Genomic DNA, 57,671 nt, shown 5'->3' on the forward strand with positions numbered 1-57,671 from the left:
CAGCGGCGCTACGAGCGAAAATTGTGGTGATGTTTCCTTGGGCTCTTCCGGTCCCGCCTTGTAAATGCGCACCTTGACGTCGTACCAGCCCGCCTGCCCGGTGACCGGGTCAGAATTCGAATACACGTGCCCGCCCTCATCCGGTGGAAGCTCCTCTGACAGCAGATGGTTGAGCAAAAATCCTTTGCGTGATTCGTTCGCATTCGGACCAAGATTCCAGGCACCGGCGGCCTTGCCAATCGCGTTCCAGGTCCATACCGTGCCCGGTTCGACCGCTTCGCTGAACCGGCACATGCAGCGCACTTTTCCCCATACCGATTCGACCCACATCCAGTCGCCATCCGCGATGCCTTGGGCTTGCGCTACCAATGGATTGACATACAAGTAGTTGTGGGTGTGAATCTGCCGCAACCACGCATTCTGTGAATCCCACGAGTGATACATTGCCATCGGTCGTTGGGTTACCGCATTAAGGGGAAATTTGGTCGTATCGGAGGCCTGCCCTTCGAGTGGTTCGAAATAAAAAGGCAGAGGATCGAAATGTGTTTCGATACGCTTGCGTAAATGGTCCGGGGGTTGTTTTCCCGGACGCTTGCCTTGCGCCGCTAATCGAAATTTTTGCAACACTTCGGAGTAAATATGAATCAAGATCGGGTCCGCGTCACGCCGCATGCGCACGCTCTTCGACCAGTCCATGTAACCCTTATTCCAGTTACGCATGTATTGATAAGAAGCTGGTAATTCGTGATGGAAAAAACAGTTATTTTTGGCATACATTTCCCACTGCTTTGGGTTCGGTTCACCACAAATCGATTTATCACCATCTTTGCCGCGCCAACCGGCCAGGAAGCCGATGCCCGAGCCGGGCGCGGTCTCATAATTAACCACAAAATCAGGATAGTTTTTAAACTTGCGCGATCCGTCGGGGTGAACAAACGCGGGCAGTTTAAGACGGCCTCCCAACTCTATAATGACTTCCTGAAACGGTCTGCATTCGCCTAGCGGTGCCACCACCGGAATCCGTACCGCATCAACCGGGCCATCAAACTCTGAAATGGGCCGGTCAAGAATCGACATGACATCATGCCGTTCTAAATAGGTTGTATCGGGCAGAATCAGGTCAGCAAAGGCCGTCATTTCGGATTGAAACGCGTCACAGACCACGAGAAACGGAATCTTGAATTCGCCGTCTTCGGATCGGTCATTGAGCATCTTTCTTACTTCGCCCGTGTTCATACTTGAATTCCACGCCATGTTGGCCATAAAAATAAGCAATGTGTCGATCTTATACGGGTCTCCGCGCCAGGCATTGGTAATGACGTTATGCATCAACCCGTGCACCGAGAGCGGATGCTCCCAGGAAAATGCTTTGTCGATACGCACCGGCTTTCCGTCCGCATCAACAGCAAGGTCGTTCGGGTCTGCAGGAAAGCCCAGCGGCATTCCCTCCAGCACAGAATTTGGTTTAACGTCCTGCGGACCGCGCGGTGGCTTGGCGATCGGCGGGATGGCACGCGGAAAAGGCGCTTTGTGGCGGAATCCGCCGGGCCGGTCTATCGTTCCCAGCAGACTCATCAAAATGGCCAGCGCCCGCACGGTTTGAAAGCCATTAGAGTGCGCCGCAAGGCCCCGCATTGCATGGAAGGCAACCGGGTTGCCGGTGACGCTGGTGTGTTCTTTACCCCAGGAATCAGTCCAGGAAATCGGCAACTGAATCTTGTGATCTCGCGCAGTAACGCCCATTTCATGGGCTAGCCGATAAATCGTTTCCGCAGGAATGCCGGTAATCTCCGAGGCCCACTCCGGGGTGTACTGCTTAACCCGATCAATCAATAACTGAAACGCGGGTTTAACAACGGTGCCGTCTGCCAGTGCAAATTCACCGCGCAAACAGGGGTCTGCTCCCGGCGTATGGGTGGGGACGATTTTGTCGGACAGGCGATCCCACCAGAATTTATTATGCGGATAATCGGGATTAATGGGGTCCGACTCCGGGTCCATCGCAAACATTCCGAAATCGTCATCTCCGTCTTGTTGATTGACCAATTGTCCGGCGTTGCTGTAACGCGCCAGAAATTCACGGTCGTACAGACCTTTTTCAATGATTTCATTAATTAGGGCCAACAGCAGTGCGCCATCGGTCCCAGGCTTGATCGGTATCCACTCGTCGGCGACAGCAGAATAACCGGTACGCACCGGATTGATGGAGATAAACCTGGCGCCGTTACGTTTGAATTTGGAAATCGCGATCTTAAGCGGGTTGGAATGATGGTCCTCTGCGGTGCCGATCATCACAAAGAGTTTGGCATGGTCCAAATCAGGGCCGCCGAACTCCCAAAAAGATCCGCCGATCGTATAGATCATCCCGGCTGCCATGTTGACGGAACAGAATCCACCATGCGCGGCATAATTTGGCGTACCAAATTGCTTGGCAAACAAGCCCGTCAACGCCTGCATCTGATCGCGTCCGGTAAACAACGCGAACTTTTTCGGATCAGTCGCGCGTATCCCCGCCAAACGGGTCTCTAATAAACTATAGGCTTGCTCCCAGCTGATCTCGTCGAATTCACTTTTGCCACGATCCGATCCGGCACGACGCAATAGCGGCACTGTCAGCCTTGCGGGAGATTGCTGCTTCATGATGCCAGATGCGCCCTTGGCACAAATCACCCCTTTGTTCAGAGGATGCTCAGGGTTGCCATCAATGTACCGAATATTCCCGTCACGCAAATGGACCCGAATGCCGCAACGGCACGCACACATATAACATGTCGTCGTTTTAATTTCGAGACCGGCGATATTTTCTGACAAGATATTTGATTCAGGGGATGACTCCGACATTGATGTCTCCGGTATGAGTTTTAAAACTAATTAACCGCTGCCCTCGCACACAGAAGCGCTGCGCCGCTACCAAGTCCCTATGCAAATGTAGTGCCACGTCTACACAATCGTTCTTTGCTCTAATCGAAGACAGCGCACTTCTCCCGTTCACTTAGTTAGTTCACACCACGCTTCACACGGTAGCGACGTTGGTGCATCGGCATCGCTATCTGCGTGGCGATCGGATGATTCAAATTGCTATCAGGTTTCAAAACGACACATTCTAAAGTTTCAAAACGAAACAACAAGCGAGTTTCGAAATGACACGCGCCGAGGTTTCAGAATGAAACACCTTGATATTAATAGGAGGCGAATAGGTGAAGAATGAAGCCGACAGCATCCGGCAGAAGTATCAGAAATTTTGAAAAAGCCCGGGGAAGCAAGGTCAGACCGGAAAGCTAAATTGGGCAGGCACGAACTATGCTCAAGCTGAAGGAGCGATGTTATTCGCAAACCTACGATCATCGATATCCCAACTTTGAAAGATAGCTGCCATGGCACGTAACGCATTCGAATGGACCGAAACCCCGCAATTTCCACCCACGCATTATGTGGATACTGCCATCTACACTAACGACCAGTTGTTCCGCGAAGAGCAACAGAAGATTTTTAATAAATGCTGGATCATTGCCTGTCATGAATCTGAATTGCCAAATGCCTTTGACTATCGCACCTTCAATCATCCCGGTGGCGCGCCGCTGATCGTGGTGCGCGGGGAGGACATGCAAATACGCAGTTTTTATAATATTTGTCCGCACCGCGGTAACACCCTGTTGTATGACCCGGTTGGGAACGCCAAACGCATCACGTGTATTTTTCATGCATGGTCGTTCAATACCACTGGCGATTGCATTGATATCTCTCGTGGCAAACAAGGGTATCAGGAACGCTTTGGGTGCGAAAAAGCGGGACTGCGGGAGGTAAAAACCGGCGTCGCGTGCGGGGGCTTTGTATGGGTCAATACTGACGATGATTGCTGTTCGCTAAAAGAGTATATCGGTGATGCCATGGAACTACTCGACGGGCATCTCGATGCACCGCTTGAGGTATTCCACTATCACAAGGCGATTGTCAATACCAACTACAAGCTTTGGCATGACACCAACAGCGAGTTTTATCATGACTACATGCATTACTTCAATCGTATAACCGGGATGATTCAACCCGGCTATTTTGATCGCAAGTACACCGGCTACCCCAACGGCCATGCATCGGTCGGATCAATGGCAATCAAATATGACGCCTACGAAGGTAGCAAACAACGTGGTGTCGGATGGCCGGGCCTGGCCCCGGGCGGATGGGTGCTGATCGACATGTTTCCTGGCATGACATACAACCTGAGAACCTCAGTATTACGCATGGATACGGCGATTCCCCTTGGTCCAAACAAACTCCTTATCGAATTTCGCGGTCTGGGACTAAAGAGCGATACTCCCGAAGAACGCGCCGAGCGGGTGCGGGACCACAATCAGATTTGGGGACCGTTCGGCCGCAATTTACATGAAGATCTTCTTGGCGTACACGGACAGGGGCTGGCGATGCGAGAAGGCACCGATAGCAAATGGGTTATTCATGGTCGGGAAGAGAACATGACCATTCACGATGAAGGTGGCATGCGTCATTTCTACGCGGAGTGGAGCAAGCGCATGGGCCGGCTGGCTAGCGCACCCTTCGACGAAACGACTCTGACCTAGCCTTATTACACCTAGCAATCCAGACCAACCCTTTAGCGAGCGAGAAATCCTGTGGATTCCAGAACAGAAATTACGGAGCTAATTTATAAGACCTGCCTTCGCATGGATGCGAAGGATTTTGATGGTTATCTTGCGCTGTGCGATCCAGCGTTTCACTATGCCATCACCGCTTTCAGCCCTGAGATCCGCAAGAGCATGACCTGGCTGGAGCACGATCACGCGGGGATGGTAACGCTATTCGGAAATCTGCCCAAACATAACAGCGATCATTCGCTGCTAAGCCGCCATGCCACCGTCTATACCATCGAAGAACTGAACGGGGGAGAAACGGCGAAGGTAACCAGTGCTCTGCAAGTGTTCCGGACCACGCTCGATGGCGGGGCAACAGAATTGTTTGCGGTGGGAAAAATGACGGATACGGTTCGTTTGTCCGCCGTTGGCGCCAGGCTACTGGACCGTAACATTCACCTCGAAACTCGCATGATTGGCTTCGGGTTTCACATTCCATTTTAATCACATGCTTTCGGCGGTCATATGAAAATTCAGGTGAATGCAAGGAATCATGCACACTATTTTGCGACCGATCCGGGAGAGAACATTCTCTATGGCGGCTTGAGCAAATCGGTCGATTTACCCTACGAGTGCGGCAGCGGCACATGCGGGACGTGCAAGGCGCGGTTGATCTCTGGCGAATTGTTCGACAATTGGCCAAATTCACCCGGCCGCAAATATATTAAGTCTGCAGATGAATTTTTGATGTGCCAATGCAGCGCTGTTTCCGACATTGTTATTGAAGTTCCGGCCTTTGTTCACACTATTGAAGTCGGTACTTGTACACCCGATTTTTTGGGGGGCCGTATCAAGGCGGTGAGTCTGCTGACGCATGACGTTATGGCGATTTCAATTGAGCTATGGGAGCCAGTTGACTTCGACGCCGGTCAGTTTTATCTGGTGCACGTTCCAGGAGTCGAGGGCTTTCGCGCATGGTCAATGGTCAACTACCAGCGTCACGCTACAACGCTCGATTTTGTAATAAAGAAAAAACCTGAGGGTGCGCTCAGTGACTGGCTTTTTAGTAAGTCACGGGAAGGGGTTGAAGTGGAGGTATTTGGACCACTGGGAAAAGCAACCTTCCACCCTGACATCGCACAAAATCTACTTTGCATCGCTGGCGGCAGCGGGATTGCCGGCATGATGTCTATCCTGTCGCGGGCTGCGCAGTGCGACTATTTTACGCGCTATACCGGCGATGTTTTCTTTGGTGTGCGTAGCGCCACCGATGCATTTTATCTGGATGAATTTGCGTCCCTGTGCAGTCAATTTCCTGAGACTTTACACATCACGGTCGCCTTGTCTGAGGAGGAAGCCTCAGCGTCAATAGTGGCCGACTATCCGCAACTTCGATTTGAAAAAGGATTTGTGCATGAAGTCGCCGGTCGCAACATGCAAGGGCGCTACCAAGATGTGCGCGCCTATCTGGCTGGGCCGCCTCCTGCCGTCGATGCGTCGATCCGCATGTTGCTCCAGGCCCGTGTCGCAACCAATAACATTCGCTACGATAAATTTAGCTAGGAGCCATGATATGCGGAAAGTCCATGTTTGTAGCTCACGCGATATTCCGTCGAACGGGATGAAGACGTTTGACCTGAAAAACGGGATCAAGGTACTGGTAGCCAATGCTGGCACCCAATATTACGCCTATCAGGGAATTTGCCCACATCAGGAAGTGTGTCTGGATGAGGGATTTTATGATGGGTCGGTCCTCACCTGCCATCAGCACCTTTGGCAATGGGACATTACGACTGGGGCCGCAGTTGGTCTGGCGGAAGCTCCTCTGGAAGCGTATGAAGTTGCAGTCGAGGATGACCAAGTGTTTGTGATCCAGGCCAGCGCACTCCAGACAGCGACATTATTTGGCAGTATTTCGGCCAGCACTATGGAACGACTTAACCAGATTGCGCGCCAGGAACATCATCGTGCAGGTAGCACACTGTACGGTATTGGCGACACTACAGACGATGTCTATATTCTTGAATCAGGCAAAGTCGATTTTTTGATCGGTCGCGATGATCACACTAGCGCTGCTGGCTTTGTGTTGCACAAGGGCGAGGTATTTGGCTGGGCCGCGCTGCTTGATCGCCATCCGCGCCGTATCGCCAAAGCGGAATGTCTGGAGGATTCGGTGTTGATCCGCATTAACGGTGCCCAAGTGCTGGATATTTTGGCGCAAGATCCCACGTCCGGTTATCTGGTCATGCGACAGCTCGCCAATATGATTACGCGTCATCTCACCATCCCAAAGGCAAAGTAAGTGGCAACAATAATGTTTGTATTAATTAGTAATCTGGATGTAGAAAACGCTTAAACAGTTAGACGACAACGCTATAAAAATGCTGCGCTAACGTCACCTTTCGTCTGAGGGGTGAAAAACAGAACTAGGACTGACGCAAAATCGTCCCAGCTAAAGGCTAGTTGAGCCTGCCGACGAATACAGTATGCCAATCTGGCTAAAAGCAGCACGGCGCTGAGGCAATTTTGCGTAAGTCCTAAAAAACAGAAGGAGACAAACATGAAGAGCAAGAGAAATTGCTGGGCCCATGCCTTGCGCTGTTCGGTGATGGTGGCACTCTTTGGCCTTCAGGGGGCGGCCGTCACCGCCACTGCAGGCGAACTGGAATACGGCAAGATTGGCGAACCCGTCCATCTGGTTATCGGTTATCAGCCCTATTACACAGAAAGTTGGTCCGGCGTAGTCATGCGCGGAAAAAAAATGTACGAAAAATACCTTCCTAAAGGTTCCACAGTCGAATTTTCTGTCGGCCTTCAAGGGGCGGTGATCGTTAATGCAATGCTTGCTGGTAAGCAGCATATTGGTTACCTCGGTGATATGCCCGCCATCATTACCGTCACCAAACAAGAAGTTGCCGATATACGCATCGTCGCAACGCTGGGACAAGGTACTGATCAATGTAATATTTTCCTGGCACGTTCGGACGCGCCACAATTTGGCAGTCAAAAAGAAGCCATCAAATGGCTAAGTGGCAAGCAAGTCGCCGTGGCAAAAGGTAGTTGTGCAGACCGTTTTGGTCAGGCTGTCTTTAAGCAGGAAAATATCGAACCGGCGGCATATCTGAACCAGAACATTGAGGTCATCACCAGCGGATTTCGGGCTGGCAAGCTAAATGCCGCGGTGATCTGGGAACCAACTGCATCGCGCCTGGTGCAGGAAGGGCTGGCGAAACGCATCGCTTCCGGCAACGCTATCAATGAAAAGGACAGTGCGTATTTAACGATGCGTTATGACCTGATCAAGCAACGCCCCGATGTGGTCAACGGCTGGCTAAATGCAGAATTGGATGCGCAGATATTTTTGGCCGATCCGAAAAATGCGCAGGAGGTAGCCCAGATGGCAAAGGAGCAAACCACCGGTTTTTCAGAAAAAATGTTGTGGTCGTCGATGTATGGAAGGTATCCCGACGCCGTTGGTGGTGGCCCTATACGTTTGACTCTGCCATACGCTATCACGCCATCGATCATGACCATGATTAGTAGTGCGGCGACATTTCTATATTCGGTCAAGAGTATCAATGTCCCCACTCTTCGTCCCGAGGCGGTCATGCCGCAGTTCGCTGATGCGGTGATGAAAGAACGCGGACTTACCGTACCTATTGGCACCGTCAATGCTTTGCCAGAATCAGCATATAAAGGCAAACCCTGATTTGTTGAAGCGGATGTAAAAGGCCTTCCCATGGGCGTGTTCTGACCTTAGGCCAGATGCGCTCAGGGATGCTGCGTGCCTCGTCATGGGGTTCCACACCTACCTTCCTGGAAAACACATGGAACAAATCAGCACCTTATTGAGACGCACGATGCCGTTTCAAATGGTCACGCCCGGCTTGTTGTCCGCCATCGCGCGATTTTCAAAATGGCAGTTATTTGCGCGGGGGGACGTGATTTATCAAGTGGGCGACCAGCCCGACGATATCTTTGTGATTTCTGCAGGTAAGGTACAGCACACGTTACCCCCCAGTGATGGCACGTCGCGGCCTTTGGAAAAGACCATGCTTTCAGGCGATGTATTCGGATGGGCAGCTGTGCTGGATAATCAGTCCGGACGACTAGCCGAAACGGTGTGTACCGAGCGCACAGAGGTCTTGAGAATTGACGGAAAAAAGCTACTTGACCTGTTTGCCGGCACACCGGACACCGGCGATGTGGTGATGAGTCGCTTCGCTACCATGATCACCAAAGAGTTCAACGCCTCTTCGACCGTGGCAGCCAAAGTACATCATTACCCGCATCACCACCCTTCCAGTGGCCCTGGCGCTGGCGCCACCGCGCCAACAATGCCCACCGGTTTGACCTTAACCATGTTTCGCGCATCACAATGGCTAAAAAGTCCTAAGCCCTACCTGATGCTGCTGGGATTCACCATCTTTCTAGGCCTGTGGTATCTGACGGTAGAGGTCTGGAAATTACCGCGCTTCAGGGATATGCCCGGACTCACTGTGGTAGTGAAAGAAATGTTCAGCAAGGACCCAACCTACGGCCTCTCTCTGTATACGCCGGAATACTATGAACACATCTGGGTCAGCGTGCGCCGCGTTGCGATTGCATTTGTGCTGGCCACTGTACTTGGTGTTCCACTCGGTTTGTTTTTAGGATGGTCGCGTAATTTCAGAGAATATATATTTCCTTTGTTTGAGACGTTACGTCCTATTCCAATTCTAGCCTGGGTACCACTCGCTATCCTGATGTTCAGCGGTTCCGAAACACCCGTCATTTTCTTGACCTTTCTCGCATCTTTTTTTGCCACCGGGCTAAACACCATGCTGGGGGTTGAGTCAATAGATGAATCCTATAGTCGGGCGGCCTTGTGTCTCGGTGCCTCCAAGTGGCAGGTATTCAAGGAAGTCGTCATACCCGGCGCAATGCCGTTCATTTTTACCGGGCTGCAAATTTCAGTCGGGGTCGCCTGGTTCTCCCTCGTCGCCGGAGAGATGGTGTCTGGACAATTCGGGCTTGGCTACGTCATTAATACCTCCTACACAATGGTCCGCTATCCAACGATCGTGATTGGCATGATTACCCTAGGTGCGGTGGGTTACACCACCAGCGCTTTCGTTCGATTGATAGGCGATTACATGATGCAGTGGCGCGTGCGTGAACTAGCATTGGGAGGAAGATAAATGAGTACGATATTAATGCCGCCACAAGCATCAACGCGACCTCAGATACAAACCGCTTCCCGAGGCGCTATCCGAATCGAAGACGTGGTAAAGATCTACGATCCAGACGGTGCGTCCGTCATGGCGGTGGACCATTGCTCGCTTGATATACCTGCGGGTGAAATCTGTATGATCGTGGGTCCGTCGGGCTGCGGAAAAACGACTCTGCTCAATGCTATTGCCGGGTTTCATAGTATCTCGTCAGGCAAGATTTTTCTTGATGGCGAGATGCTGTGCGGCCCCAAAAAACCGCAGGCAGAACCCGGCTCCGACCGCATCGTCGTATTTCAGAATGGGGCGCTATTTCCCTGGAAATCGAACCTGGAGAACGTCGCCTTTGGCCCCCTGATGCAACGGAAAATGCCGAAGAAAGAAATTTACGAAAAGGCCCGCAGCATGATGGCCGACGCCGGGCTGAGCGGCACTGAGCACAACTTTCCGGGCGAAGTGTCATCTGGTTTGCGTCGCCGCGTGGAGATCGTCAGGGCGCTAATGAATGACCCCAAAGTGCTGCTATTTGACGAACCTTATCGTGCCCTCGATTCTCTTACCAAATCGGTCATGCATGAGGCACTGCTAGAGATTTATTACAAGAACAAGGTGACCATATTTTTTATCACCCACGATCTCGAAGAAGCAATCTTTCTTGGACATCGGCTGGTGATCATGACCTCGCGCCCTTGCCGCCCTAAAAAAATTCTCAATGTCGATATCCCGCATCCCCGTGATTACGGGGTGCTGACAAGTTTGCGCTTCCGCCAGTTGATGGAAGAAACCATTGAGGTGGTCCACGAAGAAGCTAAGAAGTCTTTTGCCGCTGGCGAGAAAGAAGGGTGACTAAATCATGACGATTGCATCGCGCTTAAAGAAAAAGATTTCCGGTCGCGCCGGACTTCGCGCCGCTATCTCGCTGGTCGTGTTTTTGATCTTGTGGGAGGCTGGCGCACGATCCAAACAATGGCTGGGCTTCTCGTTACCCTGGATAGGGATGATTCCGGCCCCGACAGCGGTACTCAGAGTATGGGGCGGCCTGCTCAATGATAGAGGTTACTGGCAGAGCTGGTACCTCAGTTTGTTTCGGGTGCTGGCGGGTTTCATTGCAGCGATGGTGGTGGGAATTCCGCTTGGGCTATTAATGGCCGTCAGCAAAAACTTTAATAGCATTAGCTTTCCTACCTTTGAAATCCTGCGTCCTATTCCACCGTTGGCATGGGTTCCGGTCGCGATCATCTTTTGGCCGACGCAGGAACTGTCAATTGCCTTTGTTACCTTTCTGGGTGCGTTTTTTACGGTCGTCATTAACGTCGTCGGTGGTGCCCGCGCCATCGACGTCCGTTACTTTCAGTCGGCGCAAGCGATGGGATCGTCGCAGTGGGATATTTTTCGTCGCATCGTCCTGCCAGCCACACTGCCATCGATTGTGGTTGGATCATCGGTCGGTATGGGCATTACCTGGAACGTCGTGGTAGCGGCTGAAATGATTTCAGGCGGTGGCAGCCAGACTGGTGGATCAGGTGGCGGACTGGGATTTTTTATCTGGAATTCTTATGTAGGCGGCTCGTACGAACAAATAGTGGTTGGCATGTTGAGTATCGGTATCGCTGGATACGCTTGTAGCGAGTTGTTACGCTCGCTTGGCGGCTATCTGACGCCATGGTTGAAAAAACGTTAAAGGAAAACAAATGATTAACGATGTCAATCCCGCTATTTCGGCTGTTAGCTTTCCGAAAGAACTTCGCAGCTCGGGTGAAATTTGCGTCAACAATGTCAGCAAGTCCTATGGTGCCGGGCAATTCACCAAAGAGGTAGTGCAGGACTGCTCCTTCACCATTGAGCGTAACAAATTAACGGTGATGATCGGCCCCTCTGGCTGTGGAAAAAGTACCCTTATCCGGCTGTTAGCAGGTTTTGAGGCGCCCACCACCGGTAGCATGACACTCAACGACAAACCGATCACTAAACCAGGGCGTGACCGGCTGGTCGTATTTCAGGAGTCAGCACTGTTCCCCTGGATGACGACCTATGACAACATCATGTTCGGACCGCGGGCACGTGGGGAGGACACCCAGCAAGCCCGCGATCTGGCCGAATTTTTACTGCACAAGGTTGGCCTGACCGCGTTCAGAAAAAAATATCCTCCGCAGCTTTCCGGTGGAATGCAACGCCGCGCCGAGCTGGCACGGGCGATGATTAATAATCCTGAAGTGATGATTCTGGATGAGCCATTTCGCGGTCTCGATGCCATGTCAAAGGAGCTGATGTGGGAGTATTACGCCGGTCTGTTCGACGAGTCCCGGCGCACCAGTTTCTTTGTCACCACCGATATCGATGAGGCGATCTTCCTGGCCGACCGGCTACTGATCATGACCAATATTCCCGCCCGGGTCCGCGCCACCCTTGAGATCGATGTCCCTCGCCCGCGTCGTTTAGTCGATATGGTGAATTGCGAGCGCGCCAATGAAGTCAAGATGGAAGCGCTGGCACTTTTACATGAAGAAGCGATGAAATCCTTTTCCGGCGGCAGTAAGGCGGCGGCCGATTTCGTTGAGGCTTATGCCAAACGTGCGCATAAGGCGGAAGTCGCGCAGTAGTTATTCCAAAGCTTACGCAGAAACGCTTTCTAAGAAATGTTAGACCACTTCAGGAGACTTACACAATGGCAACCGAAATTATTGACATGCGCAGCCGTCCGTCTTTCTTGCATGATTTTTACGGCGCAACGCCCGGCACCAAAGAATACGATGTCGTGAAATGGCTAAACCGACGCGTCGGTGCCAAGGACGACGAACACTTTACCCGCTCGAAAACGATCAAGGGCTTCGTCGATGACGTGCGCGGCAGTGGTATTCAGACGGCGGTTGTCGTGGGACGTGATATTCCCGGGATTCAACATAGCAACGATGAGATTTACAAGATCACTAATAAATACAAAGAATTGGTTGGCATCGGCTCGGTCGATCCTTACGCGCTGGGTAGCCAGGGCGCCGTCAAAGAAGTTGAGCGGGCAATCAAGGAGCTTGGCCTCAAGGGGATCAATCTGGAGCCAGGATTTGGTGCGGTGCCGACCCATGCGGACGACCCGATCTTCTTCCCGGTCTACGAAATATGCGCCCAGCTTAATGTGCCCGTATGCCTGATGTCGGGGCCCACCACACCTAATTTCGATCACAATGATCCAGCCGCAATAGGCCGCCTGGCGCGCACTTTTCCGAATTTATCCATCATCTGTTATCACGGATTTTATCCGCGCGTGAATGAAATAATCGGCGTCGCTTTCCGCTACGAGAACGTCTTTATTGTGCCTGACATGTACATTTTTTTGCCTGGCAGTCACTTGTATGTAGAAGCTGCCAATGGCTTCATGAAAGATCAGCTTATGTTTGGCAGTTCTTACCCGTTCCGACCGATGGGACAGTCAGTTGAGGATTACCAAAAGCTTGGCTTCCGGGGCGACGTGCTGGATGCGGTACTTTCAGGCAATGCCAGGCGCGTCTTGAAACTCACTTAATCTGCCGCCAGGCACCGGCATTTAAAGCACGGTGCCTGCGTTGACGCCGGTATCTTTAACGAAGAAACCTACAGTTATGCTGAGCGTCCTTCTAAAGTATAGATTTCTGTTCCGCCGTCGCTTTGGCGCATCGGACGAGCATGCAATGCTTTTGTGGGCCGCGTTGATCGGTCTGCTCGGCGCGTGCGCCACAATCGCGTTTCGCGACAGCATCCTTGGCCTGCAGGAATTGCTCACGGGAAGGACCGGTTCTTTGGTTGAGATCGCCAAGAGCCTGCCATGGTATGCGCGCATGTTGCTTCCCGCAGGGGGAGGCGTGGTAGCCGGTATTTTTCTAGTGCTGGCCAAGCGGGTTACGGTCGGCGCGTCTTCGGATTATATGGAGGCAATCTCCATTGGCGACGGCAACATTCCCGTGAAGCAAAGTTTGTTGCGCAGTATTTCTTCATTGAGTTCCATTGCCACCGGAGGATCGATTGGTCGCGAAGGGTCGATGGTCCATCTGGCTGCGATGGCAGCATCCATCGTAGGGCGCATCGTTCACTTTAATCCCCAGCGCCTTCGGCTTTTAGTCGCTTGCGGTGCTGCTGCAGGACTCACTTCTGCCTATAACGCGCCGATTGCAGGTGCGTTTTTCATCTCTGAAATCGTGCTGGGCTCAATCGCCATGCGCAGTTTCGGTCCGATTTTGGTCGCCTCGGTCGTGGCCAATATCACTATGCGTGAGTTACCCGATTACAAACCAACCTATGAAATGCCCACTTTTCCAGCCATTTTCGGTGCAGAAGTCATATTTTTTGTTGCACTGGGTGTGCTGTGCGGCGTCGCCGCCCCACAGTTCCTGCGCCTGCTGCAGTTTAGCAAGCGTACATTTCAGCGTACCAGTTGGCCTATGCCACTGCGGCTAGGAATCGGTGGCTTGATGGTCGGCATCATATCGATCTGGGTTCCTCAGGTATGGGGTAATGGTTACAGCGTGGTTAATTCGTTGTTGCATGCACCCTTGCAGGCACCATGGTCCTGGACGGCAGTGCTGGTCATACTCGTGTTCAAGATCATCGCCACCGCCCTGACCACTGGTTCTGGCGCTGTGGGCGGCGTGTTCACTCCCGCTCTTTTCGTGGGTGCTGCTCTCGGTTATCTGGCGGGGCTAGGCGTGGACCAGTTATTACCGGGTAGCACGTCGGAGCCCTTTGCCTACGCCATCGTGGGAATGGGCGCATTTCTCGCTGCCGCTACCGGGGCGCCGCTAATGGCAATTTTGATGATCTTCGAGATGACCTTGAGTTACCAGGTCGTACTACCGTTGATGCTGTCTTGCGTAGTGGCGTACTTCGTTGCACATGCCATCGACGATACCGCAATGTATGAGATCACCATGAAACGCAACCGCGATGCAAAAGTACGCCAGCTGCTACGTAACACTCACATGCGCGATTTGATCAAGCCCGCAAATACTGTGCTGCCTGTCACAGCAAGCTTCGAGGAAATTTCGCGCATGTTCCTGCAATATCCGGTGAAATATATTTATATCGTCGATGACCAAAACCACTATCAGGGCGTGGTCGCGTTGCAAGATGTAACCTCTGCACTGCTCGATAAAGATGACACATCGATGATGTCCGCAATGGACTTTCTACAACATGATTGCTTACACCTGATTACCCCAGAAATGACGCTTGGTCAGGCGCTGGAACATTTTATGGCACACCAGGGCGAGCGGCTCCCGACAGTTGAAAGTGGCATGCGTTCGCAGCTGCTTGGCGTGGTGTACAAATCATCCTTGCTAGATGCGTATTTTAAATTGAATCGATCCGACGATTGAGGGCGCAATTGCAGCACCGTCATACGTGGTGGATCTCCAGATACGTGCAGTCGGTGTAAATCAGACATTGTGACAGGCCCCGTTCTTACCCTCAGCATTAACTGAATCACAGGTTGAACGCTTGTTTACAACCACCAAGCCAACCCCGCCCAATATCACGACCGAGGCCAATAGCAGGCGCATGGTAATCGGCTCATGCAGGAACAACACACCCGCAAGTGCCGCGATGACTGGTACGCTCAATTGCACCGATGCAGCGCGCGTTGCCGTCAATCCACGTAAGGCAGCGTACCAGACTGTATAACCGATGCCCGACGCAATCGCCCCGGATAGCACCGCATATAGTATTCCCCATTCATCCAATTTTTGTTGCGCCAGCAGAACTGCGCTCAGCATTATAGACAATAGTGCAGCGCGCAAGAAATTACCTGCCGTCGCGTTAGACGCGTTGGCTACACCGCGCCCACGCAATGAATAGATACCCCATGCGAACCCGGCGGACAGCATCAGCAACGCACCTGGTAGCGGAGGTGCCGACAACCCGGGCAACATGAAAACAATCAGTCCGACCAAGGCTAGCAAAAACCCGGTTATCTGGCGCGCACTGAGTCGCTCACCAGACCACAATCCCCCCAATATCATGGTTGCCTGGACCGCACCAAAAAGCAACAAGGCGCCAGTTCCTGTAGGCAAACTCACATAGGCAAACGAAAAACCTGCGGCGTAGACAAACAACGCACATGCCGACGACCAGCTGCCGCCAATGGCGCGATGAGCAGTATGTCTTTCGGCAGTTCCGCTGGCGGAGCGACGACGATAAAGGACCAGCAAGGTCAGGATGAGTGCACCAGACACCAGACGTATTGCAGTGAAGCTGGTGGCGTCAATTGAGGTCTGCTTTAAAGCAAGGCGGCATAACACTGAATTACCGGCAAAAGATAGCATGGCAAACAGGGTGAGAAGAGTCAAGCGTGTGGAGGACATAGAAAATTCTGATAAAAAGCATGAGCAGCGTGTGACCATCGCTGAGGAATTTTGTATCAAAAGTCAGCGATGGAGATAAATTTGTGTGTAAATACGTATTATCGTTAAAACCAAGACATCGTGCGTGCTCTCAATACCCAATAGATAGCGTCACAAAACCATCTCATCGAAACACAAGCGCGTAGTGATCATGGACATTAAGGCAAATGGCTGCTCAACAGCACAATTGCATGAATCTGCTTCCTCGACGAGATGCAAAAACAAAGGTAAATTACAACCCTTGTATTCCACAATCACGAAGCAAGATCGCAAGGTTGGTCGCAAGGATGCACGCGCCCGCTCAAGCTCTCCAGATTTCATCGGAAGTATCGAGAAGCTGCGACTCACGAGATTAGAGTGCACGGGCATGGCGTTTGCTCCCTTCACCGCACCAATAGCGGAAGGCTGCAAAATGACGAACTATCAGATTTGGCTCTCTGCTGTGAGCTGCTAGGTATACTTAAAATACCGCATTCGATCTGTCTAGCGCGCATCATCGAACAACCAGGCGATTTGCTGATCGATATCGATGGGCACACTCGACAATACCTCCACTGACTCATCTTCGAGCAGCCCTGTATCAATGCGACCTGCCCCTAATCCAAGCAGCACCCTGTCACGTTCGATCAGCAGATGCTCGATCTGTGGCCAGAATAACGCCAAAAGGGCCGCCAACCAGTTACTCACCCGTCTGTAATGCGCAACCTGAACTGTGAAACCGGGAATCAATCGTAGCGTGGTCGCGGCACTAAGTAGATGATCGCCGGTAACCCAGCGATTAACGCTAAACAGGGCGTTGGGTAACCCTTTGGCACTCAGAGAAACGCAAAGAAGGCTGATCGTTCTGGCTTCAGCCAGTGGTTCTGCATTCAGATCGCTCAGAAAGGCCTCTTCCGTACCCAGCCCGATGGTGTGTCCATGGACATCAAGGCGTGCGAACACGTGAAAGTGACCATGCTCTATCGCTGGATCGCGGTCATCGGGCGAATGGGAGTGGTAGAAAAATTGATAGCCGCTGGTATGATCAACGACATCGTCTTCCGGGTAATGCGCCCACTGACGTGGTGTACTGTCATCGAGAATTTCTGCGAGCAGATGTGACCTATTTGAAGATAAATCCACATAAGAAGCCAGCAAGGCTTCCGCTGCGGCTCGCATCCGATCCCGTTGCGGTCGCGTCAGGAGATTCATCGCCAGCGAAAATTCGTCGTTATTCATGTTGGCAGCCTTATCATTGAGGTAACGCCGGTTGCGTGATCCCTCCGGCGCCGTTGTGCGCTGGCGTTATTTTTTAGCGCCGCACTTGGCACCACACTTAGCTCCGCACTTAGCACCACATTTGGCTCCGCACTTTTTCATTTTGGTGCTCTTCTTAACCATTTTTGCTGGCGCGCACTTGGTGCCACACTTTGCACCACCTGACATATCGTTAGCCGCTGCCGCCGGCAGGGCAAAGGTTGCGGCGGTGAGAGCTGCAACAGACAACTTTAATAGTGTTGGGTTCATTTGTGACTCCTTAAGGTAGTTTGAATAATAAAAGAATTTTTAATTGCGGCAAGTTAGTCATTGTCCATTTAACAGGTTTCTGATCTGTAAGGCCTTGTTGCTTTGTCGGACGAGGTCGTCGGTTTCTTACATATTGTCGAAATATTATTTTCAAATAGTTTACTTAATAAAACCTATTTCATGACGATTTTTGAGATTCGTTCATGTTACAGCGTTCTCTAAATAGCGTGCATGGGTATATATCGAAAACTTTCCCGGCACCTTCAAAACATTGAAAAGCCGGTCTTTCCTCGCGCCTGACTGCGATTTGGCGCTTAACGATTCTTGTCCATCCTGCCAGCATCTGCGCTGCAGACCGCAACCACACTCTTCCCAACGTTAAGCGCCCGTCATTTCCAGCCATGACTTGGGAAGCCACTTCAAATCAGAGGGTTCATCGATATCGTGCAGCATTGGGTGGTTTTGTAATGTCCAGCCGAGTTGACCAATACGATACCGCGTCTCAAAGGCAACGGTGTTGGTGCTCCACGCGATACCCTCAAACAGGGAGCAGTGGAAAAGGTTCAGACCAAGTAGCGCATAGCCGCCGTCAAACGTGGGAAACAGCGTGGTATCAGTGCGCTGTAAATCACGGGCGGCTTGTTGCAAGCAGGCAGTCCCCAATTCCGGACAGTCAGTCCCGATAAGCAACACTGATTCGCCATTTTCCAGCACACGCTGTGCCGCAACTGCCAGTCGTTTCCCCAGGTCGCCCTCCGCCTGATCCGACCATTGCACCGCCTCCGGGACGCCGAGTGTCTGCCATATGGGCGCTGCCGAAGATGGTGTCACGCACAGTTCAACCGGCCCCACTCCGGCAGCAACGGCTTCATGCAGTGTGCGCAACAGCATGCACCGCGCCAGATCGGCCGCCCCCTGTGCACCAAGCGCCGGAATCAGACGAGTCTTGGCGACACCTGGCTGCGGCGCCTTGGCGAAAATCACGATACGGACCGGTTTCATTGATACTCCTCTGCCAGCTGCTGAGCGGGCACCCCTCGCCAATAATCCCAGCGCAACCGCCACATCAACAGGATCGTGCGCCACACGCCGCGTGTCTCCCAGCGCCGGCCAGAGGTGGTCACGCAGCGGGCTATGCAGGCCGGACGTGAGACCCTGCGCAAGCGCCTGGACAGTTCGACGTCTTCCATCAATGGTTGATCCGGGAAACCATCCACCGCATCAAAAGCCGCACGGGTAGCAAACATGGCCTGATCACCGGTGGCAATACCGCTTAAACGCGAGCGCAGATTCATCAAGCACCCGACCACGCGCAACATGACAGGACGCCCTGCAATGCAGACATCGAAACGTCCCCAACGGTATGCGCCGCTTGAGAGCGCCTGTGCTACCAACACACCGGCTCCCTCCGGTAATTGCGTATCGGCATGCAGAAATAAGAGTACCGTGCCGGTGGCGCATGCCGCACCGGCATTCATTTGGCGCGCACGGCCACGGGGTGCGCGCACCACCGTAAAGCCAGCGCATTCTACGATCCCGTCAGAGCCATCATCACTGCCACCGTCTGCAATAATAACCTCGCAACCGTGTCGCACCAAGGGCAAGAGTCGCTCAAGGAGCAATGGCAGCACAGCGGCTTCATTAAGTACCGGTACGATAATGGAGAGTTTCATGGCTTGCGGCTTTGTCGGGGTTCTGTGATTGCATTCAGATGCCAGTTGTAGTCAAGGAAGTCAATGGCAATCTCGCCTGCCGAAAGACGATTGGCGACTTCCAGATCAAGGCCCAGGGGTTGACGGTAGATCGTCAGGAACTGTCCAACGCTGTTGGCACCGCGCCAGCCCTTTTCGAAATCTTCCCGATACCACTTGAAGATACTTGACACCTTGAGTGTATTTTTATCAAACCGGTTACGCGTGCGGTCCGAGAGAAATTGCTGCGTCGCATCCTCTAACTGGGCATTCAATCGCTCTGCCGTATACGCCTCTGGCCGCAGGGCGGGACAACCAATACTGGCGCAATTGAGAGCAAAATGGATGCGCGGATCATTGTAACGACCGGAACCGCGTATCAGTCCATGCTCGACATCATCGAGCGAGCGCGTGTCGCCCAGCAAGGGAATGAAGCTTTTTTTCCATGGCGATTGCAAGAAAGAACCCAGGTCCTTGATCGACGCGACGTCCGGGTAGCGCGTCAGCACCAATGCAACGGTCCAGGCATTGTAAGCATTGATCAGAAAGGCCAGTTGTGCAGATTTACTCCACTTGTCAAACTCAGGCCGGGCGATAGCGGAGGTGCTGGCCAGATAGTGCTCCAGCGCTCCGCGATCCGCCTTGAACCCTGCGTAGTCGACCTGCGTGGCCTGCCCTTCGCGAACGTAAATGACATGCTTTTTGAGCAGACTATCCCAGCTGGAATGATCGAAACCGACGACCTGCAGAGGAGCCGCGAAAGCTGCACTTAGCGGCACGAGAAGTACCAGAAGCGTCCTCAAGATGAACCGGATCATATTGCGCCACCGCGCTTCCATGTGTGATAACGCGATACCCACGCCAATACGCGCTGCGGGGCATGCGCCCGTTTCCATGCGCCTGCAGCGTATTTGTTGCCCTCCGCCATGGTCGGGTAGATGTGGATTGTGCCGAGAATTTTGTTGAGGCCCAGACCATGTCTCATCGCCAATACGAATTCGGCCAGAAGATCACCTGCGTGTTCCCCAACGATGGTTACGCCTAGAATGCGATCCTTACCCGGCACGGTCAGCACCTTGACAAAGCCATGCGCAACGCCATCGGCGATAGCACGATCCAGGTCGTCGAGTCCATATTTGGTAAGTTCATAGGCGATGCCTTTTTCTTTGGCTTCCTGTTCGTTGAGTCCCACGCGAGCAACCTCCGGGTCAATGAAGGTGGCCCAGGGAATCACCGAATAGTCGACCTTGAATTTTTTGAAATCGCCAAACAATGCGTTGACCGCCGCATACCAAGCCTGATGCGCAGCGATATGTGTCAATTGATAGGGACCGGCGACGTCTCCGGCAGCGAAGATGTTCGGGTACAGGGTTTCCAGATAATCATTGGTGACCACTGTGCGCCGGGTTTCAACACCCAACTCTTCCAGACCGTAGCCGGTCAGCCGAGCCACCCGTCCCACCGCACAGAGCAACGCATCAAACTCGATGCGCTGCTCTGTGCTACCGTGTTCTACGACGATGAACTTGCGCTCGTGTCCGTCTACCAGTTCACGCTCGCAGCGCAGTGCCTTATGACCGGTGAGCACGGCCACGCCATCGCGGGTGAGCGAATCGTGCGCCAGTTCGGAGACTTCTTCGTCTTCACGGATCATGATGCGGGGAGCCATTTCAATCTGCGTTACTGCGGACCCCAGACGTGCAAAACTTTGTGCCAGTTCGCAACCAATCGGACCGCCACCTAACACCACCAGGCGGCGCGGCGGCGCGTCTAGTTTGGAGAACGCGTCCCACAGCGTGTCACTGGTGACAAAGCCTACTTCATCCAAGCCGGGAATCGGCGGCACGAACGGCTGGGCGCCGGTGGCGATGACGATGCTGCGGGTGGTCAAACGCTGGATATCACCGCTATTGAGCGTCACCTCCACCGTCCACGGATCCACGATACGGGCGTATCCCTGCAGCACTTCCACGCCTAATTCGTTGTAGCGTTCCACGCTGTCATGGGGCGCCACCGCCCGGATCACGGTCTGTATCCGCGCCATTACCGTACGGAAGCTAAAATTTGGTTCGCACGAGGTCAAACCGTAGTGCTCGCCATGACGCATCTGATGGGCGATACGGGCCGACTTAATCAACGCCTTGCTTGGCACGCAGCCGTAGTTCAGGCAATCGCCTCCCATCTTGTGGGCTTCGATCAGCGTCACTTTTGCTTTTACTGCGGCACCGATGTAGGCCGTGACCAAACCTGCTGCACCGGCACCGATCACCACCAGATTACGGTCAAATTTCTTAGGACGCTGCCACTTCGCATATACCCGGCGACCTTGCAGCCACGTGGTGACTTTTTTGGCGATCATCGGAAATATTCCCAACAGTACAAAAGACAACAATAGCCCGGGAGACAGGATGCCGGACAAACTCTGCAATTGCGCCAGCTGTGTGCCGGCATTCACGAACACCAGCGTGCCGGCGAGCATTCCTAGCTGACTGACCCAATAAAACGTGCGGGTACGCATCGGCGTCAGGCCCATCAACAGGTTGATCAGAAAGAAAGGAAATACCGGTACCAGGCGCAACGTAAACAGGTAAAGTGCGCCGTCTTTGGCCACCCCATCGTTAATCGCTTTGAGCTTGCCGCCGAAACGTTGCTGCACGGTGTCCCGCAGCACAAAGCGCGAAGCGAGGAACGCTGATGTCGCGCCGATACTGGAGGCGAACGATACCAGCAACGTTCCAACAACCAGACCAAACAAGGCACCCATGGCCAGGGTCATGACCAACGCTCCCGGCAAAGACAGTGCGGTGACGAGCACATACAATACAAAGCCGACTGCAGCCACTAGCCAGGGAGACTGCGCTTTAAGCGCAACGAATCCGTCGTGACTTTGTTTGAGCGATTCCAGTGTCAGGAAACGGTTGAGGTTAAACGCAAAGAAGCTGATGACCAATGCAATAATCAGTAAAACGACCAATGATCGCTTCATGTTTTACAACTTTCATCTTTCAGTGCACCGCCGCAACTGCTGCCCTGACCTGCGGTACAACCGTAGCAGTGGTCGGCTACCCGAATCGCCCGGCCTGCAGGATCATCTGTCAGTAGATTGCGCAAATGCGGTCGCCCGTCTCGCAATTGGGCCAATGCGGTGGCCGAAGGCAATGCCAGCCCGAGTTGTTGATTGAAGTCACAATCATAAAGAAAGCCTTGCCAATCGACACTGACCAGGTTGCGGCACATCACACTGGCAAGATTGGCAGCGGCGAAGTTATCCTTCAGCAACTGCATGTAATCATGAAACTGTCCCTTGGAGATGAGTGTTGAACCAAAGCGCTGTATCGGCATATTGGCCAGCGCAAACAGTTCGTTGAACACAATGCCAAAGTGACTGAATAATTCGCGCTTGTAGTCGGCCTGCAACGTGACCTGATCAGGCGGCAAAGATGTTCCCTGCGGATTGAAGACCAGATTGAGCGTCAACCCGGACCCTTCTTGTCCATAACCAAGCGCATTGAGCTTTTGTAGTGCCGCGATACTCTTGTCGAACACGCCCTCGCCGCGCTGTTTGTCCACGTTCGCGAGGGAATAACAGGGCAACGATGCGACGACCTCAACACGGTGCCCGGCTAAAAACTCAGCCAGATCCTCCTGCTGTGGCTCGAACAAGATGGTGAGGTTGCAGCGGTCGATCACCTTTACGCCCAAGGCGCTTGCTTCGCGCACCAGTTGCCTGAATCCTTCGTGCAGTTCGGGTGCGCCACCGGTGAGATCAAGGGTGGTGATACGCCGTGCTGCGAGCACCGACGGGATCATGTCGAGCGTTTCAGCATCCATCATTTCTGTGCGGTTGGGCCCTGCGTTGACGTGGCAATGCACACAGGACTGATTACAGCGATAGCCGAGATTGACCTGCAGCGTGGTCAGTTGGTGGCGAATCAGGTGCGGAAAATCGGTGGTCTGAAGCAATGGCAGTGTGGCGTGCATGATGGTCCTCAATAGTTACCAGTTCGGCTACACAATACAAAGATTGGGCGCGGGGTCTTGTCACTATAGTCGGAATGGACGATTGAATTCTTACACACCCTATTAATCCTTTCGGTCAGATTGGAATTCAACGACGACCCTTCAGGGCTGACCGTAAGAATCGGGCAGGGTTAAACGACCAAAACGGCCCGCCTCGAAATGCTGCACGCAATTCGCAAATTCCTGGTTCATTTGGCTGCATTCGTTTGGGAGACCAGTTGGCCGCCTGCAATCGTCGAAAAACGCGCCTGCTTACGTTCGCCGGGGCGATACAGATTGACCAGCCGCGCATCCGTCACCTCGGCAACCGGACAATCAAATACGATAACGCCGTGCTGGATACCAATCGCTCTATCGGCCAGAACCGGCAGCAATGACGGATTGTGCACCACAGTAATCAAGGTAGCGCCAGTTGCTGCCCTTACTAATAACTGGCAGACATCCGCTGCGGCTGCTGGATCAAGCGCCGCAGTCGGTTCATCGGCCAGGATCAATCGTGGTCCCTGCATCAACAAACGCGCAATCGCAACTTTTTGACGCTCACCACCAGACAAGCGATCCGCTTTGGTGTCGGCACGAGAAACCATGCCGACCGCCTTCAAGGCAGCTTTGGCCTCTTCGACCTCCTCGGGTGGATACCAGCGAACCCAGCTACGCCATCCACTGACCCGTCCCAGGCATCCAATCAATACGTTTTCAATGGCGGTCAAGCGCGGCACCAGATGCAGCCCCTGCATGATCTGTCCGACATCGCGGCGCAATGCACGTTGTGCCTTTGGCGCAAGGGGATCACCAAGCGATCGATTGAGTACCTGCACAACACCATGGTGTGGACACACGAGACCGCCGATAAGTCGCAGCAAGGTCGATTTCCCCGCGCCATTTGCCCCCAGCACAGCGATGCGTTCGCCTTCCATAATGTTGAGATTGTCAATCTCCAGTATGGCACGGTCACCCGCTACGCAAACCACCTCCCTCAACGCAATAATCGTTTTTTTATTCATATTAATAGCTGCCGAATGCGCCGACTCATTGCATCGAATGAAAACACGAGTGCGACAATCACAATGAGTACGGTGGATAAGCGGCCCCACTGGAATAGAGAAGCAGCTTCGGAGATGAGCATTCCCAGCCCTCCGGCACCGATGACGCCAAGGATGGTGGAATCGCGTATATTAAATTCCCAAATATACAAATGACTCGATACGAACTGGGGCAGTACCGAAGGCCAGACCGCGTTAAAAAACACCTGAAGCGGGGTAGCACCCACGTTGCGCACTCCCTCAATCGCGCCCATGTCCAGGCTTTCGATCGACTCGGCAAATAATTTTCCGTAGGTTCCCATCGAGTGCAAACCAATTGCCAATATCCCCGCGGTTGGCCCGAGGCCGACGATACCGACCAGCACCAGCCCGAAGACTAGCGTGTGTATTGAGCGCGTGATATCCAACAGCGCCTTGGCACCCCACGCAACAGGCTTGGGCATTGCCATATTTTGAGCTGTTAGCCAAGCTAGCGGCAACCCTAACAGCGCCCCCAGCAAGGACCCTAGCGTTGCGATCCGGATGGTGTCCCAAGTTGCCGACGCCAGCCCGGACAGATACCCTCGCTCTACGACCTGCCGATTTTCTACACGCAGCACAGTCCCGTCATCGCTCTTGTATTCAAGGCGCGTATCGCCAAACCAGGCATCAAGGAAACTTGGCCGCGCAAATTCGCTGGCTGTTTTAATAATATTGGCGAGCGGGTTGCGCCCCAGCGACAGTTCTCTTTCTTGCGTCAGCGTACCCAGACATACCGCTACCAGGCTTGCATACATCACGCACAATACAAAGAAACCTGCTCGTCCCCGAAAAGAGGCGATGAGCCGCCGGGCCATCATTTTACTTTCAATGTGCCCGTGGCAAGCCCGGCATCACGAATCGGCTTGTAAAACAAATTATCACGCGCTACGAAGCCGGTGTAGTGGGCCGGCAGCAGGTCCGGTTGCTTCTTCAACGCTTGTGTAACGCCCGTGAGGGCCGCCTTCAATCTTGTCACAAAGGCTTTGTCGGCGTATAACGCTGCGCTGACCGCGACAGCATCATTGGGCAACGGATCGGATTGCCAGATGATCTTCGACTGATCAGCCTTGATGAGACCTTGCTCGATCATCGCATTACGATTCCGGTTGTAGTCGGCTCCTGCGTCAAGCACGCCTTGGGTAACCTGCGTCTCAATGGCCTGATGTTTGGTATAAAGTACCTTGCTAAAGTACGTTTCAGGAATGATGCCCTGCGTCATGAAGTAGTGCAGTGGAATCAGGTAACCGGATGTCGACCCTTTGTCGCCAAACGCAAATGTCCTGCCCTTCAGATCCGACGGCTTGTTGATGCCAGAATTCGGATGCGTAACCATGATTCCGTAGTACTCGGGCTTACCATCATAGAGAATGGTGGCAACGACCTGCGCCCCGGCTTCCTGATTAGCCAATACATAACCCCACGGGCCGAGTAAACCGATGTCGGTCTCGCCATTGGCCAGTGACTTGGCAAGCCCCTCCCAGCTATCGACCGTTCGCAATTCGACCTTTCGGCCTAATTTTTCTGAGAGATAGTTCGCCAGGGGGCGATAGGTTGCGTCATTTTTATCCTTGTCGGGTTGAAATAGGCCGACACCAAGTCTAAGTGGCGCGTCTGCCGCCATGGCGCCCTGCACAAGCAGCACGGCGCAAAACAACACAATCAGTTTTAAGGCAGCTTTCATTAATTTTCCTCCACAATTGTGTATACGGTGATCTGTCGCGTAAGGGTGATAATTTATTACAGTTCCACATGAACTATCTGCTTGCCATGATGCAACCACCGTTTCGGCACAACCTCACATCGGCACCTTCCGGGCTATTTCTTAGCCAAAAATGCGCCCAAGCCGTTCTTTTAGGCAATGTAACTTTGCCTTGTACTGGCTGCAAAGAAGATACCGCACGCGTCGCCTGAACCGCCTTGACGGTAAACACATCGTAGTCTTCACTGCTCAAGTAGATTACCTTGTGGTCATGGCGATGGATTGACTTCTAAATATACCGTTTTATCGGAATCGGCGACCAGACCTGCCTTGGAAGCAATATCGTGGCTGATGTGTAAGAAGTGGCCACCTTCCGGCGACTATGTATGCGGTAAGCTTGCAAAGGTGTTAAATAGCGCCTGCGCGCATTGCTTATACATTTGGCGCTCCTCTGGAGCAATCCTCTTATCAATTGTAAAGGAATTAACATGACAACCCTCACCATGACGCAACGCACTACTGCAGCGACCCTAGCCCTGGCACTGGGTGCTGCCCTGATCGTTACCTCGGCACCCGCAAGCGCCGCCGGCGACAAGATGGCTGGCCAGGAAAAATGTTTCGGTGTCTCTCTAAAGGGGAAGAACGACTGCAAGGCCGGAGCTGGAACCACTTGCGCGGGAACTTCCAAAGTTGACTACCAGGGCAATTCCTTCAAACTGGTCCCGGCCGGCACTTGCGAAAAGACCGCATCCAAGACTTCCACGACTGGCTTTGGTCAGCTCAAAGAGTTTAGCGCAAATAAAACCTGATTGTTGACATCAGAATAACGGAGCGCCCACGATGACGATACCTCGCCCTTATGTGCCGCAGCGCTGCGGCGCCTCCGCTTGCTTTCAGGAGATCACCTTGCCCACACGCGCTGGCGTGGGACTTAAACCTGAGCATTTTCAGCAAATCGTCGAAAGCTGGCCCGACCTTGGATTTTTTGAAATTCATGCCGAAAATTACATGGTGGACGGCGGCCCCTTTCACCATTATTTAACCCGTATCCGAGAGCGATACGCACTGTCCATTCATGGCGTCGGCTTATCAATAGGGGGCGTCACGCCGCTTGATCTTGCTCACCTCGACAAACTCGGCGCATTGATCGACCGTTATGCGCCCCAATCATTTTCGGAGCATCTGGCCTGGGCAGGTCATGGCGAGGTGTTTTTAAACGACTTGCTGCCGGTGCCGTACGACGTGCAAACACTGCAACGCGTTTGCGACCACATAGACCAGGTTCAGGCACATCTGAAACGTCGCATGCTATTAGAAAACCCGGCGACCTATGTCGAGTTCACCGCATCCACCATGCCAGAAACCGCATTCATCAGCGAAGTTGTGCGTCGCACTGGCTGCGGTCTGCTTCTGGACGTCAACAACGTATATGTCTCCTGCATCAACCATCACCGCGATCCGTATGCCAACATTCTTGCTCTGCCACACGCCGCTGTGGGCGAGATCCACCTGGCGGGATTTGCGCGGGAACAGGATGCCAATGGCGACCCGCTTCTAATCGATAGTCACGGCTCGCCAATCGCGCAAGCGGTTTGGGATCTATACGCATACACGTTGGAGCACGTCGGCGCGGTCGCCACGCTGATCGAACGCGACGATGACATTCCGCCTTTAGATATCCTCGTCGCAGAGAGCCAGCAGGCTGAGTGCATGCTTCACGCTGCGCGTCTGAAAATACTAAGCGGGGAGATGGGACCATGAAAGGACAACAAGCGTTTTTCGAGGCCCTGCTTGATCCTGACCGCCCGCCTCCGTCAGGCCTCACAACCTGGAACGGCGCTGATCCCGCTGCGCGTTTTGCGGTGTATCGCAATAATGTGGTTTCCTCGCTTATCAATGCACTGGTTGACACGTTTCCGGTGACCCAGGAATTAGTGGGGGAATTATTTTTTGGTGCAATGGCGCGACTTTTTGTAAGCAAAGAGCCGCCTCGATCGCAGGTGCTGACTTTCTATGGCGAGGCGTTTCCCACCTTCATCCAAAACTTCGCGCCCGCTGCAGCTGTCCCCTATTTAGCCGACGTGGCCCGACTGGAAATGTTAGAGGTCCATGCCTATCACGCGCACGATGCAGATGCACTTCCGGCGTCCGCTCTGGTTTCAGCCTTGGAGGACGTCGATGAACTTCCAAATTTGCGAATTGGCTTCCATCCCTCGGTACGACTCTTACGCTCGCAGTACGCCGTGGTATCGCTTTGGGCAGCACATCAGGGTATCGCGGATATTGCAACTGTCGATCCCTACCTGCCCGACAATGCGCTGGTGATACGATCCCAACTCAATGTCGAAATAATTAACCTGACCGCTGGCGCCAGCAATTTTGTTGCCAATCTCTTGCTGGGGACCTGTCTGGGGAGTGCGGCTGAGAGGGCCAGCGCTGCGCATCCGGACTTTGACCTTACCAGTATCCTGGTACTGCTGGTCAGGGTGAACGCCATTTCATCCATTCAAACCTCAAAAAAGGCAGCTCCATGATGTCCCTTCAAGGCTTAACAAGCGTGAGAGCGGTCGGCCTATCAATATCGGTCAGGTCAATTCAGTGGATGATTGCGGCGTTCGGAAAGATTCCTGACTCCCTGATCGCGGCCGTCGGGCGATTTTCGATCGCTGCGGTGTTCTGGAAGTCGGGTCAGACCAAAATTGAGGGCTTGGCCATTGACCTGATCAACGGTGAGTTTCACCTTGGCTGGCCACACTTATCGGCATCGGCCCTGGCGTTGTTTCAGACCGAATATAAGCTGCCGCTGATTCCGCCGGAGGCCGCAGCGTTCATGGCAGCCTCCGCTGAACATATCTTCCCAATCTTGCTATTACTTGGCCTCGCGACCCGATTTTCTGCACTAGCTTTACTCGGCATGACCATGATTATAGAAATCTTTGTTTATCCTGATGCTTACCCGACGCATGGCGTCTGGGCAACCGTGTTGCTGGTGCTGATAGCCCGGGGTCCCGGCAAGCTTTCGCTGGATCACTGGCTGGCATGCCGGTTCCGTGCCTCTTTATAACTTTCATTGGACACGAAACGGATGGCATGGGATTTGCGCTCGATTGTCTACGAAATCATCTGGAGCGGCGCTACTGCTACATGGATTAATACCTATCGGTACCGAGACCGGCTTCCAGCAACAGCGATTAAACCACCTTATAATCGGCAAACATCGCATCAACCGGTGTGCCGAAAGCTTGATTACTATAATTGCTAAGCGTTTTGACTGATGCAGCTAATACGATATAAAGCAGATCAAGCTCTTGATAACCCGCCTGGATAAATGCTTTCACTATTGCAGGATCAGGCTGACCATGTTTTGCAACCATTTCTACCGCCATTGCCGCCAACGCTGCTAACTTGGCGTCTGGGATGGGCTGTTGATCCCGTATCGCTTGCAATACAGCCTTAGGTACCTTGGAAACTTTGTCCGCAATCATGCTATGCGCCGCTGTACAGTAGGTACAACCGTTGAATTGACTAATTGATAGGAACACCACTTCCTGCTCGGCGGGCGTGAAGTGCGACTCTTTACGAAATAAATCGTAGCCATGCAGATAGGTACTTAATACAGCAGGAGCGTTGACCATGTTCAGGTACATTGCCGGAACGAACCCGACTTGTTTAAGTGCCACGTCTAGCAACTCTTTTTGCGAACCCTGAGCAGTAGCATGATCGACGGGGGACAGATCGTGAATAACTTTGGTATTTGACATGATTGTTAATCCTTAAACACGCAAAAACTTTCGGTCGCAGGAGGATTCCCCGGCCACGTTGCGTCATATCTCATTTTATTCCACCCGTGGTTTTGGCAGTGCACCGTGCGTCTCGTTCTGGTGTCCCTGCGTTTCAGATTGCTCCTTTAGCCAATGGATGGGAGAGCGTCCCAGCTTTCGGACAAATACACGGGTCAACGTGCTAGCGCTGCCGTACCCGACATCAAAGGCAATCTGTTTAAGTTGCAGCCCTTGTAACAATAATCTTTGCGCACTCACGACACGCCACGAGGCCAGATAGTCTGCAGGCGTCTGCCCCGTAATTGCTCGGAACCGAACAGCAAAGCGGGCGCGCGACATACCTGCTGCGGCCGCCATGTCTGATAGCGTCCACGCTCGGGCAGGATCTGTCTGTATCGCGATGAGCGCCTTGGCAAGACGGCTGTCGGCGAGTCCGGCCAGGGTGCCGCCTTGCGTCAAGCCCTGATCGATGCAGTATCGAAGTAACCGTATCATTAACACTTCGCACAACCGGTCCAACACTGCCTGACTGCCAGACTGCGCAGACAATGCCTCGTCAAACATCAGCCCCATCAGCGCTTCTACTCCGGGAAGCGCTGCAAGTTGTACCAACACGACACTCGGGAGCGAATCTGTGATCGGGTTTCCACCGCCGCTGCCGAATTGTATGGTGCCGCATACGACATCAGCGCCAGCGCGGTCATCCGCGATCAGGCTATGTGTCTTTGGACGCGGCAAGAACAAGATAGTGGGCTCGATAATGTCGATCACCTCTTTTTGCACGCCAAATATTCGCGCAGGTCCTTTCCTGATCAAGTGTATGTGGCCGCGCAATGCGTCTTCCTGGAAATCGTGAATGCCGCAAATATTGCCGGTGTAGAAGATACCGGCGCGCAGGGAAAAATGGTTTAGGAGGGGCGTCAGTCGGTCCATGGCTCATGTGATTGGAAAAGAAATAGCGGATACCGCTCTGATTGACAATTTATAACGTTGCTGGAACTATCGTTTAATTTGTCGATGTTTACTTATACCGCCCTGCCGGGACGACGAAAAATTATTCGTCAGTCTTGCCTGTACGCGCATCTTTCCGCTGCGCATAAACGCGCGCTGCTTGACGAAGCGTATGCATTTGCCTTCCAAAGTTCCGGCATCCGGAACACATCATCACATGCATTTTTAGCGACATGCGCTCCTGCAAGGTGAGTGTTCGCTCTTGCGACTCCGAAAGCAGACGGGTGACATTCTGACAGTTCAGCATGGCTGATCCTTTTTTTCAAACCAACGGTTCTCAAGGCACTCGCGCAGGCGCAGGCGGGCGCGGTGCAACATGACGTTAAGATTACTGACGGTGATGCCTACTGTCTCGCAGATCTCGTCGGAATCAAGCTCGATAAATTCGCGCATCATAAAAACCCGCGCTTGATTGCCGGGTAAATTCTCTAAACAGTCTTCAAATACACACCAGAATTCATTTTCTCGAAAAGATTCCTCTGGATTACCCCATGCTGCAGGGCGTTCATCCGCCTGCCAGAAACCTTTGCCATCAAACAACTCAGAGAAGTCTTCATCTTCTTCGTTCTCGTGCATAAGGTTACTGGCATATACCAGGCGTTGCTTTTGCCGCAATACATCCGCGATTTTGTTTTTAAGAATGGCGAATACCCAGGTTTTCAACGCTGCGCGTCCACCAAATGACTTGGCATTCTTCAATGCGCCGATGAGCGCTTCTTGCACTGCGTCCTCCGCAAGATGTGGATCGGACAGTTGTAGGGTGGCAAATTTGACCATCTGTTTCCTTAAGCTATTAAGGAACTCAGTTTCGGTAAGCAGCGCGGTGTTCTCTACTATTGGGGTGCCAGCGTCACTTAGCAGTCTTTCTTCACTATCCATCTCCACTCCTTGTAATTTTGTTATTTCTGGCACTTTCTGGAATGATACTGGCGACGCCATGTGGCAGCAAAAAAATCTATCGGTGCCTCCAATAATTAACAACCAATATTCACCACCAATAAAATCCGGGTTGTCTGCGCTCGTCGAGCGCGATGATGATACCAACAAAATGTGTTTTAAATTGCATCGGGGGTTATTGCACTCCGGTGTTGGCGGAGAATCGCCCAAATCTTGTTGCCGAGCTTTTGCTATGTTAATTTTGCTATGTTAACCAAAAGCCCCAAACCCGGATCACCTTTACCCCCCTCTGTCGTTGATCAATGCATCATGTGATCGCTATGGGGCTGAAAACCGCTGAATAAAACGCCGGTCTATCCGGTCTTTCCAACGCCAGATCCATTTTCCTTCCGCACTGAAGCCACCCCAGGATGCAACGCCGTATTGTGGGCCGCATGCTAGTAAATACAATGACCGCTGCCGCGGTTGATAGGTCACGAGCGGTGTACCCATAAGTGTGGCCAGCAGGTTCGCGGCGAGCACGGGACCCGCCCGCACCGCATGCACGCCCGAGCGCACCATCGCCACGTCTTGCCGCGCACAGACGTCACCTGCGGCAAAAACATTTGGATGCGAGAGACTGCGATGAAATCCATTAACGGCGATGTAGCCGTTTTCGTCCAGCATCAATTTGGAGAATTTAAGTAATAAAGGGGCGCGTGCGCCAGTTGCGGCAATCACACAGTCTGCTGGCAACAGGGTGCCATCTGACAACATCACGCCTTCTTCGACGCCCACTGCTCTTTGGCGATGTACAAAGACGCCTGCCCTAGCCAGAAAATGCTTGATGCGACCTTGTACGCCAGCAGCATGACCAGCCAGCAGGCCCGACTCGGACACAACTAACTCGACACGCCCTTGAATATTGGCGCGTGAAAATGCGTAACGTGCTGCCAAGGCTAGCTCCACCCCGGCAGCGCCACCACCGACAACAACTAGTCGATACCCTGGCTGTTCTCTTGCGCAAGCCAGAATTTTTGGCCAGGCTACGAAAAAATCATCCAGCGGCTTGACCGGCAAGAGCTTATTGCCCGCCATCTCCAGCCACGACAAGTCGATTTCACTGCCGATGTCCAGCGACAGCAGATCGTATTCAAGTCGCCGACCATCTGGCAAGCGCACACAATGCTGATCGGCGTCGATGCCCGCAATGCGGTCCACCGCCATGTGCACGCGCGCCGTCTGCGCTAAAGATAGCAAATCAATCCGACACTGCGCCTGGACGTAATGACCCGCCATCCATCCCGGTAACATGCCGGAGTAGTTCTGGTGAGTACTTGGTGTGACCAGCGTGACCTCGACGCCGGGTGTCTTTTTTTGCGCCAAGGCGCGCAGCACCGAAAGATGTGCATGTCCGCCACCAACAAGAACCAAACGCTTCATCAGATCACCTGCCTGACGAAAATGGCGCTGAACCAATTGCCAGGCGTGTTGGGGCAACCGAATCGTCCGGGCTCAAGTGCAGACGAGCGTCAGGTCGTCCCATTGATAACAGCGTGGTAGCAGAGCAATCACAATAGTCAAAAGACGACTTCGCCTTAGCGACGTTCAAAGGATGCGGGTATGCCAGCAAAACGTACTTGATCATGTTAAGGCTTCAGTAAGTGTTAAGGTCAAAGCTAAGTCGGTACCATGCTATGAATTCTTACACTTTGCATGAAACAACGGGTGTAAGAATTTGAGTGCAATATACGACCATTGATACGACCATTGATACGAACATTGATACGAACATTGATACGACCCTAGTTATGACTAAAGCTACGACCATACTTTACACAACTATCAAATAAAGGACACTTTCATGCAACAAGCTCTTATTGGCGTTATCGGCGGCAGCGGTCTCTACCACATGGAGGCCCTGCAGAATGCGACGGAACACATACTAGACACACCTTTCGGCAAACCTTCCGATGTGATCGTTACTGGCATTGTGCATGATGTGCCGATAGCATTTCTGGCTCGCCACGGGCGCGGACATCGACTGATCCCGTCCGAGATCCCGTATCGTGCCAATATCCACGCGATGAAACAACTTGGCGTGCGCTATCTTATTTCAATGTCTGCCGTGGGTTCGCTACGGGAAGAAATGAAACCGCTCGATATGGTTCTCCCTGATCAGTTCATTGATTTGACCCGGCGGCGCGTAAACACCTTTTTTGGAGATGGCGCGGTCGCACACGTCTCAATGGCGCAACCAGTTTGTGCAAATGTCGTCGACGCACTGGCGCGTGCCTTCAATGAAGTAAATCTGACGCAATCCGTTAAGTTGCATCGCGGTGGCACCTATGTTTGCATCGAAGGGCCGCAATTTTCAACGCAGGCAGAATCGCATTGGTACCGCAGCATGGGGGCAAGCGTCATCGGTATGAGCAATATGCCGGAAGCAAAGTTAGCCAGAGAGGCACAAATCGCTTACGCCACGCTGGCCATGGTGACCGACTTCGATTGTTGGCACCCAAGAGAAGCTCACGTAACGGCAGAGATGGCGATTGGCAACCTGATGAAGAATGCCAGGCGGGCACAACAAATCGCTGCTGCTGCCATTCAGATTATTGGCAATGAACGTCCACCATCGATTGCGCACGCCGCGTTGGCAAGCGCGCTCGTTACCCAGCCAAACGAGATGACCCCTGAGAGTTTTGATCGGTTAAGTAAGGTAATAAGCGCCGCAAGTTGAGTGGTGAACCGCGTCGAACATGCATCCGTGTTGCAATTAGAAACACCTGATACAGAATCTCGCTGTGTAAGGGGCCAATACGTTCGTACAATCAAATCACTGTCAACGTTCTCTGGAGAATCAAATGGAAGTCAGTCAATCAACAACGCGTATCCATCCATTGGTCGCTGGCGCGGCTGGGTCTGTTATCTTGGCAAGCTTGCTTGGGGTCGCAGCGATTGCGGGCTTTCTCCCGAGTTCTCACGGAAATGGCGTTGGGGCGCAAGCGCCAACCGCAATGGCTGCCGCACCCCTGGCAATGGCTGTACCCGCCACGTTGCAAACAGGCGCACCGGTATTAGTGCAGACAGCAAACGGCTATCAATACATGCAGCCGGTTGCCTCCCCTGCGGTGGCGGGTTATCAGGTTGAACCGACGCGCACTATTACAAAACAAAAAACAGTAGTCCATCATGTCTATCGTCATCATGATTCACCTTATGCACAGGCCGAGCGGACGCCCCAATACCAAGCGCCGATCCAGCAGTCCCGCCAGGTAGCTCAAGCGAGTCCCGTGGCACAAGTGAGTCCGTTAGGAATAGCTACCGGCGCGGTTATTGGTGGACTGCTGGGACATCAGGTGGGTGGCGGTAATGGCCGTACGCTTGCGACCGTTGCAGGTGTAGTGGGTGGCGGCTATTTAGGTAATAGCGTGGCTAAAAATTACGGTTATTAATCCTTAGCTTTGACAAGCCAACGTTTGAGGTTGGACACCCATTCCAACCTCAAACGTGACTAAGCACCGCAGTTGCCATCATAACGATCTGGATAATAAAGAAGCGCCGATCAGCGCACAGGATGTTCAGATTACTTGCCGCGAACCAACACTAATTAATATAAACAAAATGAAAAACCAATACACAATAGCTGCCACAATAATTGTGGCAGCGGCCCTCGTCAGTGGCTGCGCCGCGCCAAACTATTACGATCAGTCAGCTTCGCAGCCTTATCGAGCTAACTCACAGTCATATGCGGCTAACTCACAGTCATATGCTCCGAACCCACAGGCATATCCTAGATCATCACAATCCTATTCCCGCACATATGGCGTCGTCGACGCCATACAGTTGGTGCAGACCAACGACAACAACAATAGCGGAAGTAGTATGGGTGTAGGCACAGTGCTCGGGGGAGTTGTCGGGGGACTTCTTGGAACTCAAGTCGGTGCCGGTCGAGGAAGAACCGTTGCAACCGTCGCAGGCGCAGTGGGCGGTGCAATGGTAGGTAACCAGATTGAGCAACGCAACAATACGCCGACGCACGACATGTATCGTATCGGCGTGCGGTTGGATAACGGCGGCTATCAGACGTACACGCAAGATAGCGTTGGTGACCTGCGAACAGGAAATCGCGTCCGTATTGACGGTGAACGCGTATATCGTTACTAGTACAAACCTAAAACTACGCGACGCGACCTTCCGGTATGGTAATTAACCGTAGATCGTTGTCGCTTTTTCGGATATCTCGATAAGATTATTATCTGGATCACGGACATAAACTGACCGAATTGGCCAGTTAGCTCCGGTGCGCTGAACAGGACCCTCGATAATCGGAATATTGTGTCGGCCCAGCGTGACGATGACTTGTTCAAGCGGAATGCCAGCGATAAAACATAAATCGAGAGAGCCTGGAGTCGGTATAGCAGCCTTGGGCAAGAACTCAAGGCCAACTTCATGCAGATTAATTTTTTGCTCGCCAAACTTGAACGCTATACGACCCGCTCCGAATGTATCGAGTGCCATGCCGAGCACCTGCGTATAAAAATAAATCGACTTCGCCTTATCACGTGTCGTTAGTACCAGATGGTCAATATGATCAATCAAGATAGATTCCTGCAAAGTATGGGAGGAAAAACAGGTGCCGCCCAGGCCCGTAAGCCGATTAAGCGAGCGTAACCGTCGCATCGAGGGTCAAAAAGCCCTCGTGGTCTTGCGCCCACAAATGCACAGTTTTACCGTCTCCAGTTGGCGCACCATGAACCGAAAAAGGGTGCAGATCAAAGGTCGGTCGTATGGCCCGAAATTCAAAATGCATAATCACCCGATCCGGCATTTCACGGCGGACCAGCGCAATTAACAAAGTAGCAATCAGCGGTCCATGCACGACCAGACCAGGATATCCTTCAACTTCTGTCGCATACTTACGATCGTAATGAATCCGGTGTGTATTAAAGGTTAACGCAGAATAGCGGAATAAGAATGTTTCGCTGGGCGTTATCCGTAATGTCCATTCAGGATCGGTGCGTGCTTTCTCTGGCTGCACCGCGGCCTGTCCTATGACAGGTGGATCGCGATAAACAATATCATGGAACTCAGTCAATGCAGCGTCAGTTGCGCCGTTACAAAAGAGCTGATGCTGCACTTTTACGAAAGTCAGTCGACCGCTGCGGCCGTCTTTTTCCCGCACCTCTGCGATGGTTGATACGCGCTCCACCGCGTCGCCGACACATATCGGCGAGTGAAATTTGAGTTGACTACCAGCCCACATCCTCCGTGGTTGCGTGACCGGCGGCATGAAACCACCCTTCTGAGCATGCCCGTCAGCGCCTAACAAAGATTGCGCATGCAGCGGCAAAAAATAGAGCCAGTGCCAAAGCGCCGGTAACGGCGTGCCCGATTGGGGTCGATCGATACCTAAATCTAGCGTGGCCGATAGCGCGGCTACAGGTGTAGGCGAGATGATGTCGGTCACTGTCTCGCTACGGCCTACCCATTCTTGCAGATTGAGAGTTTTATTTTTCATTTATGTTAGCTTTATTGAGCGCCAGTCTTTGATTGATATTAAGGCTTCCGTGTGCATCATTTTGCCCGATTTATGTGCTGGTTAAGCAGGCTTTAAACTTCGCTATTAAACAAATGATGATAATTAGTGTATGACTGAATAAAGTAGGTATCGCGCACGCAGGGACAGGTTGAAAGTAATATGTTACTAACGCAGCGTTTGTGGAATACAAACACAAAATTGTAAATTAATGATTCTTTATACTACGCAGTTAATCTTTATACTGCGCAGTTAATATAGACAAAAATTAAGATTTGATCGATTTGCACAAATATCCGCCATGACCGCTTTTTTAGATCAGGCTTGCAGCCCACTACAGGATGGCAAAGGCGAACAGAATGATGACCGTGGTGGCGCATAAAAAGTGTAGTGGATCGATATCATCGTTTTGCTTCAGCCTTACTACGGAAAAATTATAAAGATGGTGCGGTGTTCAATGGATACCGATACCGTTATTTGATGAGAGTAATAATTTATGTTATTTGACCTGACTGATTTACGTTTATTTATCTACATCGCCGAACTGAAAAGTCTTACCCGTAGCGCCGAGCGCATTCATATGTCGCTGGCTGCTGCCAGTAGCAGGGTCAAGGAACTCGAAAGCCGCTTTGGCATGCGTCTGATTTATCGGGAAAATAAAGGCATTTGCCTGTCACCGGCAGGCGAAACTTTTTTGCACCATGCTCAGCAATTTATGCAACAGGTAGAGCGTCTAACCAGTGATTTGCAGCAATACAATAACGGGATCAAAGGTTATATTAGAATATTTGCAAATACCACTGCCGTAACAGAATTCATGCCAGAGGTGCTGGGCGCTTATCTTGCCAAGTATCCCCATGTCAACATTTCGTTAGAAGAGCGCCTTAACCAAGGTATTTTGCGGGGAATACTTGAGGGAACTGCTGACATTGGTATTGTCGCCGGACCGATCCATAATCAAGGCCTTGAGGTTATTAATTTTTCCACCGACCGCCTGGTATTGGTCACAGCAGTCAATCATCCGCTTGCAGCAATCAAAAAAATCAGCTTCGCTGAAACGATCCCCTACGAACAAATCGGATTATATGAAGGTAGTTCGCTACATCACTTTCTAAATCAAATCGTCTCTGAAAGTGGAAAAACCTTACGATTACGGATTCAGGTACGCAGCTTTGAGGCTATGTGTCGCATGGTCGAAACCAATGTCGGTATCGCCGTCATGCCGCAATCCGCGGCGCTGCGGCACAGTCATACCATGCAATTATCCATCGTTGAACTGGATGAGCCATGGGCCGTGCGTGAAAGAAGTATTGTGGTTCAAAAGCTCGACAACTTGCCACTCTATGCACGTGAACTGGTCAACTTTATTAAGGCGTACCCGTCCTCTAAGGCAGCTCCTTAATTCGTTTTAGCCTGCAAATTATATAAGCACGAAGCCAGTTGGGGAGCGCATCCCCAACCGATGCCGGCTATCTATAAATCAGATTAGGCAGCCATAATGTTATCTGCGGTAGATAAGTGATTATTACCAAAAATACCAGCATCGTCAGCAACCAGGGCAAAACCGCCTTGGTCAACTCGGTAATACCCATTTTGGTAATACTCGACGCCACATAAAGGTTTAAACCCACCGGCGGATGGCACATGCCTATCTCCATATTGACGATCATCATGATCCCGAAATGGATGGGGTTAATGCCAAGTTTTATCGCAACCGGTACTAAAATTGGCGCCATAATCAAAATAATTGAAGAGGGCTCCATTACGTTTCCCGCCAACAACAACAAAAGGTTGACCACCACCAGAAACCCGACCGTGCCGAGACCCATATGCAAGATAGCTTCCGTCAATGCCTGCGGCACGTTTTCCGAAGTCATTAAAAAAGAAAACAAAGTGGCGTTAGTAATAATGTATAACAACATCGCAGACATGGCGGCCGACTCCAGCAAGACGCGCGGCACACCCTTTATCGTCATGTCTTTATAGACAAAAATAGACACCAGGAAGGCATACACGGCGCTCATTGCCGCCGCTTCCGTGGCCGTAAATATACCGCTAAAAATCCCACCAATCACGATCACGACCAGAAACAACCCCCACGAACATTCACGGAAAGCCGCCCAACGTTCACGCCAACTAGCTTTTGGCAAACGCGGATAATTATTTTTTCGGGCAATATTCCACGTGGTCAGACACAACATCCCGGTAAGGATCAGCCCCGGCACCAGTCCAGCTATAAACAGCTCGCCGATTGAGGTATTAGTCGACACTGCATAAATCACCTTGATGACCGATGGCAGCATCAAAATACCCAGCGCACCTGAGGTAGCAATAACGCCCGCGCCAAATTTTTTAGGAAATCCCTGCTTGACCATTTCCGGCAAAACCACCGATCCAATGGCCGCGACCGTAGCAACGCTGGAGCCGCAGACCGATGCGAACAGTGCACAACCGAGCACGCCGGCAAGGCCAATCCCACCATGCCAATGACCGACCAACGTTGTCGCAAACCGGATCATGCGCTTGGCTACTCCCCCATGCGTCAGAAACGTACCCGCCAATAAAAAGAACGGGATTGCCATGATTTCAAAATTCTCGATACCGGTGAACAATTTTAACGCCACCGACTCAATCGGCACCGTGGTCATCGTGAACAGGAAAGTTAACACCGTTAAGCCGAGCGAAATCGAGATCGGCATGCCGGTCAACATTAACGCAAACAACAAGACAAAAATAATTAATGCGTTCATGCCTTACCTCCCACATGTTCGATATCGGCTGCATCGTCAATACCTTGTACATGCGCATGATCGTGCTTAGGCAATTCGCCATACTTCAAGAACGTCCATGTCACTTGCAAAAAACGAAACGACATCAGATAAGACCCAAGCGGAACCGCCAGGTACACGATCCACATCGGTATTTCCAGGTCGGCCGAGACCGAATCGGTATGGGCGATTCCCCATACAAATCTTGCACCCAGAGTACCGACGATGCCGGTAAACAAGGCCCCGGCAAGCAGGCCAAATATGATGAATTTATTTCGCCATGGCGTATTTAACTTATTAATCAAAACATCCACACCCACGTGAATACCCACCCTCACGCCGTAAGCCGCACCGAATTTAGCCATCCACACGAACATGTAGATACATAACTCCTGCGTCCAACTCGTATTGATTTTGATCAGCTCGTCCTGAACCCACGGAATAGGTAGCCCCGATGCATAACGATGGACTACAGCAAGAAAAACAAGGATGGTTGCCAGCGCCATTAAGGAAGCAATCAACCACTCTTCCAGGCGATCAAGGAATTTCATGGTATCTCCAAATACATCAAAAGAAAAAAAGACGCTGAACACGTCTTTTAAAACAATCTGCACGCTGATAGAACAAGGCAGCCCGCGTTCGCTTTGCGGAGCGGCCTGTCGCATGCATGCGTCGTCGCTGTCGCGACGAGATTATTGTTGAGTGCGTTATTTAAAGCCCAGCGTCGCGGATTCTTTATTCACTGACGCAATCAACTCTTTTCCGATACGACCTTCCATCTGCTTCTGAACCGGGAATAGCGCTTTACGCCATTCGGTTTTTTCAGCATCGGTCAGTGTGTAGATGGTAGTTTTGCCTGATTTTCGGATCGCTTCCAGCGCATTGTCATTCTCTTCCTGGGCAATCGTATTGGCGTACTTGGTTGCGTCTTTCATGGCTGTTTCCAGCAGCCCCCGGATATCGGCAGGCAGGCCATCCCAAAATTTCTTGTTGACGACTACCGCATATCCAATATATCCATGGTTGGATACGGTAAGATATTTTTGTACTTCGTACATTTTTTGGGTGTAAACATTGGATGGGGTGTTCTCACCACCATCCACCACGCCGGTCTGCATGGCTTGATAGACCTCGGAAAATGGAAGGACCTGCGGGTTGGCACCTAGCGCCCGCATTTGTGCATCCAATACCTTAGATGATTGAATACGTATTTTTACCCCTTTAAAATCCGCTGGTGTTTTAAGCAGTTTGCTGGCCGTCATTACCTTAAAACCGTTGTCCCAATAGGCTAGTCCGGTGATACCTTTGGGTTCCAGTTTCTTAAACAGATCCTTACCGATAGGACCATCGGTCACGCGCTTCAGCACGGCGCTACTTGGAAAGATATACGGCAGATCGAATACTTCGAACTCCTTGACCCCTAACGGTCCGAATTTCGATAGCGACGGCGCTAACATCTGGACCGCTCCCATTTGCAGCGCTTCCAGTTCTTCTTTATCCTTATAAAGCTGGCTATTCGGATAAATTTCTACCTTTACACGCCCGTTGGTGGCCTTTTCGGCTAACTCTTTAAAGCGCAAGGCACCTTTTCCCTTCGGCGTATCCTGCGCAACCACGTGGCTAAACTTGATGATGATAGGAGGTTGTGCTGCGCGCTGAGGGGAACTTTGCGCGAACGAAATTGTGCAAAAGCTCGCAGCAGCGACGAGCGCCAAAAACAGCGTTTTAGTTTTCATGAATGTCTCCGGATGAACGAAAATGTAGGCTCTTTAAAATGGCCTTCAATATTTTTTAAAAAAAAATTTTAAACAAATACCCATCAAATAGCAAGATGAAACCTACGTAAAAAACTAAACCGAGAAAAGATCAGGTCGCCGACGCGTTCAAAATCTTCTCTGCTTTAAGTATGACTGGTCGGTCGATCATTTTTCCATCTAACGCGACTGCAGCACCGTCAGCTAAAGCGGCTGCCTCCAGTACACGTTGAGCCCAGGCGAGTTCTTCTGGATTAGGTAAAAATCCTGCATGGATCGGCGCTATCTGCTTCGGGTGTATACAAAGCTTGGCGCCAAACCCAAGACGCCGGGCACGCACCGTATCTGCCTCCACGCTTTCAGGGGCATCGATTGCAGTGCTGACGCCATCGACGGGAGCTGCAAGTCCGGCGATGCGCGATACCAGAACCAGCTGCGAACGAAAATACAACAGTTCTTCATTATCCCCCTCGATCCCCAGATCCAGCTGAAAATCAATCGAACCAAATAGTAACCGCTGCACCCCGGGTGCATGCGCAATTGCATGCACGTTCCAGAACCCCTGTGCGCTTTCAATTAGCGGCAAAATCATTTGCGCACCCGCATCGGCAACCATCGCAATATCGTCGACATGTTCCGCCTTGGGTAATACAACGCCCGCCACCCCAGGCAATCTACAGAGCGCTAAATCATCGTGGAACCAAACAGAATCGGCGCTATTGATACGAATGAGCACTGATTTGTCGGCCGTTAACCACGCAATAATCGCAGCCCTTGCCACAGCTTTCTCCGCATAGGGAACGGCGTCTTCCAGATCGATAATGGTAACGTCGGCTCCAGCCTGACATGCTTTGTCAAAGCGATCAGGGCGATTGCCGGGCACAAAAATATATGATCGCGGAATAGAAAAAATCATGGGTTTTAAACTGAAGATATCGCTAAGAAAGAGGCAATTTTGTTGCACTCCGCAAGATGCCATATTTTTTCAAATATCGCCTGCATTTCCGATGGCGTAGCTGCGTTACTAAAAGCCGCCAGCCGTAACGCCTTCTGCTCCAGTTCCACACGCGAGAGAGTGTTACCGGGATCGCCTTTTGGTTCATCCACACGCCCCGATAATAGTCGGCCGTCGGTGGTCTCTACCGTAACTTTACCGATCCAACGCGCTGGATAGGCGCTATCGACTTCGGCGTCCAATACCATCTGCACTTTTTTGCTAAATGCTACGACGCGGGAGTCATTAAAATAGCCTTCAAACTCGCTTAAGCCAGCAACACGAAATTGGGCAATTAATCCCAACACTATTCCCATCGAAAATTTAGCCTGATGTACCGTTTGTGGATTGACCACAGGACCTAATACATCGATAGCACCTTGATGAACGTACGTAGTTACGCGGGCAATCTCCTCGGGATCAAGATTATGTTTTTTTATCACCTCAAGCAAGGCGTCTGCTGCCGGATGGGTATGGCGGCAAGAGGAGTGAAATTTGAAGGAAGTTTCTGCAAGGGTCCAACGTTCACCAAGGCGGTCAACCAGCTTATCAGGGTCAGCATCCGACGACATTCCGGCCGCCATTCCTTGCGGCCCTTCCAGAATGTGCTGAGCGCCGGTGAAACCTTGCTGCGCCAGGTAAGCTGCCATCAATCCATCGGATGCAGCTTTGGCTGCGTGCAATTGCTTCGAATCTGCGGCATCGCGTAAAAACTCCCATAATCCTGCCGCTTGCGTTCCGGCTGAACCGAATGCATGCAGCATTTGATCGGGGGACAGCTGTAATAATCTTCCGACCGCCGCAGCAGCAGCGACGGTACCTGCCGTGCCAGTCGTATGAAATACCTTGTAATGCGAACGGCCTAAAAATTCGCCTATCCGAATCCCCACTTCATAACCGGCAACGACCGCAGTCAATATATCGCGCCCGGAACACCCTATAGATTGCGCAACGGCCAATACCGCTGGGAAAACTACAGTAGCAGGGTGAAACACCGAGCCGTTGTGTACATCATCCTGCTCAGCGAAATGCGATGAGGCCGCATTGACCATTGCGGCAAACAAGGGGCTGGTCTGGCGGCGCGAGATCAATACTTCAGACGTGCCGGTGGCGGGGCCCATTTGTTGGGCAAACCAGTCTATCGTTTCGACTGCCCTAGCCCCCTTGCCAGCAAGCGCAGAGCCGAACCAGTCGACGAATAAATCTGCGGCGCGCAGAAGGACTGGCTCAGGGATACTGTCGAACTGCAAGTTCGCGGCGAAACTAGCGAGTGCTTTACTCGGATGATCGTTCATAAATTACGGCTCTCCGGGATAGGAAATCAAGTGGCTTGTTTATATAACTGATCAAATAGCCTGTTGCGTACGCAGACCGGCGATGGCGGCGGCATCATAACCAAGCTCCGCCAGGATTGCATCGGTATGCTCTCCCAGCGCGGGTACCGCATCCATGCGTGGCGTATAGGTATTTGGAACGCCTGGAGGTAACAGCGCAGGAACTTTTCCGGCAGGCGTGTCCACATTAACCCAGCGCGCACGGGCCTTGAGTTGCGGGTGTTCCCACAAATCGTGCATGTCGTTCATGTGTGCATTGGCGATGTTGGCGGCGTCAAGGCGAACAATTACCTGCTCCGCGGTCAATGGCGCAAATACATCCAGAATAATGGCGCGCAGTGCCTCGCGGTTCGCGGTTCGCCGTGAATTGGACGAGAAGAGCGGATCTGTTGTGAGATTAGGCTGCAACAATACTTTATCGCAAAATAGTCCCCATTCGCGTTCATTCTGCAGGCCGAGCATGACCGTTTTGCCATCGCCGGTTGTGAATGGACCGTAGGGATAAATCGTCGCATGAGAGGCACCGGCGCGCGGTGGCGGCTCGGCACCGTCGAACGCGTAGTACAGCGGATAGCTCATCCATTCGACCATGCTTTCCAGCATCGACACATCGATATTGCATCCCAGACCCGTCCGGCCCCGCTGAATCAATGCCGCCAGAATATTGGAGTAGGCGTATGTGCCCGCTGCAATGTCGGCGATGGAACATCCGGCCTTGGCAGCCTCATCGGGCGAACCTGTCACAGACAGAAAACCAGACTCGCTTTGAATTAAGAGGTCGTAAGCTTTCTTGTCACGATATGGTCCATCCACGCCATAGCCAGAAATATCACAAACGATCAGGCGGGGAAATTTTTCGTGCAAGGCAGCATACGACAGCCCTAACCGTGCAGCCGCACCTGGTGCCAGATTCTGTACCAGCACATCGGCGGTTTCCAGTAACTGCATAAGAATAGGGTCTGACTCAGCGTGCTTGACGTCCAGTGTCAGACTTTCCTTGGAGCGATTGGTCCAGACGAAATGCGATGCCAGACCGCGCACGCGCTCATCATACGCACGGGCAAAATCGCCAACACCGGGCCGCTCAATCTTGATAACACGGGCACCAAGATCAGCCAGTTGACGCGTACAGAACGGCGCTGCTATGGCGTGTTCAAGCGTGATAACAGTAATACCATCTAGGGGACGCATACGGCTCTCCACTTAAAATGAACGCGGCAAACCGAGCACATGCTCAGCGACGTACGAGAGAATCAGATTGGTGGAAATGGGCGCAACCTGATATAAACGGGTTTCACGGAATTTACGCTCAACATCGTATTCACACGCAAAACCGAACCCGCCATGAAATTGCAGGCATGCATTGGCGGCTTCCCACGAGGCGTCGGCGGCCAACATTTTTGCCATATTGGCTTCCGTGCCGCATGGCAGATGGGCATCGAATAGCTCGCAGGCTTTCAAACGCATCAAATTGGCTGCTTCGAGATTGATGTAGGCTTTGGCAATTGGAAACTGAACGCCCTGATTCTGACCGATGGGACGACCAAAAACGATGCGCTCATTGACGTATTTGGTGACTTTATCGATAAACCAGTAACCATCGCCAATGCACTCCGCAGCAATCAGCGCACGCTCGGCGTTGAGGCCATCAAGGATGTAGCGGAAACCCTTACCCTCTTCGCCAATCAAATTTTCTTCTGGAATTTCCAGATTATCGAAAAATAATTCATTGGTCTCATGGTTCACCATGTTCAGGATCGGCTGCACCGTGAGGCCGTTGCCGATCGCATCGCGCAAATCGACCACAAAAATGGACATACCTTCGGACTTTTTCTTCACGTCCGCTAATGGCGTGGTCCGTGCCAGCAAAATCATCAGATCGGAATGCTGGACGCGTGAAATCCAGACCTTCTGGCCGTTGATAATATATTTATTTCCTTTTTTTACTGCGGTAGTTTTGAGCTTGGTGGTATCGGTTCCGGTCGAGGGTTCGGTCACTGCCATCGACTGCAGACGCAATTCGCCACTGGCAATTTTTGGTAAATAATAATCTTTTTGCTGTTGTGAACCATGGCGTAACAAGGTTCCCATGTTGTACATCTGACCGTGACAAGCGCCAGAATTACCACCACATCGATTAATCTCCTCCATGATGACGGAGGCTTCCGTCAGGCCCAGACCGGAGCCGCCATACTCTTCCGGAATCAGGGCGGCCAGCCAGCCAGCTTTGGTCAAGGCATTCACAAAAGCCTCTGGGTAGCCGCGCTCTTCATCTATCTTACGAAAGTAGTCGGCAGGAAATTCCGCGCATAAAGCACGTACGGCATCACGTATTTCCTGGTACGCATCAAGCTTGGTAGACATCGAACGAGTTCCTAATTTTAGTTAAAGTGGCTCACGGGCGAGCGAAACAATAGTTTTTTTGGAGTGTGCTCCGGAACTTGTTCGGAAACAATCAACATTTTCAGAAGGGGACCTATGCCGCAGGTTAAGTGTAGATATTCGATCAGCACGTCGTAGGGCCATTTTCACCCCACTTAAAGGTTAGATTGAAAGTCCCCCTTCGCGGATGGCGTTGCGTTGATGATTTTTGCTCTCCGGTATTGGGAGTCATGAATCGCATGGTCGGACATCAGTCATTGACCGAAATATGCCACGTCACAATCCCTGTACAAGCGCGTACCGGCAGGACACACAATCCGGATCGGGCAATGATCTGCGCGCGTTCTTCCAGCGAAATCATTCGTCCTCGCCCTCCTCCCACAGGGCGGGCGTTTTTTTGCATCACCAGCAACGCAGCAGCTTCTGTCAGGATCCTATTTTTACGTGTCGTGGTCTAATAAAAACGGCCAGCTCAACAATGATTTATTAAAAAAACGCCAGCCTTCTGTGCCCGAGAAACGAAATAAATTATCAATTCATCAACAAGATAGCAAAGAAGCTTTTACGTTAGTGCAGTGCTGCGGGGTGTGATAGTCCGTCGTGCTGATTATTATCAACACCGAGCTGTTAACTTGGTTAATGTGATGCCAATGACGCAAGTGAAGGCGGTGCTCTCTGCCACTGGCCGCACTTACGGCAGTCTCGGATATGTCACGCATTAGCTGCGCAAGGGATAAAAATAGGACGTTATCGGGTGAAAAGCTTAATGCGTCAAAGTCAACTGCGACCAGTATGGAAGCGCAAATTTATTTACATAACTGATAGCAAACATCACATGCCAGTAGCAGAAAATATTTTTTACTCGTTAGTTTGGGATTGCGCAAGCTGACGTGGCGTGGGTGTCCGATATTACCTATGTTTGGACCAAGCAAGGTTGGTTATATTTGGCACCGGTGTTGGACTTATATTCACGCAAAATCGTCGGCTCGACATGCGCTTTCGCCATGCAAACGAATTTAATTTCTAAAGCATTATTGATGGCTATACAGTTGCGTCAACTCGCTTCAGGAGTGGTTTTTCACTCAAATCGTGGCATCCACTATGCCAGTGCTAAGTATCAAACTTTGTTGGTTTAACACGGCATTATCTGCAGTATGAGTCGTCGCGCAAATTACTGGAATAACGCTGTCATAGAACGTTTCTTTTTGAATTTGAAATGGAGCGTGTAAAGAAAAAAGAATATGCCAATCACGCAGAAGCTGTTGATTGGAAAAGTGATGATTACGTAGAAGTTGAAACAACCATAAAACCATAATGCAGAAAAATTTCATGTGAAATCTCGCCGCATTCAAACACAAACAGCTCGGATCGGTTGATGGTGATATGCGTTCGTTTATTGCTCTGGATAATTTGCAAGAAGCTCTGTTTTCACTGAATTTAAATTGGACATGCATATGATATCTGAGCAGAATATATATGATTTTCAAAATCTCCCAGCGTTATTGCAGTATCGTGCGTCGTCTCTGCCTAGCAAGGTCATTTATTCTTTCTTGCGCAATGCTGATCAGATTGAAACCACGATCACTTATGATGCATTGAAAAAGCGCGCTTTTTCTGTAAGTGCATACCTGATGAAAAATAGCGAGCCAGGTAGCCGAATCGCACTATTATTTCCCCAGTGCCCGGGGTTTCTTTATGCGTTTTGGGGATGTCTCTGCGCCGGTCGAATTGCCGTTCCTCTCCCTCCACCACGTATTTCACATTTACAGGAGACATTAGCAAAAATCAAAGACATCATTGATTCAGCGGCACCTCAAATCATATTAACCACGCGTGAAATAAAAAAAGCGGTGCAGCTCCTCAAGCTTGAAGAGCAGATACTGTCAAATTTCATATGGTTAGCGGTTGAGGATATTGACATCGATGAAATAGATTTCGCTGTGATTAGTACGCCCGATAACGTCGCCATGCTCCAATACACATCTGGCTCAACTTCTCTGCCTAAAGGTGTGATGCTGACCCATGAAAACTTGCTGAGTAATATGCATTACTTCGAGCAAGGCATGGTACATGGCTCTGCTGCAAGAGTACTTACCTGGCTCCCACCTTTTCATGATCTTGGGCTGATATATGGCCTGCTTACGCCTGTTTATGTAGACGCGTCCTGCTATATTATGCCGGGTCCGATTTTTGCCCAACAGCCCGGGCGTTGGATTCAAGCAATCAGCCACTTCCGTATCACCCACACAGCTGCACCTAACTTCGCCTATGACAGTGCCCGCAAGAGCGTAACTGACGCGCAACTTGCGATGCTTGACTTGTCTTGCTGGAGCAGTGCACTCAACGGTGGCGAACCCGTACGGGCCAAGACGATGAATGACTTTGCCGAACGTTTTGCCGCGGTTGGTTTCGATAGATGCGTATTCAATCCTTGTTGGGGGCTTGCCGAAGCAAGTTGTATTGTGACGGCGACCCATAACGGTAGCGTTTCCTCTTTGCGTCATGATCGCCGTATTCCACAAGTTATATATGTTAACGGTCCGGCACTATCCAGCGGTGAAATTGTATATAGCGAACAGCATGCATCCGATGCCATTGCACTCTGTAGCTCAGGATCGGCATTAGCCGATACTGTATTGTCTATTGTGGATCCGCAGCACCTTACGATCAGCGCACCTGATACCGTCGGTGAAATTTGGGTTGATAACCGCGCCGTGGCTGCTGGCTATTGGGAACAAGCAGAAAAAACAGCAGAAATTTTTGCATGGAATATCGCACAGGAGCCTGAGCACCGAAGCTATATGCGAACCGGTGACCTTGGATTTATACGTGATGGGCAGCTATTCGTCACGGGACGAATGAAGGATATTGTCATTATCAGAGGTCAATGCCATTACCCACAAGATATCGAATGCGCCTTGGAATCGGCGCATCCAGAGATTCGGCAGGGTTCAGTCATCGTATTCTCGATTCAGACTGATAATCGAGAGGCCGTTGCAGCAGTTATTGAAGTATCTCGTCACTTTAAGCTCGGTGATAATACTAGTGAAATATTGAATGCACTGCGTAGAGTCGCCGCAGAAAACTGCGGGTTACAACTGGAAGCAATCACCTTAATCGCATTAGGTACGTTGCCAAGAACGACAAGCGGCAAAGTTCAGAGAGCCAGGGCACGGCGACAGTTTCTTGACCGACAGCTTTCTGTCAAATTGCAGTGGGTTCTACCAGAATTGGCAGGCATGCTGCAGTTTCCCGAGCAAGATATCTGTATACCCACGCACGCTCTGATCGCCGCCCCTGCTGTTCATCCAGATGAACAGCATATTTATAAATGGCTAGTACTGTGGATAGCTAAAACTAGTGGGCTAGATATATCAGCGATACAAGGCAACATACCGTTGAGTGACTATGGACTTGATTCGATCACCGTGGTTATGCTAAGCGGTGAAATGGCAAAGCAATTCGGTCTGTCTGATCTGTCACCAAGTACCGCTTATGACTATCCAACAGTCAAAGCACTGGCTGAACATATTGCACAACGCATCACCAATACATCACAGACTAAAACTTCTGCGACTTTGCAAGCATCAGATACGTTACCCGACAGCATTGCCATCATCGGTATGTCCTGTCGTGTTCCTGGTGCGGCTGATCTTGCGACGTTCTGGTCGCTGATTAAATCAGGTGCATGTTCGGTAGGGAAAATGCCACTTGAGCGTCAAGCGCTTTTGCGTCGCTTAGGCTGTGACCCTGAGGACATGTATTGCGGCTATCTAAACGACATCGATAAATTTGACCCGGCTTTTTTCAATATATCTCCGCGTGAAGCCGAGCAAATGGATCCGCAACAGCGCCTGTTGTTGCAGACGACCTGGCATGCAATGGAACATGCAGGATTAACCCGTGATATGTTAGATGGTTCCCGTACCGGCGTTTTCGTAGCGTTGTGTGCGACTGACTATGCAACATTATGCTCACGTGAAGGCATCTCACTTGATGGGCATGCGGGTGCAGGGCTGGCAACTAGTATTGCAGCAAGCAGGATATCTTATTGCTTTAATCTGAGGGGTCCGAGTTTAGTCATCGACACCGCTTGCTCATCTTCACTCGTTGCGATACATCAAGCTGTACAAAGTCTTGAACGCGGAGATTGCGACACGGCAGTCGTGGCCGGAGTAAACCTCATACTTAGTCCGCTTTTTAGCAGTCTGTTTAAAAGAGCAGGAATGTTATCTCCTACTGGCATGTGCCATAGTTTTGATACTGCTGCCGATGGTTATGTGCGCAGTGAAGGTGTTGCTGCGGTTATTCTTACGCGTGCAGATATTGCTCGGACCCGCCAGGATCGCGTACTCGCCTGGATTGCAGGAACGGCAATCAATCAGGATGGTCGTAGTTTTGGTTTAACAGCACCTAACGGTGAAGCGCAACGTGAAGTCATGCGTGCTGCCTTAAAGGATGCTGGCATTCTTGCCACCGCAGTTAATTATGTCGAGGCGCATGGTACAGGAACCGTGCTTGGGGATGCGATTGAGTATAGTGCCCTTGCAGACATTTACGGAAGTCAACGAGACACCCCCTGTCAGATTGGTGCTGTGAAGGCCAATATCGGTCATCTTGAAGCGACAGCTGGCCTCGCGAGTTTGATCAAGGTTATCCTGTGTCTGCGTGAGCAATCGGCCCCGCCACTGGCAGGATTTACTGTTCTCAATCCTACTTTTCCAAAAGCAAAGGGGCTGAAATTCGCATCCGACTCTTCAGAGCCGGTGGTGATGGAATATGGTGGTATGACGTCAATGGGTTTTGGTGGCACGAATGCCCATGTCATTCTTAAACGGGCTAATAATCCTGAGGCCTCAGTATTTGCTGAAGGACCTCGTATTCTGCCCCTGGCTGCCGCTTCAGCTGAGAGTCTTAACGATTTACTTACTCTCTGTGCTAAACATCTCAAATCTGCACCGGAACAATGGCAGGGTTTTACGGTCGCTTCTGCACATTATCGTTCTGCATTACCGTATCGGTTAGCTGTCGTTGGTAAGAATGCCGATGACATGATTGAACGCTTGCTCGCCAAAGTTGGTACATACAAAGCTGTGCCAGTGCATAGGCCACCACGCATTGCTTTTGTCTTTAGTGGACAAGGCGTACAACAAGTTGACATGGGAAGGCAATGGTACGAAAAAGTACCAATTTTTCGAAATAAAGTCGACCAATGTGACGATCTTCTGAAGTCGCGCTGCGGGGCATCGGTACGCGATCTTTTCGATGGTTCATTAGCGATAGATGTGGTCAAAGCGCGGATTGCGCATACCTCCGATGCGCAATTGATGATTGCTGTTTGCGAACTGGCACTTGCAACTTGGTTAACTGAGTGCGGACTGACTCCCGATTGTGTATTTGGCCACAGCCTCGGTGAATATGTGGCGGCCCATGTTGCCGGGGCACTTAGTCTGGACGACACGCTATATCTGATACATATACGGGGGCAAGCCATGAATGCTGCACCAGATGGCGGCATGCTGGCAGTACGCGCTTCGTTAGATAGAGTGCAGACACTCATAGCGCACCACAGTCTGGATGTCGAACTTGCCGCTATCAACTCGTCCGAAGACGTTACTGTCGCCGGTACAGTAGCAACACTTGAGCAATTCTCCAGGCTATGTCAGAGCCAGAATATGATGGTGATACCGTTACCTGTTGCTAAGGCTTTTCATTCTTCGCATATGACTGAGGCCGCTTCGCAATTAGCACAAAAAGCGGTCGCTATTATCAGCCAGCCACCGCGTATCCCTCTCTTTGGAAATGCAGAAGGTTCCAGAGTGGCGGTCTGTGATGCAAAACATTGGATGCATCATATGCGGGCATCGGTGAAATTTGGAGCGTGTACCGATGAAGCACTCGCTGAAGGCTATACAGTGATGATAGAACTGGGAGGGCGGGCGCTACAGCCATTTCTCTCCAAAGTATCACCAGACCGTGGCGTAGCGGTCGCAATGGCAGCAGGACGGGGTGAGTGGGAGAATGCACTATTGACGTTTTCTGAATTATATATGCTAGGCCTTAACATCAAATGGCCAGCAATATATGAAAATGAAATATCGACGCCAGACCTGTTGCCTTCCTATCCGTTTTCGCTCCAATCGTATTGGTTGGATCAGGAACCCGGTGCCGCGATAGTCACCAATCGTCAGTTGGCGGGTCAACCACTTTCAGATAATTCCGCTACACACGATACTGAAGCGCGCGTCGATACCGAGCAAGAACTCAAAATTATTTTGGGAAAAATGCTAAAACTTGCGCCAGACTCTCTTGATACTTCCCTTAGCTTTCTTGATCTTGGTGCTGACTCTTTAGTACTAATCGAAATGACACAAGTCATCGAAAAGCAATTTGATATCAAGCTAACGGTGCAACAACTGTTCAGTGAACAAAATACGTTAAAAGCGCTCTGTTCCTTCATGGGTAAAAGCGGAAAAAGTATTACTGCATCCCTCCCTGCCATCCCGCGTCCATCAATGATACAACCAGAAAAATTACAAGAACCAATCAATGTTTCGGAGACCGGAACAGAGGCGTTAGCAGCAATGACGGGAGCAGTGACAGCTGAGGTTGACGCGCATCTCCCATATCATGCCTTGTTTAAACATCAGTTGGACACCTTCCGGCATTTGGTTGAATCACAGATATCCTTGATGCAGAGCATAGGCAGTCAGCCTCATCACCAAAATCACGCGTCTTTTACTGCCGAGATCAGTCAAAGTAATTTGTCCAGGCAGTCCATGATCCCCCCATTTAAGCCATTTCAGGTTAACCATTCAACTACTTCGCAACCATTAAAAAATGCGCTAAATCAGTTTGCAGTCGCCGCATTTACATGCGCATTAACATCAATCGGTGAAAGTGGAGCGGTAGTACTTCCGGAGAGCGTAGATGCATTTTCCAGGAAATTAGGCGTGGTACCAGAACGACTTCAGCTCTGGCGTCGCGTGTGTACGCATCTGGCCGACGCAGGAATAATGCGTATCAACGAAGACGTTATTCAGAGCGTTTCTCTACCTAATCATAGTAAGGCTCTTATTGCTCTGGAAACGGCGTTGGAAACGTATAAAACTGTCATGCCATTAGATTCTGCGAAAACAAGTTGTGCGACTTTATTACTGAGGTGTGCCAGGCAACTGGCGAATGTTTTGACCGGGTATAAAAACGGAGCAGAGGTTTTGTTTTCCGGAAATGGAATAGATGAAGTTGCCGCAATTTACGCGACTGCACCGGGAACCGATGGCGTACATTCTGCTTTAGCTGAAACATTTCAATACGTGCTGAAAAACAGAATGGCATTTGATCGCCCCCTGCATATTTTGGAAGTGGGCGCCGGAACAGGTACGACTACCCACAAACTATTGCCACAGGTAGCATCGGTAAAAAACACCGCACAGCATTACCTGTTTACCGATATTTCCCCTGCTTTTGTTAACCGTGCACGTAAGACCTTTGAGAGTTGCTCTTTCATGGAATTCGCTGTGTTCGATCTTGAGCGCGAGATTGAGGAGCAGTCGTTACCGCATCAGCAATTCGATTTTATTATCGCCGCCAACGTTGTTCACAGCACCGCCGACTTACACGCCTCCCTTGGTCGCTTGCATAGCATGCTAACGCCGCATGGCACACTACTTCTGGTGGAATGTATTGCACAACAACCGTGGCTGGATTTGATTTTTGGTCTTACAGATGGTTGGTGGCGCTACATTGATACTGCATTGCGCCGCGAGGGCCCATTATTGAACGAAAAAACATGGCACAGTGTGTTGGAAAAACAAGAATGGCAGGAGGTGAAGGTTTGCACTTTTGACGATACGCAAGCCCTGGTGTATGCCCGTCGATAATATTGTAAGAGGCACGTTATCGTTTGACATATACCATACACGCACCATACACGCACCATACACATTTTTTCTCGAATAGCTAATGTTCAAGGAATATATATGAGCAGCACAGCTGGTTGTTGGTTCACGCATTTGTCAAATCATGCGCAAGCAAATGGGCGTTTATTCACATTTCCATTTGCTGGTGGCGGCCCTTCTGTTTACCGACATTGGCCGGAATTATTGCCTTCATTGGAAATATTCGCGGCCTGCCTGCCCGGAAGAGAAAGCAGAATCAACGAACCGCATGTAACGTCAATGGATGCGCTGATGGCGCAATTATTGCCCGCCATTGTGCCGCTTCTGGACCGTGATTTTTTCTTTTACGGCCATAGCATGGGCGCGCTGGTCGCATTCGAATTAGCACATGCGCTCAAGCAGCAGGGTCTTCGTCAACCGAAATGTCTTTTGATCGGAGCCTGTCAATCGCCGAATATCACTCCTAACAGCCATCGCCTTAATACATTGCCTGATGCACAGTTTTTTCGTGCGTTATCAACTTATGGCGGACTACCAGAAGGGCTGGCCAACTCAGCAGAATTGCAACAACTGATCTTGCCGACATTACGTGCTGATCTTTCTATCCCTGCAAGTTACCGATTCTCCGCAAATCCGCCGTTAACTTGTCCCATCATCGCGTTTTGTGGGGAAAGCGACATGATGGTGACTAAGCAGAACATGTCAGGCTGGCGTGACATGACATCTGCCAGCTATTTTCTTCACGAGATGCCCGGAGATCATTTTTTCCTGCATCCGCAGCGCATCCATCTACTAGAAATGATTAAGACCGGAATCAATATTTGGTAGCGTAAAAATAGTATCCATACGCTGATATGAACATTACTTTTTCCTGAAAGTGAAAATCATGGGTGCAAACAAGCAAAAAAATTTACCTGAAATATATGTACAATCCTCTGTTTTTCGTGAGAACGACGTCTATTCCCCAAGCATGGATAGTCAACAGTTGATATTGGATTTTTATCCAGACAATATTACCAATTTAATTCAAAGTCTTTCTAATATTACTTCTGCTTTTTACGGCAATATGCTCACACAAGTCGGCTTGAAATATGGAACGGATAAAATTGATGAAATCTCTAAAAATACAATTTATGCTCTCGGCAGAGCAACAGCACGACGTCATTTAGCACAGCACGACATTGAACAGAATGCGCAGGGAATTACAAAAATTATCATCGCAGCAGTGTTTACGGCGAACCCGGAATACCAGTTTGAAATTCTAGAATTTACACCCGACAAGATCGCAATGATTGTTCGTGGGATTGACCGTTATCATAAAATTGCTGTGGCAATGGGCATAGATAAGCACATCACATGGCCCGTAGTTGATACTTTTATCCGAGCAATTAATGATGAAATGGGCCTGAACTATACGGTTCATTTGAATGTAAAGAAGCTGGATGAATACAGTCAATGTTTTTACGACGTGGTTATTCAACAAGAATAGGACGCTGTTCGATTTGATCCAAATTTTCATAAATCATCAGACGGGACTTCCGCCGATTTAGTAGACACTTTTCAGTCAAACCGGGGATTTTGGGGTCGTCGTTGTTTTAACGCCCACAATTCAATATTCGACATTCTGCAACGCCTTGGCAATTGTGGCTTCAATCAAAAATACGAATTGCGCTTTCATTGCGCGATGACTTTTTTAGCTATTTCCTGCACTTGGGCGCGGACGCCATCGGGCGTCCTGAAGTTGCATTCCCTACGGCCAACGCTAGCGCAACAGCCGCGTTGGCGCAGCAGAAATGCAAACATTTACGGATTTTATAAACGTCCATCAACCGAGCAATTCGGCGACGCCCCAAATAACGGCGCGTCGACCGAAGCCGTTGATGTTTGCAGGGCTCTTACTTGGAAGTCGGCATTGCGAACTCGGCACCCTTCTCGGTGCTTTCTGGCCATCGCTGCATGATCGACTTCTGGCGCGTGTAGAAGCGCACACCCTCTTCTCCATACGCATGCGTATCGCCAAACAGGCTACGCTTCCAGCCGCCAAAACCGTGCCACGCCATCGGTACCGGGATCGGTACGTTGATACCAACCATGCCGACCTCGATCCGACGACCAAATTCACGCGCTACGTGACCATCGCGGGTATAGAGTGCAACGCCATTGCCAAACTCATGCGCATTGATCAGGTCAATTGCTTCCGTAAAGTCTTTCACGCGTACGCAGGCCAATACCGGCCCAAAGATTTCTTCCTTGTAAATTCGCATTTCCGGGGTGACGTGGTCAAACAACGTCCCACCGGTAAAGAAACCTTCTTCATGACCCGGCACCTTTATGCCACGACCGTCAACCAGCAGGGAGGCCCCCTCTTCGACGCCGAGCGCGATATAGCCTTCGATTCGTTCTAACGCCTGCCGGGTAACAATCGGGCCCATTTCTGCGTCCGCGTCCATCCCGTTCTTGATGACCAATGTGCGTGCGCGCTCGGCCAGCTTCGGAATTATCTTGTCGGCGACGTCCCCGACCAGCACGGCGACCGAGATTGCCATGCAACGCTCACCAGCGGAGCCGTAGCCTGCGCCAACCAGTGCATCAATCGTCTGGTCGATATCGGCATCAGGCATCACGACCATATGATTTTTTGCGCCGCCGAGTGCCTGAACCCGCTTGCCATTACGGGCGCCGGTCTCGTAGATATAATTTGCGATCGGGGTCGAACCGACAAAGCTGATCGCTTTGACGTCCGGATGTTCCAGCAGTGCATCGACAACTACTTTATCCCCTTGCACCACGCTGAAGATGCCGTCGGGCAAACCTGCTTCTTTCAGCAATCGGGCCATAAACAGTGCCGCAGAGGGGTCACGCTCACTAGGCTTTAAGATAAACGCATTGCCGGCAGCGATCGCAACCGGGAACATCCAGCAAGGCACCATGCAGGGGAAGTTGAACGGGGTGATGCCTGCGACGACACCCAATGCCTGACGCATGGTCCAGTTATCAATTCCGGTCGAAACCTGCTCGGTATAGTCCCCTTTCAGTAGTTGCGGGATGCCACACGCAAACTCAATGACGTCAATGCCGCGCGATACTTCGCCCTGCGCATCGCTAAAGACTTTACCGTGTTCCGCGGTGATGATGGCCGCCAGCTCGTCGCGATGTTTGTTCATGAGTTCGAGAAACCGCAGCATTACGCGG

At 51.3% G+C, this 57,671-nt stretch carries 51 protein-coding genes (2 of these 51 running past the window's edge); 24 read left to right on the forward strand and 27 right to left on the reverse strand.

Features of this window, described 5'->3' with window-relative positions:
• Positions 1–2,841, reverse strand: the 5' portion of a protein-coding gene (locus tag HAV38_RS17905) for a molybdopterin oxidoreductase family protein (protein WP_168056743.1). Its footprint begins 75 nt before the window's first position; only the first 2,841 of its 2,916 coding nucleotides appear in the window; it begins with the start codon at positions 2,839–2,841; the stop codon falls past the left edge of the window.
• A gap of 533 nt (positions 2,842–3,374) precedes the next feature.
• Here HAV38_RS17905 and HAV38_RS17910 point away from each other — a divergent pair.
• From HAV38_RS17910 to HAV38_RS17960, 11 genes are all read left to right on the forward strand, one after another.
• The gene (locus HAV38_RS17910; RefSeq protein ID WP_168056744.1) at positions 3,375–4,574 is read left to right on the forward strand and encodes an aromatic ring-hydroxylating oxygenase subunit alpha; all 1,200 of its coding nucleotides are present in this window, start codon (positions 3,375–3,377) and stop codon (positions 4,572–4,574) included.
• 51 nt (positions 4,575–4,625) lie between these two features.
• Positions 4,626–5,087: a nuclear transport factor 2 family protein gene (locus HAV38_RS17915; RefSeq protein WP_168056745.1), complete on the forward strand. Its 462-nt coding sequence runs from the start codon at positions 4,626–4,628 to the stop codon at positions 5,085–5,087.
• A 21-nt stretch (positions 5,088–5,108) separates the two neighbouring features.
• Positions 5,109–6,146, forward strand: coding sequence for a 2Fe-2S iron-sulfur cluster-binding protein (locus HAV38_RS17920; RefSeq protein ID WP_168056746.1), 1,038 nt, complete (start codon positions 5,109–5,111; stop codon positions 6,144–6,146).
• Positions 6,147–6,156: 10 nt separating this feature from the next.
• Positions 6,157–6,885, forward strand: coding sequence for a cyclic nucleotide-binding domain-containing protein (locus HAV38_RS17925; protein ID WP_168056747.1), 729 nt, complete (start codon positions 6,157–6,159; stop codon positions 6,883–6,885).
• Between the two features lie 258 nt (positions 6,886–7,143).
• Positions 7,144–8,292: an ABC transporter substrate-binding protein gene (locus tag HAV38_RS17930; protein ID WP_245182435.1), complete on the forward strand. Its 1,149-nt coding sequence runs from the start codon at positions 7,144–7,146 to the stop codon at positions 8,290–8,292.
• A 118-nt stretch (positions 8,293–8,410) separates the two neighbouring features.
• Positions 8,411–9,763, forward strand: coding sequence for an ABC transporter permease subunit (locus HAV38_RS17935; protein ID WP_168056748.1), 1,353 nt, complete (start codon positions 8,411–8,413; stop codon positions 9,761–9,763).
• Positions 9,764–10,639 carry an ABC transporter ATP-binding protein gene (locus tag HAV38_RS17940; protein ID WP_245182436.1) on the forward strand — a complete coding sequence of 292 codons (876 nt, stop codon included), beginning with the start codon at positions 9,764–9,766 and terminating at the stop codon, positions 10,637–10,639.
• 7 nt (positions 10,640–10,646) lie between these two features.
• Positions 10,647–11,474 carry an ABC transporter permease gene (locus tag HAV38_RS17945; RefSeq protein ID WP_168056749.1) on the forward strand — a complete coding sequence of 276 codons (828 nt, stop codon included), beginning with the start codon at positions 10,647–10,649 and terminating at the stop codon, positions 11,472–11,474.
• A gap of 10 nt (positions 11,475–11,484) precedes the next feature.
• On the forward strand, positions 11,485–12,393 hold the full coding sequence (locus tag HAV38_RS17950) for an ABC transporter ATP-binding protein (RefSeq protein ID WP_168056750.1): 909 nt from the start codon (positions 11,485–11,487) through the stop codon (positions 12,391–12,393).
• A gap of 65 nt (positions 12,394–12,458) precedes the next feature.
• The gene (locus tag HAV38_RS17955) at positions 12,459–13,310 is read left to right on the forward strand and encodes an amidohydrolase family protein (protein WP_168056751.1); all 852 of its coding nucleotides are present in this window, start codon (positions 12,459–12,461) and stop codon (positions 13,308–13,310) included.
• A gap of 76 nt (positions 13,311–13,386) precedes the next feature.
• Positions 13,387–15,135, forward strand: a complete 1,749-nt coding sequence (locus HAV38_RS17960; RefSeq protein WP_168056752.1) for a ClcB-like voltage-gated chloride channel protein — start codon at positions 13,387–13,389, stop codon at positions 15,133–15,135.
• A gap of 60 nt (positions 15,136–15,195) precedes the next feature.
• Here HAV38_RS17960 and HAV38_RS17965 read toward each other — a convergent pair whose 3' ends face one another.
• The 11 genes from HAV38_RS17965 to HAV38_RS18015 form a co-directional block, all read right to left on the reverse strand.
• Entirely contained in the window at positions 15,196–16,119 is a 924-nt protein-coding gene (locus HAV38_RS17965; protein ID WP_168056753.1) for a DMT family transporter, read from the reverse strand.
• 522 nt (positions 16,120–16,641) lie between these two features.
• Entirely contained in the window at positions 16,642–17,376 is a 735-nt protein-coding gene (locus HAV38_RS17970; protein WP_168056754.1) for a DUF6969 family protein, read from the reverse strand.
• A 66-nt stretch (positions 17,377–17,442) separates the two neighbouring features.
• On the reverse strand, positions 17,443–17,664 hold the full coding sequence (locus HAV38_RS17975) for a hypothetical protein (protein WP_168056755.1): 222 nt from the start codon (positions 17,662–17,664) through the stop codon (positions 17,443–17,445).
• A 378-nt stretch (positions 17,665–18,042) separates the two neighbouring features.
• Positions 18,043–18,666: a TIGR04282 family arsenosugar biosynthesis glycosyltransferase gene (locus tag HAV38_RS17980; protein ID WP_168056756.1), complete on the reverse strand. Its 624-nt coding sequence runs from the start codon at positions 18,664–18,666 to the stop codon at positions 18,043–18,045.
• The gene (locus HAV38_RS17985; RefSeq protein ID WP_168056757.1) at positions 18,663–19,337 is read right to left on the reverse strand and encodes a TIGR04283 family arsenosugar biosynthesis glycosyltransferase; all 675 of its coding nucleotides are present in this window, start codon (positions 19,335–19,337) and stop codon (positions 18,663–18,665) included. Before HAV38_RS17985 ends, HAV38_RS17980 begins: the two co-directional genes overlap by 4 nt.
• Positions 19,334–20,173, reverse strand: a complete 840-nt coding sequence (locus HAV38_RS17990; RefSeq protein WP_168056758.1) for a DUF547 domain-containing protein — start codon at positions 20,171–20,173, stop codon at positions 19,334–19,336. The genes HAV38_RS17985 and HAV38_RS17990 overlap by 4 nt, the downstream gene beginning before the upstream one ends.
• Positions 20,170–22,341 carry an FAD-dependent oxidoreductase gene (locus tag HAV38_RS17995; RefSeq protein WP_168056759.1) on the reverse strand — a complete coding sequence of 724 codons (2,172 nt, stop codon included), beginning with the start codon at positions 22,339–22,341 and terminating at the stop codon, positions 20,170–20,172. The genes HAV38_RS17990 and HAV38_RS17995 overlap by 4 nt, the downstream gene beginning before the upstream one ends.
• Positions 22,338–23,336 carry an arsenosugar biosynthesis radical SAM (seleno)protein ArsS gene (gene arsS / locus HAV38_RS18000; protein WP_168056760.1) on the reverse strand — a complete coding sequence of 333 codons (999 nt, stop codon included), beginning with the start codon at positions 23,334–23,336 and terminating at the stop codon, positions 22,338–22,340. The genes HAV38_RS17995 and arsS overlap by 4 nt, the downstream gene beginning before the upstream one ends.
• 227 nt (positions 23,337–23,563) lie before the next feature.
• A complete protein-coding gene (locus HAV38_RS18005; RefSeq protein ID WP_168056761.1) occupies positions 23,564–24,379 on the reverse strand; it encodes a phosphonate ABC transporter ATP-binding protein in 816 nt (271 codons plus the stop codon).
• The gene (phnE, locus tag HAV38_RS18010) at positions 24,376–25,257 is read right to left on the reverse strand and encodes a phosphonate ABC transporter, permease protein PhnE (RefSeq protein ID WP_168056762.1); all 882 of its coding nucleotides are present in this window, start codon (positions 25,255–25,257) and stop codon (positions 24,376–24,378) included. Before phnE ends, HAV38_RS18005 begins: the two co-directional genes overlap by 4 nt.
• The gene (locus tag HAV38_RS18015; RefSeq protein ID WP_168056763.1) at positions 25,254–26,120 is read right to left on the reverse strand and encodes a phosphate/phosphite/phosphonate ABC transporter substrate-binding protein; all 867 of its coding nucleotides are present in this window, start codon (positions 26,118–26,120) and stop codon (positions 25,254–25,256) included. Before HAV38_RS18015 ends, phnE begins: the two co-directional genes overlap by 4 nt.
• Positions 26,121–26,626: 506 nt before the next feature.
• Between HAV38_RS18015 and HAV38_RS18020 the strand changes: the two genes are divergently transcribed.
• The 4 genes from HAV38_RS18020 (at position 26,627) to HAV38_RS18035 (ending at position 29,202) form a co-directional block, all read left to right on the forward strand.
• Positions 26,627–26,947, forward strand: coding sequence for a BufA1 family periplasmic bufferin-type metallophore (locus tag HAV38_RS18020; protein WP_245182437.1), 321 nt, complete (start codon positions 26,627–26,629; stop codon positions 26,945–26,947).
• 31 nt (positions 26,948–26,978) lie between these two features.
• The gene (gene bufB, locus HAV38_RS18025; RefSeq protein WP_168056764.1) at positions 26,979–27,899 is read left to right on the forward strand and encodes an MNIO family bufferin maturase; all 921 of its coding nucleotides are present in this window, start codon (positions 26,979–26,981) and stop codon (positions 27,897–27,899) included.
• Positions 27,896–28,672, forward strand: a complete 777-nt coding sequence (locus HAV38_RS18030; protein WP_168056765.1) for an HvfC/BufC N-terminal domain-containing protein — start codon at positions 27,896–27,898, stop codon at positions 28,670–28,672. The genes bufB and HAV38_RS18030 overlap by 4 nt, the downstream gene beginning before the upstream one ends.
• Positions 28,673–28,740: 68 nt before the next feature.
• Positions 28,741–29,202, forward strand: coding sequence for a DoxX family protein (locus HAV38_RS18035; RefSeq protein ID WP_209216813.1), 462 nt, complete (start codon positions 28,741–28,743; stop codon positions 29,200–29,202).
• 127 nt (positions 29,203–29,329) lie between these two features.
• Here the strand turns inward: HAV38_RS18035 and HAV38_RS18040 are convergent, their stop codons facing one another.
• From HAV38_RS18040 to HAV38_RS18060, 5 genes are all read right to left on the reverse strand, one after another.
• A complete protein-coding gene (locus tag HAV38_RS18040) occupies positions 29,330–29,899 on the reverse strand; it encodes a carboxymuconolactone decarboxylase family protein (RefSeq protein ID WP_168056766.1) in 570 nt (189 codons plus the stop codon).
• A gap of 75 nt (positions 29,900–29,974) precedes the next feature.
• Positions 29,975–30,853, reverse strand: coding sequence for an AraC family transcriptional regulator (locus HAV38_RS18045; protein WP_168056767.1), 879 nt, complete (start codon positions 30,851–30,853; stop codon positions 29,975–29,977).
• Positions 30,854–30,974: 121 nt separating this feature from the next.
• Positions 30,975–31,178 carry a zf-HC2 domain-containing protein gene (locus HAV38_RS18050; protein ID WP_168056768.1) on the reverse strand — a complete coding sequence of 68 codons (204 nt, stop codon included), beginning with the start codon at positions 31,176–31,178 and terminating at the stop codon, positions 30,975–30,977.
• Positions 31,172–31,810 carry an RNA polymerase factor sigma-70 gene (locus HAV38_RS18055; protein WP_168056769.1) on the reverse strand — a complete coding sequence of 213 codons (639 nt, stop codon included), beginning with the start codon at positions 31,808–31,810 and terminating at the stop codon, positions 31,172–31,174. Before HAV38_RS18055 ends, HAV38_RS18050 begins: the two co-directional genes overlap by 7 nt.
• 336 nt (positions 31,811–32,146) lie before the next feature.
• Positions 32,147–33,250, reverse strand: a complete 1,104-nt coding sequence (locus HAV38_RS18060) for an FAD-dependent oxidoreductase (RefSeq protein WP_168056770.1) — start codon at positions 33,248–33,250, stop codon at positions 32,147–32,149.
• Between the two features lie 421 nt (positions 33,251–33,671).
• On the opposite strand from HAV38_RS18060, the gene mtnP reads away from it, so the two are divergent.
• The 3 genes from mtnP (at position 33,672) to HAV38_RS22185 (ending at position 35,974) form a co-directional block, all read left to right on the forward strand.
• Positions 33,672–34,547 (forward strand): S-methyl-5'-thioadenosine phosphorylase, encoded by an 876-nt coding sequence (gene mtnP / locus HAV38_RS18065; protein WP_168056771.1) that lies wholly within the window; start codon positions 33,672–33,674, stop codon positions 34,545–34,547.
• A gap of 124 nt (positions 34,548–34,671) precedes the next feature.
• The gene (locus tag HAV38_RS22140) at positions 34,672–35,262 is read left to right on the forward strand and encodes a glycine zipper 2TM domain-containing protein (protein WP_168056772.1); all 591 of its coding nucleotides are present in this window, start codon (positions 34,672–34,674) and stop codon (positions 35,260–35,262) included.
• 430 nt (positions 35,263–35,692) lie between these two features.
• On the forward strand, positions 35,693–35,974 hold the full coding sequence (locus HAV38_RS22185) for an outer membrane lipoprotein (RefSeq protein ID WP_311734889.1): 282 nt from the start codon (positions 35,693–35,695) through the stop codon (positions 35,972–35,974).
• Between the two features lie 42 nt (positions 35,975–36,016).
• On the opposite strand, the gene HAV38_RS18080 is transcribed toward HAV38_RS22185, so the two are convergent.
• Positions 36,017–36,409: a VOC family protein gene (locus HAV38_RS18080; protein WP_168056774.1), complete on the reverse strand. Its 393-nt coding sequence runs from the start codon at positions 36,407–36,409 to the stop codon at positions 36,017–36,019.
• 58 nt (positions 36,410–36,467) lie between these two features.
• Complete coding sequence (locus tag HAV38_RS18085) at positions 36,468–37,328, reverse strand: HTD2 family dehydratase (RefSeq protein ID WP_168056775.1); 861 nt, start codon at positions 37,326–37,328, stop codon at positions 36,468–36,470.
• Positions 37,329–37,842: 514 nt separating this feature from the next.
• Between HAV38_RS18085 and HAV38_RS18090 the strand changes: the two genes are divergently transcribed.
• The gene (locus HAV38_RS18090) at positions 37,843–38,748 is read left to right on the forward strand and encodes a LysR family transcriptional regulator (protein ID WP_168056776.1); all 906 of its coding nucleotides are present in this window, start codon (positions 37,843–37,845) and stop codon (positions 38,746–38,748) included.
• A gap of 67 nt (positions 38,749–38,815) precedes the next feature.
• Here HAV38_RS18090 and HAV38_RS18095 read toward each other — a convergent pair whose 3' ends face one another.
• From HAV38_RS18095 to HAV38_RS18125, 7 genes are all read right to left on the reverse strand, one after another.
• Positions 38,816–40,096, reverse strand: a complete 1,281-nt coding sequence (locus HAV38_RS18095; protein WP_168056777.1) for a TRAP transporter large permease — start codon at positions 40,094–40,096, stop codon at positions 38,816–38,818.
• Positions 40,093–40,665: a TRAP transporter small permease gene (locus HAV38_RS18100; RefSeq protein ID WP_168056778.1), complete on the reverse strand. Its 573-nt coding sequence runs from the start codon at positions 40,663–40,665 to the stop codon at positions 40,093–40,095. The genes HAV38_RS18095 and HAV38_RS18100 overlap by 4 nt, the downstream gene beginning before the upstream one ends.
• Before the next feature lie 156 nt (positions 40,666–40,821).
• Positions 40,822–41,850, reverse strand: coding sequence for a TRAP transporter substrate-binding protein (locus tag HAV38_RS18105; RefSeq protein WP_168056779.1), 1,029 nt, complete (start codon positions 41,848–41,850; stop codon positions 40,822–40,824).
• A 130-nt stretch (positions 41,851–41,980) separates the two neighbouring features.
• Entirely contained in the window at positions 41,981–42,784 is an 804-nt protein-coding gene (locus tag HAV38_RS18110) for an HpcH/HpaI aldolase/citrate lyase family protein (protein WP_168056780.1), read from the reverse strand.
• Positions 42,785–42,789: 5 nt separating this feature from the next.
• Positions 42,790–44,157, reverse strand: coding sequence for an MmgE/PrpD family protein (locus HAV38_RS18115; RefSeq protein WP_168056781.1), 1,368 nt, complete (start codon positions 44,155–44,157; stop codon positions 42,790–42,792).
• A 51-nt stretch (positions 44,158–44,208) separates the two neighbouring features.
• A complete protein-coding gene (locus HAV38_RS18120) occupies positions 44,209–45,387 on the reverse strand; it encodes a CaiB/BaiF CoA transferase family protein (protein WP_168056782.1) in 1,179 nt (392 codons plus the stop codon).
• A 12-nt stretch (positions 45,388–45,399) separates the two neighbouring features.
• Positions 45,400–46,560 (reverse strand): acyl-CoA dehydrogenase family protein, encoded by a 1,161-nt coding sequence (locus HAV38_RS18125; RefSeq protein WP_168056783.1) that lies wholly within the window; start codon positions 46,558–46,560, stop codon positions 45,400–45,402.
• A 724-nt stretch (positions 46,561–47,284) separates the two neighbouring features.
• Here HAV38_RS18125 and HAV38_RS22335 point away from each other — a divergent pair.
• The 5 genes from HAV38_RS22335 to HAV38_RS18150 all read left to right on the forward strand — a co-directional run bounded on the left by HAV38_RS22335 (position 47,285) and on the right by HAV38_RS18150 (position 55,968).
• The gene (locus HAV38_RS22335; protein WP_168056955.1) at positions 47,285–47,467 is read left to right on the forward strand and encodes a transposase; all 183 of its coding nucleotides are present in this window, start codon (positions 47,285–47,287) and stop codon (positions 47,465–47,467) included.
• Between the two features lie 10 nt (positions 47,468–47,477).
• Complete coding sequence (locus HAV38_RS22340; RefSeq protein WP_168056784.1) at positions 47,478–47,714, forward strand: DDE-type integrase/transposase/recombinase; 237 nt, start codon at positions 47,478–47,480, stop codon at positions 47,712–47,714.
• A gap of 318 nt (positions 47,715–48,032) precedes the next feature.
• On the forward strand, positions 48,033–54,461 hold the full coding sequence (locus tag HAV38_RS18140; RefSeq protein ID WP_168056785.1) for a type I polyketide synthase: 6,429 nt from the start codon (positions 48,033–48,035) through the stop codon (positions 54,459–54,461).
• Between the two features lie 99 nt (positions 54,462–54,560).
• The gene (locus HAV38_RS18145; protein WP_168056786.1) at positions 54,561–55,307 is read left to right on the forward strand and encodes a thioesterase II family protein; all 747 of its coding nucleotides are present in this window, start codon (positions 54,561–54,563) and stop codon (positions 55,305–55,307) included.
• 58 nt (positions 55,308–55,365) lie between these two features.
• A complete protein-coding gene (locus HAV38_RS18150) occupies positions 55,366–55,968 on the forward strand; it encodes a hypothetical protein (RefSeq protein ID WP_168056787.1) in 603 nt (200 codons plus the stop codon).
• 406 nt (positions 55,969–56,374) lie between these two features.
• Here HAV38_RS18150 and HAV38_RS18155 read toward each other — a convergent pair whose 3' ends face one another.
• Positions 56,375–57,671, reverse strand: the 3' portion of a protein-coding gene (locus HAV38_RS18155; RefSeq protein WP_168056788.1) for a CoA-acylating methylmalonate-semialdehyde dehydrogenase. It continues 215 nt past the right edge of the window; the window shows 1,297 of its 1,512 coding nt (coding positions 216–1,512); its start codon lies off the right edge, out of view — the gene reads right to left on this strand; its stop codon occupies positions 56,375–56,377.

Source organism: Glaciimonas immobilis, from assembly GCF_011947285.1.
GTDB classification, from domain to species: Bacteria; Pseudomonadota; Gammaproteobacteria; order Burkholderiales; family Burkholderiaceae_D; genus Glaciimonas; species Glaciimonas immobilis.

Excerpts from the sequence above, each read along its gene's own strand:
- HAV38_RS17965 (WP_168056753.1), bottom strand. The coding sequence starts at position 16,119 with ATGTCCTCCACACGCTTGACTCTTCTCACCCTGTTTGCCATGCTATCT.
- HAV38_RS17930 (WP_245182435.1), top strand. The coding sequence starts at position 7,144 with ATGAAGAGCAAGAGAAATTGCTGGGCCCATGCCTTGCGCTGTTCGGTG.
- HAV38_RS17960 (WP_168056752.1), top strand. The coding sequence starts at position 13,387 with ATGCTGAGCGTCCTTCTAAAGTATAGATTTCTGTTCCGCCGTCGCTTT.
- HAV38_RS17970 (WP_168056754.1), bottom strand. The coding sequence starts at position 17,376 with ATGAATAACGACGAATTTTCGCTGGCGATGAATCTCCTGACGCGACCG.
- HAV38_RS18005 (WP_168056761.1), bottom strand. The coding sequence starts at position 24,379 with ATGAATAAAAAAACGATTATTGCGTTGAGGGAGGTGGTTTGCGTAGCG.
- HAV38_RS17990 (WP_168056758.1), bottom strand. The coding sequence starts at position 20,173 with ATGATCCGGTTCATCTTGAGGACGCTTCTGGTACTTCTCGTGCCGCTA.
- HAV38_RS18015 (WP_168056763.1), bottom strand. The coding sequence starts at position 26,120 with ATGAAAGCTGCCTTAAAACTGATTGTGTTGTTTTGCGCCGTGCTGCTT.
- HAV38_RS18030 (WP_168056765.1), top strand. The coding sequence starts at position 27,896 with ATGAAAGGACAACAAGCGTTTTTCGAGGCCCTGCTTGATCCTGACCGC.
- HAV38_RS17950 (WP_168056750.1), top strand. The coding sequence starts at position 11,485 with ATGATTAACGATGTCAATCCCGCTATTTCGGCTGTTAGCTTTCCGAAA.
- HAV38_RS18055 (WP_168056769.1), bottom strand. The coding sequence starts at position 31,810 with ATGGATAGTGAAGAAAGACTGCTAAGTGACGCTGGCACCCCAATAGTA.
- HAV38_RS18145 (WP_168056786.1), top strand. The coding sequence starts at position 54,561 with ATGAGCAGCACAGCTGGTTGTTGGTTCACGCATTTGTCAAATCATGCG.
- HAV38_RS17935 (WP_168056748.1), top strand. The coding sequence starts at position 8,411 with ATGGAACAAATCAGCACCTTATTGAGACGCACGATGCCGTTTCAAATG.
- HAV38_RS18120 (WP_168056782.1), bottom strand. The coding sequence starts at position 45,387 with ATGCGTCCCCTAGATGGTATTACTGTTATCACGCTTGAACACGCCATA.
- HAV38_RS17980 (WP_168056756.1), bottom strand. The coding sequence starts at position 18,666 with ATGAAACCGGTCCGTATCGTGATTTTCGCCAAGGCGCCGCAGCCAGGT.
- arsS (WP_168056760.1), bottom strand. The coding sequence starts at position 23,336 with ATGCACGCCACACTGCCATTGCTTCAGACCACCGATTTTCCGCACCTG.
- HAV38_RS18045 (WP_168056767.1), bottom strand. The coding sequence starts at position 30,853 with ATGGACCGACTGACGCCCCTCCTAAACCATTTTTCCCTGCGCGCCGGT.
- HAV38_RS17920 (WP_168056746.1), top strand. The coding sequence starts at position 5,109 with ATGAAAATTCAGGTGAATGCAAGGAATCATGCACACTATTTTGCGACC.
- HAV38_RS17995 (WP_168056759.1), bottom strand. The coding sequence starts at position 22,341 with ATGAAGCGATCATTGGTCGTTTTACTGATTATTGCATTGGTCATCAGC.
- HAV38_RS18060 (WP_168056770.1), bottom strand. The coding sequence starts at position 33,250 with ATGAAGCGTTTGGTTCTTGTTGGTGGCGGACATGCACATCTTTCGGTG.
- HAV38_RS17985 (WP_168056757.1), bottom strand. The coding sequence starts at position 19,337 with ATGAAACTCTCCATTATCGTACCGGTACTTAATGAAGCCGCTGTGCTG.
- HAV38_RS17955 (WP_168056751.1), top strand. The coding sequence starts at position 12,459 with ATGGCAACCGAAATTATTGACATGCGCAGCCGTCCGTCTTTCTTGCAT.
- HAV38_RS17940 (WP_245182436.1), top strand. The coding sequence starts at position 9,764 with ATGAGTACGATATTAATGCCGCCACAAGCATCAACGCGACCTCAGATA.
- HAV38_RS17975 (WP_168056755.1), bottom strand. The coding sequence starts at position 17,664 with ATGAACCCAACACTATTAAAGTTGTCTGTTGCAGCTCTCACCGCCGCA.
- HAV38_RS18110 (WP_168056780.1), bottom strand. The coding sequence starts at position 42,784 with ATGATTTTTTCTATTCCGCGATCATATATTTTTGTGCCCGGCAATCGC.
- HAV38_RS18105 (WP_168056779.1), bottom strand. The coding sequence starts at position 41,850 with ATGAAAACTAAAACGCTGTTTTTGGCGCTCGTCGCTGCTGCGAGCTTT.
- HAV38_RS18020 (WP_245182437.1), top strand. The coding sequence starts at position 26,627 with ATGACAACCCTCACCATGACGCAACGCACTACTGCAGCGACCCTAGCC.
- HAV38_RS18150 (WP_168056787.1), top strand. The coding sequence starts at position 55,366 with ATGGGTGCAAACAAGCAAAAAAATTTACCTGAAATATATGTACAATCC.
- HAV38_RS18090 (WP_168056776.1), top strand. The coding sequence starts at position 37,843 with ATGTTATTTGACCTGACTGATTTACGTTTATTTATCTACATCGCCGAA.
- HAV38_RS17910 (WP_168056744.1), top strand. The coding sequence starts at position 3,375 with ATGGCACGTAACGCATTCGAATGGACCGAAACCCCGCAATTTCCACCC.
- HAV38_RS18050 (WP_168056768.1), bottom strand. The coding sequence starts at position 31,178 with ATGCTGAACTGTCAGAATGTCACCCGTCTGCTTTCGGAGTCGCAAGAG.
- HAV38_RS22140 (WP_168056772.1), top strand. The coding sequence starts at position 34,672 with ATGGAAGTCAGTCAATCAACAACGCGTATCCATCCATTGGTCGCTGGC.
- HAV38_RS17945 (WP_168056749.1), top strand. The coding sequence starts at position 10,647 with ATGACGATTGCATCGCGCTTAAAGAAAAAGATTTCCGGTCGCGCCGGA.
- HAV38_RS18095 (WP_168056777.1), bottom strand. The coding sequence starts at position 40,096 with ATGAACGCATTAATTATTTTTGTCTTGTTGTTTGCGTTAATGTTGACC.
- HAV38_RS18125 (WP_168056783.1), bottom strand. The coding sequence starts at position 46,560 with ATGTCTACCAAGCTTGATGCGTACCAGGAAATACGTGATGCCGTACGT.
- mtnP (WP_168056771.1), top strand. The coding sequence starts at position 33,672 with ATGCAACAAGCTCTTATTGGCGTTATCGGCGGCAGCGGTCTCTACCAC.
- bufB (WP_168056764.1), top strand. The coding sequence starts at position 26,979 with ATGACGATACCTCGCCCTTATGTGCCGCAGCGCTGCGGCGCCTCCGCT.
- HAV38_RS18100 (WP_168056778.1), bottom strand. The coding sequence starts at position 40,665 with ATGAAATTCCTTGATCGCCTGGAAGAGTGGTTGATTGCTTCCTTAATG.
- HAV38_RS17925 (WP_168056747.1), top strand. The coding sequence starts at position 6,157 with ATGCGGAAAGTCCATGTTTGTAGCTCACGCGATATTCCGTCGAACGGG.
- HAV38_RS18040 (WP_168056766.1), bottom strand. The coding sequence starts at position 29,899 with ATGTCAAATACCAAAGTTATTCACGATCTGTCCCCCGTCGATCATGCT.
- HAV38_RS18140 (WP_168056785.1), top strand. The coding sequence starts at position 48,033 with ATGATATCTGAGCAGAATATATATGATTTTCAAAATCTCCCAGCGTTA.
- phnE (WP_168056762.1), bottom strand. The coding sequence starts at position 25,257 with ATGATGGCCCGGCGGCTCATCGCCTCTTTTCGGGGACGAGCAGGTTTC.
- HAV38_RS22185 (WP_311734889.1), top strand. The coding sequence starts at position 35,693 with ATGGGTGTAGGCACAGTGCTCGGGGGAGTTGTCGGGGGACTTCTTGGA.
- HAV38_RS18115 (WP_168056781.1), bottom strand. The coding sequence starts at position 44,157 with ATGAACGATCATCCGAGTAAAGCACTCGCTAGTTTCGCCGCGAACTTG.
- HAV38_RS18085 (WP_168056775.1), bottom strand. The coding sequence starts at position 37,328 with ATGAAAAATAAAACTCTCAATCTGCAAGAATGGGTAGGCCGTAGCGAG.
- HAV38_RS18035 (WP_209216813.1), top strand. The coding sequence starts at position 28,741 with ATGATTGCGGCGTTCGGAAAGATTCCTGACTCCCTGATCGCGGCCGTC.